Annotated in this window: 49 protein-coding genes and 3 tRNA genes (1 of these 52 only partly in view); 25 read left to right on the top strand and 27 right to left on the bottom strand. The window is 72.8% G+C overall.

Annotation, left to right across the window (positions count from 1 at the left end):
• Nucleotides 1–84: 84 nt before the first annotated feature.
• From B7P34_RS08300 to B7P34_RS08290, 3 genes are all read right to left on the bottom strand, one after another.
• The gene (locus tag B7P34_RS08300) at nt 85–660 is read right to left on the bottom strand and encodes a TerD family protein (protein ID WP_030369882.1); all 576 of its coding nucleotides are present in this window, start codon (nt 658–660) and stop codon (nt 85–87) included.
• A 140-nt stretch (nt 661–800) separates the two neighbouring features.
• Nucleotides 801–1,259: a peroxiredoxin gene (locus B7P34_RS08295; RefSeq protein WP_106675162.1), complete on the bottom strand. Its 459-nt coding sequence runs from the start codon at nt 1,257–1,259 to the stop codon at nt 801–803.
• A gap of 167 nt (nt 1,260–1,426) precedes the next feature.
• Complete coding sequence (locus B7P34_RS08290; RefSeq protein ID WP_106675161.1) at nt 1,427–1,849, bottom strand: DUF3052 domain-containing protein; 423 nt, start codon at nt 1,847–1,849, stop codon at nt 1,427–1,429.
• Between the two features lie 479 nt (nt 1,850–2,328).
• On the opposite strand from B7P34_RS08290, the gene aceE reads away from it, so the two are divergent.
• Nucleotides 2,329–5,061 carry a pyruvate dehydrogenase (acetyl-transferring), homodimeric type gene (gene aceE / locus B7P34_RS08285; protein ID WP_106675160.1) on the top strand — a complete coding sequence of 911 codons (2,733 nt, stop codon included), beginning with the start codon at nt 2,329–2,331 and terminating at the stop codon, nt 5,059–5,061.
• A gap of 121 nt (nt 5,062–5,182) precedes the next feature.
• On the opposite strand, the gene B7P34_RS08280 is transcribed toward aceE, so the two are convergent.
• Both B7P34_RS08280 and B7P34_RS08275 read right to left on the bottom strand, forming a co-directional pair.
• Nucleotides 5,183–5,566, bottom strand: coding sequence for a peptidase inhibitor family I36 protein (locus B7P34_RS08280; protein WP_223267623.1), 384 nt, complete (start codon nt 5,564–5,566; stop codon nt 5,183–5,185).
• Nucleotides 5,567–5,680: 114 nt separating this feature from the next.
• A complete protein-coding gene (locus B7P34_RS08275) occupies nt 5,681–7,273 on the bottom strand; it encodes an MFS transporter (RefSeq protein WP_106675158.1) in 1,593 nt (530 codons plus the stop codon).
• Nucleotides 7,274–7,387: 114 nt separating this feature from the next.
• Here B7P34_RS08275 and B7P34_RS08270 point away from each other — a divergent pair, with 114 nt between their 5' ends.
• The 5 genes from B7P34_RS08270 to B7P34_RS08250 all read left to right on the top strand — a co-directional run bounded on the left by B7P34_RS08270 (nt 7,388) and on the right by B7P34_RS08250 (nt 12,438).
• Nucleotides 7,388–8,050, top strand: coding sequence for a TetR/AcrR family transcriptional regulator (locus tag B7P34_RS08270; protein ID WP_106675157.1), 663 nt, complete (start codon nt 7,388–7,390; stop codon nt 8,048–8,050).
• A gap of 98 nt (nt 8,051–8,148) precedes the next feature.
• Nucleotides 8,149–9,369, top strand: coding sequence for an alpha/beta hydrolase (locus B7P34_RS08265; RefSeq protein WP_106675156.1), 1,221 nt, complete (start codon nt 8,149–8,151; stop codon nt 9,367–9,369).
• A 105-nt stretch (nt 9,370–9,474) separates the two neighbouring features.
• The gene (locus B7P34_RS08260) at nt 9,475–10,335 is read left to right on the top strand and encodes a DUF4429 domain-containing protein (RefSeq protein ID WP_106675155.1); all 861 of its coding nucleotides are present in this window, start codon (nt 9,475–9,477) and stop codon (nt 10,333–10,335) included.
• Between the two features lie 97 nt (nt 10,336–10,432).
• On the top strand, nt 10,433–11,761 hold the full coding sequence (locus B7P34_RS08255; RefSeq protein ID WP_106675154.1) for a sensor histidine kinase: 1,329 nt from the start codon (nt 10,433–10,435) through the stop codon (nt 11,759–11,761).
• Entirely contained in the window at nt 11,758–12,438 is a 681-nt protein-coding gene (locus B7P34_RS08250; protein ID WP_106675153.1) for a response regulator, read from the top strand. The genes B7P34_RS08255 and B7P34_RS08250 overlap by 4 nt, the downstream gene beginning before the upstream one ends.
• Nucleotides 12,439–12,488: 50 nt before the next feature.
• Here the strand turns inward: B7P34_RS08250 and B7P34_RS08245 are convergent, their stop codons facing one another.
• The gene (locus B7P34_RS08245) at nt 12,489–13,511 is read right to left on the bottom strand and encodes an aldo/keto reductase (protein WP_106675152.1); all 1,023 of its coding nucleotides are present in this window, start codon (nt 13,509–13,511) and stop codon (nt 12,489–12,491) included.
• Complete coding sequence (locus B7P34_RS08240; protein WP_223267622.1) at nt 13,511–13,981, bottom strand: MerR family transcriptional regulator; 471 nt, start codon at nt 13,979–13,981, stop codon at nt 13,511–13,513. The genes B7P34_RS08245 and B7P34_RS08240 overlap by 1 nt, the downstream gene beginning before the upstream one ends.
• Before the next feature lie 174 nt (nt 13,982–14,155).
• Between B7P34_RS08240 and B7P34_RS08235 the strand changes: the two genes are divergently transcribed.
• Nucleotides 14,156–14,968, top strand: a complete 813-nt coding sequence (locus tag B7P34_RS08235) for a serine hydrolase domain-containing protein (RefSeq protein ID WP_106675150.1) — start codon at nt 14,156–14,158, stop codon at nt 14,966–14,968.
• 69 nt (nt 14,969–15,037) lie between these two features.
• Here B7P34_RS08235 and B7P34_RS08230 read toward each other — a convergent pair whose 3' ends face one another.
• Nucleotides 15,038–15,724 carry a pirin family protein gene (locus B7P34_RS08230; RefSeq protein ID WP_106675149.1) on the bottom strand — a complete coding sequence of 229 codons (687 nt, stop codon included), beginning with the start codon at nt 15,722–15,724 and terminating at the stop codon, nt 15,038–15,040.
• A gap of 57 nt (nt 15,725–15,781) precedes the next feature.
• Between B7P34_RS08230 and B7P34_RS08225 the strand changes: the two genes are divergently transcribed.
• The 5 genes from B7P34_RS08225 to fabF all read left to right on the top strand — a co-directional run bounded on the left by B7P34_RS08225 (nt 15,782) and on the right by fabF (nt 20,755).
• Complete coding sequence (locus B7P34_RS08225) at nt 15,782–16,966, top strand: PucR family transcriptional regulator (RefSeq protein WP_106675148.1); 1,185 nt, start codon at nt 15,782–15,784, stop codon at nt 16,964–16,966.
• An 89-nt stretch (nt 16,967–17,055) separates the two neighbouring features.
• A complete protein-coding gene (locus tag B7P34_RS08220) occupies nt 17,056–18,009 on the top strand; it encodes an ACP S-malonyltransferase (protein WP_106675147.1) in 954 nt (317 codons plus the stop codon).
• Between the two features lie 13 nt (nt 18,010–18,022).
• Nucleotides 18,023–19,069: a ketoacyl-ACP synthase III gene (locus tag B7P34_RS08215; protein WP_106675146.1), complete on the top strand. Its 1,047-nt coding sequence runs from the start codon at nt 18,023–18,025 to the stop codon at nt 19,067–19,069.
• Between the two features lie 104 nt (nt 19,070–19,173).
• Nucleotides 19,174–19,422, top strand: a complete 249-nt coding sequence (locus B7P34_RS08210; protein ID WP_106675145.1) for an acyl carrier protein — start codon at nt 19,174–19,176, stop codon at nt 19,420–19,422.
• Between the two features lie 67 nt (nt 19,423–19,489).
• A complete protein-coding gene (gene fabF / locus B7P34_RS08205) occupies nt 19,490–20,755 on the top strand; it encodes a beta-ketoacyl-ACP synthase II (protein WP_106675144.1) in 1,266 nt (421 codons plus the stop codon).
• Nucleotides 20,756–20,826: 71 nt separating this feature from the next.
• Here the strand turns inward: fabF and B7P34_RS08200 are convergent, their stop codons facing one another.
• The gene (locus B7P34_RS08200; protein ID WP_106675143.1) at nt 20,827–21,366 is read right to left on the bottom strand and encodes a hypothetical protein; all 540 of its coding nucleotides are present in this window, start codon (nt 21,364–21,366) and stop codon (nt 20,827–20,829) included.
• A 290-nt stretch (nt 21,367–21,656) separates the two neighbouring features.
• On the opposite strand from B7P34_RS08200, the gene B7P34_RS08195 reads away from it, so the two are divergent.
• Complete coding sequence (locus tag B7P34_RS08195) at nt 21,657–22,508, top strand: helix-turn-helix domain-containing protein (protein ID WP_106675142.1); 852 nt, start codon at nt 21,657–21,659, stop codon at nt 22,506–22,508.
• 10 nt (nt 22,509–22,518) lie between these two features.
• Nucleotides 22,519–22,710 carry a hypothetical protein gene (locus tag B7P34_RS08190; RefSeq protein WP_106675141.1) on the top strand — a complete coding sequence of 64 codons (192 nt, stop codon included), beginning with the start codon at nt 22,519–22,521 and terminating at the stop codon, nt 22,708–22,710.
• 806 nt (nt 22,711–23,516) lie between these two features.
• On the opposite strand, the gene B7P34_RS08185 is transcribed toward B7P34_RS08190, so the two are convergent.
• From B7P34_RS08185 to B7P34_RS08175, 3 genes are all read right to left on the bottom strand, one after another.
• Complete coding sequence (locus B7P34_RS08185; RefSeq protein WP_106675140.1) at nt 23,517–24,323, bottom strand: DUF4190 domain-containing protein; 807 nt, start codon at nt 24,321–24,323, stop codon at nt 23,517–23,519.
• A 90-nt stretch (nt 24,324–24,413) separates the two neighbouring features.
• Nucleotides 24,414–25,313 (bottom strand): NAD(P)-dependent oxidoreductase, encoded by a 900-nt coding sequence (locus B7P34_RS08180; protein ID WP_106675139.1) that lies wholly within the window; start codon nt 25,311–25,313, stop codon nt 24,414–24,416.
• A gap of 104 nt (nt 25,314–25,417) precedes the next feature.
• The gene (locus B7P34_RS08175; RefSeq protein WP_058044575.1) at nt 25,418–25,912 is read right to left on the bottom strand and encodes a DUF3145 domain-containing protein; all 495 of its coding nucleotides are present in this window, start codon (nt 25,910–25,912) and stop codon (nt 25,418–25,420) included.
• Nucleotides 25,913–26,233: 321 nt separating this feature from the next.
• Here B7P34_RS08175 and B7P34_RS08170 point away from each other — a divergent pair, with 321 nt between their 5' ends.
• Nucleotides 26,234–27,127 (top strand): SGNH/GDSL hydrolase family protein, encoded by an 894-nt coding sequence (locus B7P34_RS08170; protein ID WP_106675138.1) that lies wholly within the window; start codon nt 26,234–26,236, stop codon nt 27,125–27,127.
• Between the two features lie 356 nt (nt 27,128–27,483).
• Nucleotides 27,484–27,999 carry an isochorismatase family protein gene (locus B7P34_RS08165; RefSeq protein WP_106675168.1) on the top strand — a complete coding sequence of 172 codons (516 nt, stop codon included), beginning with the start codon at nt 27,484–27,486 and terminating at the stop codon, nt 27,997–27,999.
• Nucleotides 28,000–28,251: 252 nt separating this feature from the next.
• On the opposite strand, the gene B7P34_RS08160 is transcribed toward B7P34_RS08165, so the two are convergent.
• The gene (locus B7P34_RS08160; protein WP_106675137.1) at nt 28,252–28,692 is read right to left on the bottom strand and encodes a MarR family winged helix-turn-helix transcriptional regulator; all 441 of its coding nucleotides are present in this window, start codon (nt 28,690–28,692) and stop codon (nt 28,252–28,254) included.
• Nucleotides 28,693–28,780: 88 nt separating this feature from the next.
• Between B7P34_RS08160 and B7P34_RS08155 the strand changes: the two genes are divergently transcribed.
• Nucleotides 28,781–29,794, top strand: a complete 1,014-nt coding sequence (locus B7P34_RS08155; protein ID WP_106675136.1) for an NADP-dependent oxidoreductase — start codon at nt 28,781–28,783, stop codon at nt 29,792–29,794.
• Nucleotides 29,795–29,825: 31 nt separating this feature from the next.
• Nucleotides 29,826–30,614, top strand: coding sequence for an EI24 domain-containing protein (locus B7P34_RS08150; RefSeq protein WP_106675135.1), 789 nt, complete (start codon nt 29,826–29,828; stop codon nt 30,612–30,614).
• A 24-nt stretch (nt 30,615–30,638) separates the two neighbouring features.
• Here B7P34_RS08150 and B7P34_RS08145 read toward each other — a convergent pair whose 3' ends face one another.
• On the bottom strand, nt 30,639–31,370 hold the full coding sequence (locus B7P34_RS08145; protein ID WP_106675134.1) for a carbon-nitrogen hydrolase family protein: 732 nt from the start codon (nt 31,368–31,370) through the stop codon (nt 30,639–30,641).
• 7 nt (nt 31,371–31,377) lie between these two features.
• A complete protein-coding gene (locus B7P34_RS08140; RefSeq protein ID WP_106675133.1) occupies nt 31,378–32,661 on the bottom strand; it encodes a pyroglutamyl peptidase in 1,284 nt (427 codons plus the stop codon).
• 90 nt (nt 32,662–32,751) lie between these two features.
• On the opposite strand from B7P34_RS08140, the gene B7P34_RS08135 reads away from it, so the two are divergent.
• From B7P34_RS08135 to B7P34_RS08125, 3 genes are all read left to right on the top strand, one after another.
• Nucleotides 32,752–33,513: an MgtC/SapB family protein gene (locus tag B7P34_RS08135; protein WP_106675132.1), complete on the top strand. Its 762-nt coding sequence runs from the start codon at nt 32,752–32,754 to the stop codon at nt 33,511–33,513.
• 150 nt (nt 33,514–33,663) lie between these two features.
• Nucleotides 33,664–34,470, top strand: coding sequence for a VOC family protein (locus B7P34_RS08130; protein ID WP_106675131.1), 807 nt, complete (start codon nt 33,664–33,666; stop codon nt 34,468–34,470).
• A 122-nt stretch (nt 34,471–34,592) separates the two neighbouring features.
• Entirely contained in the window at nt 34,593–35,108 is a 516-nt protein-coding gene (locus tag B7P34_RS08125; RefSeq protein ID WP_106675130.1) for a DinB family protein, read from the top strand.
• 56 nt (nt 35,109–35,164) lie between these two features.
• Here the strand turns inward: B7P34_RS08125 and B7P34_RS08120 are convergent, their stop codons facing one another.
• The 3 genes from B7P34_RS08120 to B7P34_RS08110 form a co-directional block, all read right to left on the bottom strand.
• Nucleotides 35,165–35,683, bottom strand: coding sequence for a hypothetical protein (locus B7P34_RS08120; RefSeq protein WP_106675129.1), 519 nt, complete (start codon nt 35,681–35,683; stop codon nt 35,165–35,167).
• A gap of 173 nt (nt 35,684–35,856) precedes the next feature.
• Complete coding sequence (locus B7P34_RS08115) at nt 35,857–37,653, bottom strand: hypothetical protein (RefSeq protein ID WP_146166765.1); 1,797 nt, start codon at nt 37,651–37,653, stop codon at nt 35,857–35,859.
• Nucleotides 37,650–38,366, bottom strand: a complete 717-nt coding sequence (locus B7P34_RS08110) for an ATP-binding cassette domain-containing protein (RefSeq protein ID WP_106675127.1) — start codon at nt 38,364–38,366, stop codon at nt 37,650–37,652. The genes B7P34_RS08115 and B7P34_RS08110 overlap by 4 nt, the downstream gene beginning before the upstream one ends.
• 95 nt (nt 38,367–38,461) lie before the next feature.
• On the opposite strand from B7P34_RS08110, the gene B7P34_RS08100 reads away from it, so the two are divergent.
• Nucleotides 38,462–39,136, top strand: a complete 675-nt coding sequence (locus B7P34_RS08100; RefSeq protein ID WP_223267621.1) for a hypothetical protein — start codon at nt 38,462–38,464, stop codon at nt 39,134–39,136.
• Between the two features lie 155 nt (nt 39,137–39,291).
• Nucleotides 39,292–39,873 (top strand): sortase domain-containing protein, encoded by a 582-nt coding sequence (locus B7P34_RS08095; RefSeq protein ID WP_106675126.1) that lies wholly within the window; start codon nt 39,292–39,294, stop codon nt 39,871–39,873.
• Between the two features lie 33 nt (nt 39,874–39,906).
• On the opposite strand, the gene B7P34_RS08090 is transcribed toward B7P34_RS08095, so the two are convergent.
• From B7P34_RS08090 to B7P34_RS08065, 6 genes are all read right to left on the bottom strand, one after another.
• Nucleotides 39,907–40,332, bottom strand: a complete 426-nt coding sequence (locus B7P34_RS08090; protein WP_106675125.1) for an OsmC family protein — start codon at nt 40,330–40,332, stop codon at nt 39,907–39,909.
• 107 nt (nt 40,333–40,439) lie between these two features.
• Nucleotides 40,440–41,036 (bottom strand): histidine phosphatase family protein, encoded by a 597-nt coding sequence (locus tag B7P34_RS08085; RefSeq protein WP_106675124.1) that lies wholly within the window; start codon nt 41,034–41,036, stop codon nt 40,440–40,442.
• The gene (trxA, locus tag B7P34_RS08080; protein ID WP_106675123.1) at nt 41,029–41,445 is read right to left on the bottom strand and encodes a thioredoxin; all 417 of its coding nucleotides are present in this window, start codon (nt 41,443–41,445) and stop codon (nt 41,029–41,031) included. The genes B7P34_RS08085 and trxA overlap by 8 nt, the downstream gene beginning before the upstream one ends.
• Nucleotides 41,446–41,699: 254 nt before the next feature.
• Nucleotides 41,700–41,773 (bottom strand) — tRNA-Ile (locus B7P34_RS08075).
• A gap of 191 nt (nt 41,774–41,964) precedes the next feature.
• Nucleotides 41,965–42,037: transfer RNA gene (locus B7P34_RS08070), tRNA-Asn, on the bottom strand.
• Between the two features lie 5 nt (nt 42,038–42,042).
• Nucleotides 42,043–42,115 (bottom strand) — tRNA-Asn (locus tag B7P34_RS08065).
• Between the two features lie 160 nt (nt 42,116–42,275).
• On the opposite strand from B7P34_RS08065, the gene B7P34_RS08060 reads away from it, so the two are divergent.
• Nucleotides 42,276–42,596, top strand: coding sequence for a hypothetical protein (locus B7P34_RS08060; protein ID WP_435693953.1), 321 nt, complete (start codon nt 42,276–42,278; stop codon nt 42,594–42,596).
• A gap of 132 nt (nt 42,597–42,728) precedes the next feature.
• Nucleotides 42,729–44,156 (top strand): FGGY family carbohydrate kinase, encoded by a 1,428-nt coding sequence (locus tag B7P34_RS08055; protein WP_106675121.1) that lies wholly within the window; start codon nt 42,729–42,731, stop codon nt 44,154–44,156.
• A gap of 54 nt (nt 44,157–44,210) precedes the next feature.
• On the opposite strand, the gene B7P34_RS08050 is transcribed toward B7P34_RS08055, so the two are convergent.
• The 3 genes from B7P34_RS08050 to B7P34_RS08040 all read right to left on the bottom strand — a co-directional run.
• Nucleotides 44,211–45,410 (bottom strand): RNA polymerase sigma factor, encoded by a 1,200-nt coding sequence (locus tag B7P34_RS08050; RefSeq protein ID WP_223267620.1) that lies wholly within the window; start codon nt 45,408–45,410, stop codon nt 44,211–44,213.
• Nucleotides 45,411–45,909: 499 nt separating this feature from the next.
• Nucleotides 45,910–47,808, bottom strand: coding sequence for a DNA primase (gene dnaG, locus B7P34_RS08045; protein ID WP_106675120.1), 1,899 nt, complete (start codon nt 47,806–47,808; stop codon nt 45,910–45,912).
• A 39-nt stretch (nt 47,809–47,847) separates the two neighbouring features.
• A protein-coding gene (locus B7P34_RS08040; RefSeq protein ID WP_106675119.1) for an NAD(P)/FAD-dependent oxidoreductase crosses the window boundary here: on the bottom strand, nt 47,848–48,393 show its final stretch. It continues 732 nt past the right edge of the window; only the last 546 of its 1,278 coding nucleotides appear in the window; its start codon lies off the right edge, out of view — the gene reads right to left on this strand; it ends in the stop codon at nt 47,848–47,850.

Genomic DNA, 48,393 nt, shown 5'->3' with positions numbered 1-48,393 from the left:
CGCCGCACCCCCGCGAGGTGCGGGGGTGCGGCGCCGGACGCGGACGGCTGTCCTGATCGGACGTCGACGATCAGACGTCGACGATCAGACGTTGACGCCGAAGTCCTGGGCGATGCCGCGCAGGCCCGAGGCGTAGCCCTGGCCGATGGCGCGGAACTTCCACTCGGCGCCGTGGCGGTAGAGCTCGCCGAAGACCATGGCGGTCTCGGTCGAGGCGTCCTCGCTGAGGTCGTAGCGGGCCAGCTCGGTGTTGTCGGCCTGGTTCACGACGCGGATGTAGGCGTTGCGGACCTGGCCGAAGCTCTGCTGACGCGACTCGGCCTCGTAGATCGAGACCGGGAAGACGATCTTGGCGACGTCGGCGGGCACGCCGGCCAGGTTGACCTTGATGACCTCGTCGTCGCCCTCGCCCTCACCGGTGAGGTTGTCACCCTGGTGCTCGACGGAGCCGTCGGGGCTCTTGAGGTTGTTGAAGAAGACGAAGTTCTGGTCGTTGGCGACCTTGCCCTGGTCGTTCGTCAGCAGCGCGCTGGCGTCCAGGTCGAAGTCCGTACCGGTGGTGGTACGGGCGTCCCAGCCGAGACCGACGATGACCGCGGTCAGGTTCGGGGCCGCCTTGGTCAGCGAGACGTTGCCGCCCTTGCTGAGACTGACTCCCACGAGTCCTCCATTGGTTTTCGAGGGGCGAGGAGTCTCGCCTGCGCCCCCGTTGTGCGATGGCAACCGGTCAACGTCTGGATCCTAGTGACCGGTTCCCGGCGATGGCATGCTTCTCGGCGCGGAAGGCTCCGCGCCCCGGCTCAGAGAGCCGCGAGCGCCTCGGCGTACTCGCCCAGGTCGCGCGCGTCGGGCAGGCCGTTGACGACCGTCCAGCGCACGACGCCTTCCTTGTCGATGATGAAGGTGCCGCGCACGGCGCAGCCCTTCTCCTCGTCGAAGACGCCGTAGTCGCGGCTGACGTTGCCGTGCGGCCAGAAGTCGGAGAGCAGCGGGTAGGTGAGGCCCTCCTGCTCGGCGAAGACGCGCAGCGAGAACGGGGCGTCGTTGGAGACGGCCAGCAGCTGCACGTCGTCGTTGACGAACTTCGGCAGCTCGTCGCGCAGGGCGCACAGCTCGCCGGTGCACACGCCGGTGAAGGCGAAGGGGTAGAAGAGCAGGACGACGTTCTTCTCGCCGCGGAAGTCGGAGAGCCGGACGGTCTCGCCGTGCTGGTTCCGCAGCGCGAAGTCCGGAGCCTTGGTGCCGACCTCGATCGCCATGTTCGAAATCCTTCTTCTCGGCAGGGCCGGTCCGCGAGGCCTGCCCGGCCCCGGCCACCGGCGGGTAGGCCGCCAGTGTGTCACTGCGCCCGCCGGGGGATGCACGGAGCCCCCCGGGCAGCGTGCTGCCGGGGGGCTCGGTGCGGGTGTCGGTGCGCCCGCCGCGACTAGCGCTTGGGGGCGGCCAGGCGGGTGCCGGTCCAGTCCTTGGCCACGCTGATGCTCTTGGTCTGCGAGAGACCGGCGGTCTGCGAGGCGTCCTGGATGTCGCTCGGCTCGATGTAGCCGTCGCGGCCGGTCTTGGGCGTCAGCAGCCAGATGTTGCCGCCGTCCTCAAGCAGGCCGATGGCGTCCACCAGCGCGTCCGTGAGGTCTCCGTCCTCATCCCGGAACCACAGCAGGACGACGTCGGCCACGTCGTCATAATCCTCGTCGACGAGGTCCTGGCCGATGAGGGACTCGATACCTTCACGGAGATCATGATCGACGTCGTCGTCGTAACCGATCTCCTGGACCACCTGTCCGGGCTCGAAACCCAGCCTTCCGGCCGGATTGGTCCGCTCCTCCGCGTGGTCCGCGGTCGCGCTCACGGATTTCCTCCTGTCATCCTTCGAGACGTTGCATTCGGCTCGCGCGTACGCGAAACGATGGGCGTAGTCCACACGTGACGGACGGATCGCGCAAGTACCCGGCCATCGAGACCGCCGAAACGTTGACGGACGCGGACGTCCTGTGGCAACTCCAACCCTGTGGCGGGAGGGGCGAGTGATTCACAACACAGAACTTTGCCCCTTTTGCGAAGTTACTCCATGTGATTCCACGGAGCGACCCCGAACAGCCGTACACGGGGAACCTCCATTGGGGGCGTAAGGTTGCGATTTGGCCGCCCCGGGCGACCAACAAACGCTGCTTCGTCTCACCAGTGGTGGTTACCGCCCAGTAGAGATGACGTTTCCGCCGCCGCGGTCCACGATGGGAGCCGGCGCCAGATAAGCAGCCCCATATTTGACCGCGTGCGCAGCAACACCGCGTGCAGAGCACGACCACGACCGAACAGCGAAGGAACAGCGTGGCTTCCGGATCCGATCGCAACCCGATCATCATTGGCGGCCTTCCCAGCCAGGTCCCGGACTTCGACCCCGAAGAGACCCAGGAGTGGCTCGACTCGCTCGACGCAGCCGTCGATGAGCGAGGCCGGGAACGTGCCCGCTACCTCATGCTTCGCCTGATCGAGCGGGCTCGCGAGAAGCGCGTCGCCGTGCCCGAGATGCGCAGCACGGACTACGTCAACACGATCGCGACCAAGGACGAGCCGTTCTTCCCCGGCAACGAGGAGATCGAGCGCAAGGTCCTCAACGCGACCCGCTGGAACGCGGCCGTGATGGTCTCCCGTGCCCAGCGCCCGGGCATCGGCGTCGGCGGCCACATCGCCACCTTCGCCTCGTCCGCCTCGCTGTACGACGTGGGCTTCAACCACTTCTTCCGCGGCAAGGACGGGGGTGACGGCGGCGACCAGATCTTCTTCCAGGGCCACGCCTCCCCCGGCATCTACGCCCGCGCGTTCCTGCTGGACCGGCTCTCCGAGCAGAACCTGGACTCGTTCCGCCAGGAGAAGTCCAAGGCCCCCTACGGCCTGTCCAGCTACCCGCACCCGCGCCTCATGCCGGACTTCTGGGAGTTCCCGACCGTCTCGATGGGCCTCGGCCCCCTCGGTGCGATCTACCAGGCCCGCATGAACCGCTACATGGAGGCGCGCGGCATCGCCGACACCTCCAAGTCGCACGTCTGGGCGTTCCTCGGCGACGGCGAGATGGACGAGCCGGAGTCGCTCGGCCAGCTGTCCATCGCCGCCCGCGAGGGCCTGGACAACCTGACCTTCGTCGTCAACTGCAACCTGCAGCGCCTCGACGGCCCGGTCCGCGGCAACGGCAAGGTCATGCAGGAGCTGGAGTCGCAGTTCCGCGGCGCCGGCTGGAACGTGATCAAGCTGGTGTGGGACCGCTCCTGGGACCCGCTGCTGGCCCAGGACCGCGACGGCATCCTGGTCAACAAGCTCAACAGCACCCCGGACGGCCAGTTCCAGACGTACGCCACCGAGACCGGCGCGTACATCCGCGAGCACTTCTTCGGCGACGACCACCGTCTCCGCAAGATGGTCGAGGGCATGACCGACGACCAGATCCTGCACCTGGGCCGCGGCGGTCACGACCACAAGAAGATCTACGCGGCGTACGCGGCGGCCAAGGCCCACAAGGGCCAGCCGACGGTGATCCTCGCGCAGACCGTCAAGGGCTGGACCCTGGGTCCGAACTTCGAGGGCCGCAACGCGACCCACCAGATGAAGAAGCTCACGGTCGAGGACCTCAAGCGCTTCCGCGACCGCCTCCACATCCCGATCGCGGACAAGGAGCTGGAGTCCGGCCTGCCGCCGTACTACCACCCGGGCCGCGACTCGGAGGAGATCCAGTACATGCACGACCGCCGCAACGCGCTCGGCGGTTACGTGCCGACCCGCGTCGACCGGTCGAAGCCGCTGGCCCTCCCGGACGACAAGGTCTACGCGAGCGCCAAGAAGGGCTCGGGCCAGCAGTCGATCGCCACCACCATGGCGTTCGTCCGCATCCTGAAGGACCTCATGCGGGACAAGGAGATCGGCAAGCGCTTCGTGCTGATCGCCCCCGACGAGTACCGCACCTTCGGCATGGACGCGTTCTTCCCGTCGGCCAAGATCTACAACCCGCTCGGCCAGCAGTACGAGTCCGTGGACCGCGAGCTGCTGCTCGCGTACAAGGAGTCGCCGACCGGCCAGATGCTGCACGACGGCATCTCCGAGGCGGGCTGCACGGCCTCGCTGATCGCGGCGGGTTCCGCCTACGCGACGCACGGCGAGCCGCTGATCCCGGTCTACGTCTTCTACTCGATGTTCGGCTTCCAGCGCACGGGTGACCAGTTCTGGCAGATGGCCGACCAGCTGTCGCGCGGCTTCGTGCTCGGCGCCACCGCGGGTCGCACCACCCTGACGGGTGAGGGCCTCCAGCACGCCGACGGCCACTCGCAGCTGCTGGCGTCCACCAACCCGGGCGTCGTCTCCTACGACCCCGCGTTCGGCTTCGAGATGGCGCACATCGTCAAGGACGGTCTGCGCCGGATGTACGGCGAGAACGCCGAGGACGTCTTCTACTACCTGACCGTCTACAACGAGCCGATCCAGCACCCGGCCGAGCCGGCGGACGTGGACGCCGAGGGCATCCTCAAGGGTCTGTACCGGTTCTCGCAGGGTGAGAAGGGCGCGATCCCGGCCCAGATCCTCGCCTCCGGCGTGGCGGTGCCGTGGGCGATCGAGGCCCAGAAGATCCTCGCCGAGGAGTGGGACGTCAAGGCGGACGTCTGGTCGGCCACCTCCTGGAACGAGCTCCGCAAGGACGCGATCGAGGCCGAGGAGCACAACCTGCTCCACCCGGAGGAGGAGCTCCGCGTCCCGTACGTGACGCAGAAGCTCCAGGGCGCCGAGGGTCCGTTCGTGGCCGTCTCCGACTGGATGCGTGCCGTGCCGGACCAGATCTCGCGCTGGGTGCCGGGTGCGTACCAGTCGCTCGGTGCGGACGGCTTCGGCTTCGCCGACACGCGTGGCGCGGCCCGTCGCTTCTTCCACATCGACGCCCAGTCGATCGTCCTGGCCGTGCTCACCGAGCTCGCCAAGCAGGGCAAGGTCGACCGCTCGCTGCTGAAGCAGGCGGTGGACCGCTACCAGCTGCTGGACGTCACGGCCGCCGACCCGGGCGCGGCCGGCGGCGACGCGTAACCGCCTCCCGCCGGGGTTCGCCCCGCACAGCCCTACTGCCGGTGCCCCCGGCCAGCTCTGCTGGCCGGGGGCACCGGCAGTTTGTGTTGAGGCCGGCACCACCCGGCCGGGCCGGAAGGAGCTAGTGCTCCCAGACCTTGTACGCCCGTACGGTGAACGGCGTCTCCGGCGCCCACGTCCCCGACGGGTACGTGGTGAACTCACCCGTCTCCGCGCACGTAGCGCTCTGATACGCGGTGACAGGGCGCCCCGTGCGGTTGGCGAGGGACGCCGCGCTGCCGCCCGCCGGTAAGGTCACGCAGTCCTCGATGCCGATGTCCGCGAGCTCGCTCGTGCTGCGCGTCCCGTGGAATGCGGCCTTCGTCCACAGGCACAGCTGCCCGGCGTCGCAGGGGCCGAGCCGCTCCCTGCCCGCCGCGGCCGCCGCGCCGGCCGTGGGCGCGCAGAGCAGGGCCAGCGCGGCGGATGCGGTGAGGGCGGCGGCGACGGTGCGGATCCTACGCATGAACATCACTCCCTGTGTCGGTGTTGTCGCACACCGCATCCTGACGGGAGTGACCGCCGGTGCCAAGAGGGCCCCGCGGTGCGGGGCCCTGATAGGGGAAGGCGTGCGTCCGGGTCAGATGTGGGCCGCGCCCGCCGCCGCCTCGGGGTTCGATCCGCGCTTGGTGAACAGCGCGACCACGGCGGCACAGGCCGCGACGACGCCCGCGACGGTGAAAGACAGGTTCATCCCTGACACGAAAGTGTCATGCGCGATGTCCGTGATCTTCCCCGCGAGCTCCGGCGGCGCCCCGGGCGGCACCGGTGCCACGCCGACCGCGACGGCGTCCGCCGCCCCGGCCGCCTGCTGCGGAGTGCCGGCGGGCAGCCCCGACTCCGCCCATTTGGCGGGCAGCGTGTCGTCGACGCGGGCGGCCATGACGGCGCCGAGGACGGCCGTCCCGAGCGAGCCGCCCACCTGCATGGCGGCCTGCTGCAGGCCGCCCGCGACGCCGGCGTGCTCCAGCGGGGCGTTGCCGACGATGACCTCGGTGGCGCCGACCATGACCGGGGCGAGGCCGAGCCCGAAGAGGGCGAACCACACCGACATCACGCCCGTGCCGGAGCCGGCTTCGAGGCGGGCCATGCCGAAGCAGGCGACGGTGGTCAGCAGCATGCCCGCGACCAGCGGGATCCGCGGCCCCACGCGGGTGATGAGCGCGCCGGCGGCGGGCGAGCCGACGATCATCATGCCGGTGAGCGGCAGCAGGTGCAGGCCCGAGTCGACGGGGCTCATGCCGTGCACGTTCTGCAGGTAGAAGGTGACGAAGAACAGGCCGCCGATGAAGGCGAACGCCATCAGCAGCATGAGCACGGTGCCGGCGGTCAGCGGCACGGAGCGGAAGAGCCGCAGCGGCAGCAGCGGTTCGCGGGCCCTGGTCTCCCAGAAGGCGAAGAGGAGGAGGGCGAGGGCCGCGCCCGCAAGGAACAGCAGGGTCTTCGCGTCGCCCCAGCCCCAGTCGCGGGCCTTGATCAGCGCCCAGACGAGGCAGAACATGCCGGCCGAGAGCAGGCCTATGCCGGGGAGGTCGAAGGAACGCGGGGCCCGGGCGGCCCGGTGGTCCCTGAGGATGGTGAGGCCGAGGACGAGCGCGACGACACCGACCGGCACGTTGATGAAGAACACCGACTGCCAGTTGACGTGTTCGACGAGGACGCCGCCGAGGATGGGGCCGCCGGCGGTGGAGGCGCCGATCACCATGCCCCAGATGCCGACGGCCATGTTGAGCTTGCTCGCCGGGAAGGTGGCGCGCAGCAGGCCGAGCGCGGCCGGCATCAGCAGCGCGCCGCAGAGGCCCTGGAGGACCCGGAAGACGACGACGGCCGACACGCTGCCGGAGAGCGCGATGGCTCCGGAGGCGGCGGCGAAGCCGGTGGTACCTATGAGGAAGGTCAGCCGGTGACCGAACCGGTCACCCAGCTTGCCCGCGGTGATGAGCGCGACCGCGAGGGCGAGGAGGTAGCTGTTGGTTATCCACTGGACATCGGCGAGCGAGGCGTGGAGGTCATCCCGGATGACGGGATTCGCGACGGCGACGATCGTGCCGTCGAGCGCGACCATCATCACGCCTATCGCCACGGTAACGAGGGTCAGCCAGGGGTGGCCGCGGTACCCCTTGCGGGAACCGAGGTCCGGCTGCGCCTCGGCGACAGCGGTCTGAGACGTCATGCCGAGAATTATGTCAGTGCCTGCCAATTGGCCGTCGACCGCATGCGCCGGTGTCTGCCATATCCGCGGATGGCTATCCTGAGCAGCACAAACGTGGCGGAGGAGAGACGATCCATGCACGCGATCGAGGGTGCGGCGGCCCGCTCGGGGGCGCCGTCCGGGCTGCGCGAGCGGAAGAAGCGGCGCACGCGGGACACCCTGATCCGGTCCGCCCTGGAGCTGTTCGCCCGCAAGGGCTACGAGCGCACCACCGTCGACGAGATCGCCGAGGCCGCGGAGGTCTCCCAGCGCACCTTCTTCCGCTACTTCGCGAACAAGGAGGAGGTCGCGCTGGCGATGCAGACCGCCGTCGACGACCTCTTCCTCGCCACGCTGCGCTCCCGGCCCGCGGCCGAGGCCCCGCTGCCCGCCCTGCGCGGGGCCGTCCTCGGCACGTGGGACGGCGCGCGCGCCGTCATCGAGGCGGTCGTGCCGCTGGAGCTGTTCCTGTGCACGTACCGGCTGATCGAGTCGACGCCCCAGCTGCTGGCGGCGCGGCTGCGCTCGCTCTCGGAGGTGGAGGAGCTCCTCGCCCTGGAGATCGCCCGGCGCGAAGGGCTGGATCCGCGGACCGACCCCCGGCCGCACGTCCTGGTGGCCGCGTTCGCCGGGGTGATGCGCGTCACCACGCGGGCCTGGGGCGAGCGCGGGGAGGGCGGCCTGGACGATCTCCGGGAGCTCACCGTGGCCTATCTGGACCAGCTGGGTCCGGCATTGGCGGAAAACTGGCGCGCTTGATCGAGAAAACCACGCTTGTGCCCAATTCCCCCCACTCAAACGTGAGATAGCTCACGGACTCCGCAGTCGCCGCCGGGTTTCTCCTAGGGTGTTTCGCGGTGACTTCCTTCCCGGAGCTCGGCTCCCCCTCCTCCGTACCGTGGACGACCACGGCCACCGTGTGGCGCGCGCTGCTCGCCCTGGCCGTGGTCTTCGTGATGCTCGGCACGACCGGCTGGACGGCCGTCAGAAGCCACAAGGCGGCCGGGGACGCCCGTACGGTCTCGCTCAGCGCCTGGCTGCACGCTTCCATAGCGGGCCGCCCGCTGCCGGCCCCCGGGACGGCCTCCGACACCGTGGCCCGCTTCTTCGCCTCCCTCACCGGGGCCCAGCGGACGCGGCTCGCCGACGAGTACCCCCTCGTCGTCGGCAACCTCAACGGCGCCCCGCCCGCCCTGCGCTACCGCGCCAACCGCGCCGCCCTCGACCAGGCCCGCGCCGTCGAGAAGCGCCGCAGCCACGCGAGCGGCCTCAGCCCCGTAGGCCGCCGGGAAGCGCTGCGCCGCATGCACCGCTTCGAGTCCCTGCAGCAGGACGGGCGGCAGATCCTCGCCTTCGATCCCACCGGCGACGGCCGGGTCGCGGAGGTCATCGGCGACCTCGACCGGGCCCAGCGGGTCTCCGTCGTCGTCCCCGGCGTCGACACCAACCTGCTCACCTTCGAGAAGTCCCAGCGCTCCTACAGCGCCCCCGTCGGCATGGCCCGCTCCCTCTACGCCGCCGAGCGCAAGGCCGCCCCCGGCACCCGTACGGCCGTCATCGCCTGGGCCGACTACACCTCGCCCGCCGGCGTCGGCATGGACGCCGCCACCGGCAAGCTCGCCGCCGAGGGCGCGCTGCGGCTGCGCGCCGCGGTCCGCGCGCTGCCCGGCGACTCCCGGGTCGCCCTCGTCTGCCACAGCTACGGCTCGGTGGTGTGCGGCGTCGCCGCGCGCGACCTGTCCCCGCGCGTCACCGACGTCGCCGTCGCCGGCAGCCCCGGGATGCGCGCCGACCACGTCTCCGAGCTGCGGACCAGCGCCCGGATATGGGCCATGCGCGACCCGGACGACTGGATCCAAGGCGTGCCCCACCTGGAGGTCGGCGGCCTCGGCCACGGCGCCGACCCCGTCTCGCAGGGCTTCGGCGCGCGCGTGATGTCCGCCCGCGGCGCGGAGGGCCACGCCGGCTACTTCGAGCCCGGCACGACGAGCCTCGCCAACTTCGCGGGCATCGGCGTCGGCGCGCCGTCGACGGTCAGCTGCGCCGACGGCGGCGGAAGCTGCACGGCGGGCGTGTAGCCCGGCGCGGCGCGGTCTCCGCCAAGCCGTACGTACGGGCAACGCGCGTAGCCCATCGTTCCCCGCGGGGGGACGCGCGGGCGGGCGCCGCATACGATGACGGGCATGGGTGATGTGCTGACGGGTTTCCACACCGTCTGGGAGTTCGACACCGACTCCGTGCTCATCCGCTTCGAACGGGGGATCCGCACGCCGAAGCTGCTCCAGGCGCTCGGTGAGCGACGCATCCCCTACGAGGCGCTCGCGGCCGTCGAACTGGCCCCGGGAAGGCGCGGGACGGTGGTGCTGCGCGCGGTGCCGAGACCGGGCGCCGATCCGCTGATGGATGTCGCGGACGGCCAGCTCAAGGAGAGCACCGACCCGTACCGGCTGGTGCTGCCCGAGCAGCGCGACGCCCTCGCCGAGTACTACGCGGACGAGATACGGGCCGCCCTCGGCCCGGACGCGGCCGATCCCGCCCTGCGCCCGCTCGTCGCGGCGCCCGTTCCCCCGCCGTCCTTCAAGGCCTACGACGGCAAGGCCTCCTTCGACGGCCGGTCGGTGGCCTTCCGCTGGTTCTGGACGGGCGCGTCGTCCGCCAAGTGGAAGGCCGGCGACCAGCGGTTCGCCGTCGAGGAGCTCTCGGGCGTCGAGTGGCGCTCCCCGGAGCTCGCCGGCGGCCATCTGCGGCTCGTGCCGCGCGGCGGCGAGGACCAGCCGTCCGGCCCTGCCGACCAGGATCCGGCGGCCGTCGTCTTCGGCATGGGCTACGGCCTGCTGCACGAGTCGTTGCCCTTCGGCGCGGCCGTCCTCGAAGCGGTCCGCGCCGCGGCCCCCAGCGCGCCGGCCGCGCGCGTGCCCGCCGCCCGCCCGGACCCGGGCGGCATCGCCGACCGCATCCGCCACCTGGGCGCGCTGCACGACGCGGGGCTCCTGACCGACGACGAGTTCAGCGCGAAGAAGGCCCAGCTCCTGGCCGAGCTGTGACCGGGAGCCCCGCTACCGGTGCTACCCCGGTATGACCCGCAAGCCCCCACCACGGTGTGACGCCCGCGCGCGGGCCGCGGCCTAGGGTGAAGGGGTCATGCCCCAGTCACTCCCCGCCCCCCTCGCCCGCGCGCGCGCCTACGCGATCGACGTCTGCACGCCCGCCGGGCCGCCCGTACCGCTGGGCGGCCGGTCGCGCCGCCGCTGGGTGCGGAAGCTGCCCTTCGTGGTCGCCGCGCTGTTCACCGCCCTGCTGCTGCCGCTGTCCGCCAACGTGCTGACGAACGAGTTCGGCCTGGGCTTCGGCCTCGCGCTGTCCCTCGCCGTCGCCCAGGCCGTGCCGCTGCTCGTCGCCGTCCGCAGGCCCCTGCTCGCCTGGGCGATCGCCTTCGCGGCGAGCGTCGCCGCGGCGGTGGCCGTCCTGTCCGAGCCCGTGAACCGCGACTGGCCCTGGCCGTGGCCGCCCCCGACCGTCATCGGCCTGCTGCTGCTGATGCTCGCGGTCGGCATGCGGGAGCGCCGCCCGACGCTCGTCGCCGTCTGGCTGGCCACCGGCGTCGCGGGCGCGGTCCTGCGGGGCGTGTCGCCCGACCGCAGCTCCTCCGGCGTCTGGGTGACGCTGTTCGTGGTCGGCGGCATGCTGATGCTGCTGGCCGGGGCGCTGCGCGAGCGCGGGGACGCGCGGCGGGCGCTCGCCGAGCAGGAGACGATCAGCGAGGCCGAGCGGGCCCGGCGCACCCTGCTGGAGGAGCGCACGCGCATCGCCCGCGAGCTGCACGACGTCGTCGCCCACCACATGTCGGTGATCACCGTGCAGGCGGACAGCGCCCCGTACCGGCTCGCGGGCCTGCCCGAGGAGGCGCGCGAGGAGTTCGGCACGATCGCCGCGACGGCGCGGGAGTCGCTGACCGAGATGCGGCGGCTGCTGGGGGTGCTGCGCAGCGAGGACGCCTCCGGCGCGGGCGGCGGCGCCGAGCGGGCGCCGCAGCCGGGGGTGGCCCGGATCCCGCAGCTGGTCGAGGGGACCGTGCGATCCGGGCTGCCGGTGGAGCTGGCCATGCCGGATCCGCTGCCGGAGGCGGTGCCGCAGACCGTGGACCTCTCCGCGTACCGGATCGTGCAGGAGGCCCTGGCCAATGTCGTCCGGCACGCGCCGGGCGCGGCCACGCGGGTGTCGGTCTCGGTGGACGACGCCGGCACGGGCCTTATGGTGCTGGTCGTGAACGCCGCCGCAGCCGACCGGGACGCCCGGCCGGTGGAGACCGGCGGCACGGGTCACGGCCTGGTCGGCATGCGGGAGCGGGTCCGGCTGGTCGGCGGCACGCTCGACACCGGCCCGCTGCCGGACGGCGGCTTCCGCGTCGCGGCCCGGCTCCCGTTCACGACAGCACCGGACGCAGACGCAGAGGACTCCGTTTCGCCATGACCATCAAGGTGATCATCGTCGACGACCAGGCCATGGTGCGGGCGGGTTTCGCCGCGCTGCTGGCCGCCCAGCCCGACATCGACGTCGTCGGCGACGCGGCGGACGGGAAGCAGGGCGTGGACGTCAGCCGCCGCACCCACCCGGACGTCGTGCTGATGGACGTCCGCATGCCGGAGATGGACGGGCTGGAGGCGGCGCGGCAGCTCCTCTCCCCGCCGCCCGGCGTGACGCACCGTCCGAAGGTGCTGATGCTGACGACCTTCGACGTCGACGACTACGTGTACGAGGCGCTGCGCGCGGGCGCGTCGGGCTTCCTGCTGAAGGACGCGCCTCCCGCGGACCTGATCTCGGCCGTGCGGGTCGTGGCCGCCGGGGAGGCCCTGCTGGCCCCGTCCGTGACGCGCCGTCTGATCGCGGACTTCGCCAAGCAGCGCCCGGCGCCGCGCAAGGGCGGCCCGGCGCTGCGGCTGAACGGGCTCACCCCGCGCGAGACCGAGGTCCTGGAGCTCATCGCCCGCGGGCTGTCCAACCAGGAGATCGCGGCCGAACTGGTGCTGGCCGAGCAGACCGTCAAGACGCACATCGGCAGGGTCCTGGCCAAGCTGGACCTGCGCGACCGCGCCCAGGCGGTGATCTTCGCCTACGAGTCGGGACTGGTGGCCCCCGGCGGGCGGTGACGGTGCGTCACCGCCCGCCCGGGCGCCGGGCCCGCGGTGCGTGGTGGGTGCTACTCGCGGCCGGCCGAGGTGAACGACATGTCGGCGTAGCGGCCGCCCGCGACCTTGCCCGCGATCGGTTCCAGGGCCGCGAGCTCGTCCGCCGTGAGGGCGATGCGGGTCGCGCCCGCGTTCTCCTCCAAGCGGGAGCGGCGGCGCGTGCCCGGGATCGGAACGACCGTCAGGCCGTGCACCTGCGCCTGCTGCTGGAGCCAGGCCAGGGCCACCTGGCCGAGGGGGGCGCCGCGCTCCTGCGCGATCCGGCGGACCGGCTCCAGCAGCGCCGCGTTCGCCGCCGCGTTGTCACCGGTGAAGCGCGGCATGGTGCGGCGGAAGTCGTCGCCCGACAGCTCCTCGGCCTGCACGAAGGAGCCGGTCAGGAAGCCGCGGCCGAGCGGGGAGTAGGGCACGAGGGCGACGCCCAGCTCCCGCGCCGCCGGCACCACGTGGGCCTCGATGTCGCGGCTGAACAGCGACCACTCCGACTGCACGGCGGCGATCGGGTGCACGGCCTGCGCGGCGCGCAGCTCGCCGCCGGTGACCTCGCTGAGGCCCAGGTGCTTGACCTTGCCCTCGGCCACCAGCTCCGCCATGGCGCCGACCGTCTCCTCGATGGGGACGTTCACGTCGCGCCGGTGCATGTAGTAGAGGTCGATCTCGTCGACGCCGAGGCGCTGCAGGCTGGCCTCGACGGCCCGGCGGATGTACGGGCGGTCGTTGCGGATCGTCCGGACCTGCGGGTTCTCCGGGTCGATCGAAAGGGCGAACTTGGTGGCCAGGACGACCTGGTCGCGGTGGGCCCGGATGAAGGGCGCGATGAACTTCTCGTTCTCGCCGGCGCCGTAGACGTCGGCCGTGTCGTAGAGGGTGACGCCCAGTTCGAGGGCCCGCTCCAGCGTCGCCCTGGCCTCCCCCTCATCGGTCGTCGGCCCGTACGCGAAGCTCATGCCCATACAGCCGAGCCCCTGCACGCCCACCTCGGGGCCGCCGGTGCCGAGCATGGCGGTGGCTATCTTCTCGTTGCTGTTGCTCATCAGTGCTTCAGGGCCCCTTCGGCGGCGGCCTCGGCCCGGCGGCGGGCGTCGGCATAGATGTCGATCTTGTAGTCGAGCACTTCGAGGGTGCTCCGCAGCTCCGCGATGCGCTTTTGGACGTCCTCGCGGTGCGCGGTCAGCAGCTCTTCCCGCTCCGCCATGGTGTGCTCGCCCTCGCGGACGAGCCGTGCGTAACGGACCATGTCCGCCACCGGCATGCCGGTCAGCCGGAGCCGCCCCACCAGGTCCAGCCAGTCCAGGTCACGGTCGGTGTAGCGGCGCTGGCCGGTGTGCGAGCGGTCCACGTGCGGCATCAGCCCGATCCGCTCGTACCAGCGCAGCGTGTGGACCGACAGCCCCGTGCAGCCCGCGACTTCGCTGATCGTGTACCGGTCACGCCCCACCGGGCGGCCGTGGCGCTGCTGTTCGAGCACGGTGCACACGATGTCCGGCGGTGTCGTCGTCCTCACGGGCGCACTGTCCAAGACGGTCATGGAGCCTTCCCCCTGTTCGCAAGCGTTCGCAGTCGTTGCCCTTGCGATGACCACAACGCTAGAGAGCTGGAGCGCACTCCAGGCAAGCGAAGACTTGGGGGAATCTTGGCCGGGGCGGGCGGGCGCCGGCCCCGGGATAGGCTCGGATCCATGGAGAGCCTGCGGATGATCGAGAACTGGCCGGTGGACACCGCTGCGGCGGCGGTCGTACGGGCCGACGGCACGACGGTGGGCACGCACGGGCCGGCCGGGCATCGCTTCCCGCTGGCCTCCGTCACCAAACCGCTCGCCGCCTACGCCGCGCTCGTCGCCGTCGAGGAGGGTGCCGTCGAGCTGGACGAGCCGGCCGGGCCCGCGGGGTCGACGGTCCGCCACCTCCTCGCCCACACCTCCGGGCTGGCCTTCGACGAGCACCGGGCCATGGCCGAACCGGGCACGCGGCGGCTCTACTCCAACGCCGGCTTCGAGGTCCTCGGCGACCACATCGCCAAGGCCACGGACATCCCCTTCGCGGACTACCTGCGGGAGGCGGTGCTGGAGCCCCTCGGAATGACGGCCACGGACCTTCCCGGCTCGCCCGCCAAGGACGGCGTCTCGACCGTCTCCGACCTGGTGCGGTTCGCCGCGGAGCTGCAGGCGCCGCGGCTGCTCTCACCGGAGACCGTGGCGGAGGCCACGTCGGTGGCCTTCCCCGGCCTGACCGGCATCCTCCCCGGCTACGGGCACCAGCGGCCCAACGACTGGGGCCTCGGCTTCGAGATCCGCGACGGCAAGTCCCCGCACTGGACGGGCGCGTCGTCCTCGCCCCGCACGTACGGGCACTTCGGGCAGTCCGGCACGTTCCTGTGGGTCGACCCGGAGGCGGGCGCGGCGTGCGTCGCACTGACGGACCGGGCGTTCGGGCCGTGGGCGATCGAGGTGTGGCCGGCCCTGACGGACGCGGTCCTGGCGGAGCTGGCGTAGTTGGCGTAGCCAAATTTTTTCAGCCGTCCGGCGTTTGAGGACCGGGGTCCGGGGCGGAGCCCCGGGGGCTCAGCCGAAGTGCGGCTCGGCGTGCATCTCCCAGGCCAGGAGCTCCACGTCGGAGCCGACCGCCTCGGCCTCGACGACTGAGGCGTCCAGCAGACGGGCGGCGTCTCCCGCGTCCAGGACGACGTCGTCCAGCCGGACGGACCCCCGGACCACATGCACGTACACCCACGGCGCCCCCGGCAGGGAACCCCGCTCGCCGGCGCGCAAGCGCCGCACGTGCAGCACCGCCTCGCCGCCCGCCAGGGCATACGGCGTGCCGTCGGCGATGCCCCGCACCACCTCGTACGAGGGCTCGCCCCCGTACTCCGCCGGCGTCAGCCACATCTGTACGAAGCGCAGCGGCACCGCGCCCTCGTTGCGTTCCGAGTGCCGGACCCCGGCCCCCGCGCTGAGCCGCTGGACGTCGCCGGGCCGGACGATCTCGACGTGTCCGGCGGAGTCCTCGTGGGTGAGCTCGCCCTCGATGACCCACGTGACGAGCTCGACGTCACGGTGGGTGTGCTCGGCGAACCCGGCGCCCGGTGCGAGCCGCTCCTCGTTGCAGGCCGCGAGCGGCCCGAAGCGCACGTTGTCGGGGTCGTAGAAGCCGGAGAAGGAGAAGGCGTGCCAGGTCTCGATGCCGGCGTCCGGGTCCCCGCCGCGGAAGCGTTCACCGGCTCGCTGGACGGACCGCTGTACGTGCGTCATCGGGCTACGGTAGCCCGGCGACCCCGCACCGGACCCGAATAAGGCAGGCTTGTCCCCGTGCCTGAACCCGCCGCTAACACCCCGCATCCGCACAGCGCCACCCTCCGCCGCCTGGAGAAGTCCTCCGGCACCCTGGCCGCCGCCGCCATCGCCCGGATGGACGCCCAGCTGCCGTGGTACCGGGCGATGCCCCCGGAGAACCGCTCGTGGATCGGCCTGGTCGCCCAGGCCGGCATCGCGGCCTTCACGGAGTGGTTCCGGCATCCGGAGACTCCGCAGGCCATCAGCACGGACGTGTTCGGCACGGCCCCGCGCGAGCTGACGCGGGCGATCACCCTGCGTCAGACGGTGGAGATGGTCCGCACGACCATCGAGGTCATGGAGTCGGCGATCGACGAGGTGGCGGCGCCGGGCGACGAGGGCGTGCTGCGGGAGGCCCTGCTGGTCTACGCCCGCGAGATCGCGTTCGCGACCGCGCAGGTCTACGCGCAGGCCGCCGAGGCGCGCGGCGCGTGGGACGCCCGGCTGGAGTCGCTGGTGGTCAACGCGGTGCTGTCGGGCGAGGCGGACGAGGGCGCCCTGTCCCGGGCCGCGGCCCTGGGCTGGAGCGCCCCGGCGAACGTCAGCGTGGTGCTGGGCACCGCCCCGAACGGGGACAGCGAGCTGACGGTGGAGGCGATCCGGCGGGCGGCTCGGCACGCGAAGGTGCAGGTGCTGACGGGGGTGCTCGGCGACCGGCTGGTGGTCATCGCGGGCGGCTCCGACCAGCCGCTGCAGACGGCCAAGGCGCTGATCGGGCCGTTCGCGGCGGGCCCGGTGGTGGCCGGCCCGGTGGTGCCGGACCTGCTGTCGGCGACGCGCTCGGCTGCGGCGGCCGCAGCCGGTCTGAAGGCCTGCGCGGCCTGGCCGGACGCGCCCCGTCCGGTCCTTGCGGACGATCTCCTGCCGGAGCGGGCGATGGCGGGAGACACCACAGCCCGTGATCAGTTGGTGGAGGAGATCTACAGACCGCTACAGGAGGCGGGCTCGGCGCTGCTGGAAACGCTGAGTGTCTACCTGGAGCAGGCGAGTAGTTTGGAAGGGGCGGCACGGATGCTGTTCGTCCACCCCAACACCGTGAGATACCGCCTCCGACGTGTGACGGACGTCACCGGCTGGTCACCCTCCGATGTCCGCTCGGCGTTCACGCTGCGAATCGCGCTCATCCTGGGGCGTCTGGCCGACACGGAGACGGCGCTTTAGCCTTTTGTCGAACGTCAACAATTCCCCTGACGGTTCTTGGTCCCCATCCCCACGGGTGGCCGGTGCCGTCCACGAGAGAGAGTGTGAGGGTGCTCGTACTCGTCGCTCCCGGCCAGGGCGCTCAGACGCCCGGCTTCCTGACCCCCTGGCTCGACCTCCCCGGTGTCGAAGACCGCCTCCGTGAGTGGTCGGCCGCCATCGGCCTGGACCTCGTCCACTACGGCACGAACGCCGACGCGGACGAGATCCGCGACACCGCCGTCGCCCAGCCGCTGCTCGTGGCATCGGCGCTGGTCTCGGCCCGGCAGCTGTTCCCCGCGGCGGACGACTTCGCCCGTCTGGTGGGTGCGGCCGCGGGCCACAGCGTGGGCGAGCTGGCGGCGTCGGCGCTGACCGGCGTCCTGTCCGAGCAGGAGGCCATGGAGCTCGTCCGCAAGCGCGGCGTGGCCATGGCCGAGGCCGCGGCGGTCACCGAGACCGGCATGGCCGCCCTCCTCGGCGGCGCCCCCGAGGTCGTCGTCCCGCACCTGGAGAAGCTCGGCCTCACCCCCGCGAACGTCAACGGCGCGGGCCAGATCGTGGCCGCCGGCACCGCCGAGCAGCTCGCCGCGCTGGCGGAGGACAAGCCCGAGGGCACCCGCAAGGTCGTGGCGCTGAAGGTCGCGGGCGCGTTCCACACGCACCACATGGCGCCCGCCGTGTCGGCCCTGGAGGCCGCCGTGCAGGAGCTGTCCCCGGCCGACCCGCACACCCGGTACGTCTCGAACAAGGACGGTGCCGTCGTGGCCTCCGGCGCGGAGGTCGTGCAGCGCCTGGTCGGCCAGGTGGCCAACCCGGTGCGCTGGGACCTGTGCATGGAGACGTTCAAGGAGCTCGGCGTGACGGCCCTGCTCGAAGTGGCCCCCGGCGGTACGCTCACCGGCCTGGCCAAGCGCGCCCTGCCCGGCGTGAAGACCCTGGCCCTGAAGTCGCCGGCCGACCTCGACGCGGCCCGTGAGCTGATCGCCGAGCACGCCGCACCCGCCGGTTCCCCGGCCGAATAAGGAGCCTCAGAGCATGACCGCGAAGATCAAGCCGAGCAAGGGTGCCCCGTACGCGCGCATCCTCGGCGTGGGCGGCTACCGCCCCACCCGGGTGGTGCCGAACGAGGAGATCCTTAAGCACATCGACTCCTCGGACGAGTGGATCCGCTCCCGCTCCGGCATCGCGACCCGGCACTGGGCCGGCCCGGAGGAGACGGTCTCCGCGATGTCGGTCGAGGCGTCCGGCAAGGCCATCGCCGCCGCGGGCATCACCCCCGAGCAGATCGGCGCCGTGATCGTCTCGACGGTCTCGCACTTCCACCAGACCCCGGCGATCGCCACCGAGATCGCGCACAAGATCGGCGCGGGCAAGCCCGCCGCGTTCGACATCTCGGCCGGCTGCGCGGGCTTCGGCTACGGCCTGACGCTCGCGAAGAGCATGGTCGTCGAGGGCTCGGCGGAGCACGTACTGGTGATCGGCGTCGAGCGGCTGTCGGACCTCACCGACCTGGAGGACCGCGCGACGGCCTTCCTGTTCGGCGACGGTGCGGGCGCCGTGGTCGTCGGCCCCTCCGCCGAGCCGGCCATCGGCCCGACCGTGTGGGGCTCCGAGGGCGACAAGTCGCACACCATCAAGCAGACCCGGGGCTGGGACTCCTACCGCACCACCCCGGTCCCCGGCGGAAACGGTCCGGAGGCCCGCACGCCCCTGGACGAGATCCGCTACCCGGCCATCACGCAGGAGGGCCAGGCGGTGTTCCGCTGGGCCGTCTTCGAGATGGCGAAGGTCGCCCAGCAGGCGCTGGACGACGCCGGGATCAGCGCGGAGGACCTGGACGTCTTCATCCCGCACCAGGCCAACATGCGGATCATCGACTCGATGGTCAAGACCCTCAAGCTGCCGGAGAGCGTCACGGTCGCCCGTGACGTGGAGACCACGGGCAACACGTCCGCGGCCTCCATTCCCCTGGCCATGGAGCGGCTCCTGGCCACCGGCGCCGCGAAGAGCGGGGACACCGCGCTCGTCATCGGTTTCGGGGCGGGTCTCGTCTACGCCGCCACGGTCGTTACCCTCCCCTAGGCGAGATCGTCGCAGCCCGGCCTCACCGCCGTACTGCGCAGAGCTCACCGCACCGCAGTTCATTACCACGCAGTTCCACCGCACAGACAGAAGGAGCGCCGCACATGGCCGCCACCCAGGAAGAGATCCTCACGGGCCTCGCCGAGATCGTCAACGAGATCGCCGGTATCCCGGTCGAGGACGTCAAGCTGGACAAGTCCTTCACCGACGACCTGGACGTCGACTCGCTGTCCATGGTCGAGGTCGTCGTCGCCGCCGAGGAGCGCTTCGACGTCAAGATCCCGGACGAGGACGTCAAGAACCTCAAGACCGTCGGCGATGCCGCGGGCTACATCCTGAAGCACCAGGACTGACCTGAGCGTTCGTCGCCACCCCGGCGGTGGCGGTTCACCAGCACCTCTACACGTGGAGACAATTCCTGTGAGCTCGACCAATCGCACCGTGGTCGTCACCGGTATCGGCGCAACCACACCGCTGGGTGGCGACAGCGCGACGACCTGGGAGGCTCTGCTCGCCGGCCGGTCCGGCGTGGGGCCCCTCGAGGGCGAGCGCTACGCCGGCCTTCCGGTCCGGATCGCCGCCGCCGCCGCGGTCGACCCCGAAGACGTCCTGCCCCGCCCGCTCGCCCGCAAGCTGGACCGCTCGGCGCAGTTCGCGCTGATCGCGGCCCGTGAGGCGTGGGCCGACGCGGGCTACACCGCCAAGGCCGGCGAGGACTCCTCCATCGCCCCCGAGCGCCTCGGCACCGTCATCGCCTCCGGCATCGGCGGCGTGACCACCCTGCTCGACCAGTACGACGTGCTCAAGGAGAAGGGCGTCCGCCGCGTCTCCCCGCACACCGTGCCCATGCTCATGCCGAACAGCCCGTCGGCCAACGTCGGCCTGGAGGTGAACGCCCAGGCGGGCGTGCACACCCCGGTCAGCGCCTGCGCCTCCGGCGCCGAGGCCATCGGCTACGCCGTCGAGATGATCCGCACCGGCCGTGCCGACGTGGTCGTCGCCGGCGGCACCGAGGCGGCGATCCACCCGCTGCCCATCACCGCCTTCGCCAACATGATGGCGATGTCCAAGAACAACGAGGAGCCCGAGAAGGCCTCCCGCCCGTACGACAAGGCCCGTGACGGCTTCGTCCTCGGCGAGGGCGCCGGCGTGGTCATCCTGGAGTCGGCCGAGCACGCCGCCCGGCGCGGCGCGCGGGTCTACTGCGAGGTCCTGGGCCAGGGCCTGTCCGCGGACAGCCACCACATCGCCCAGCCCGAGCCGACCGGCCGCGGCATCGCCGCCGCGCTGCAGAGCCTGCTCGACAACACCGACCTCAAGCCGTCCGAGGTCGTGCACCTCAACGCGCACGCCACGTCCACCCCGCAGGGTGACGCGGCCGAGATCAAGGCGCTGCGCAAGGTCCTCGGCGACGACCTCGACCACGTCGCGGTCTCCGCGACCAAGTCGATGACCGGCCACCTCCTGGGTGGTGCGGGCGGCATCGAGACGGTCATGACCGTCCTCGCCCTCCACACCCGTACGGCCCCGCCGACCATCAACGTCGACGACCTGGACGAGGACATCGACGCGGACATCGTCCGCGACGTGCCGCGCGCCCTGCCCGCCGAGGGCACGATCGCCGCGATCAACAACTCGTTCGGCTTCGGCGGCCACAACGTGGTGCTGGCCCTGCGCTCGGTCTGACGCCGACCGCGGCCTCCGGCTCGTACGGCCCGTCCTGGGAGATCCCGGGGCGGGCCGTTCGCGTGGTGTATTCAGGCGCCGGGGAGCGGGAGGCGGGCCCAGACACGGGTTCCGTCGGTGGCGGGGCCGCTCTTGCTGATGCCCCAGGTGCCGTCGCATTCGTGGACGACAGCGGCGAGGAGGAGCAGCGCGCGCTTGCGCTGCGCTGAGCAGTGGGCGGCTTGGTGGTGGTCGGAGTGGGCGTGGTGGGCGTCCCAGTTGACGATGCGGAGTGCGCCGTCGCACCAGCGGAGGGAGTGGTAGATGTCCTGCCCGGGTGCGAAGCGTGTGGCGCAGGCGACGAGCTCTCCTGAGATGGAGAGGACGGGTTCTTCGATCGCGGTGAGGCCGTGAGCGCGCAGGACGGTGCGGGTCGTGGTCCGTACGACGGTGGCGGAGAGCGGGTCGCCGGGAACGGTGAAGCTGTAGGAGAGAGCGGAGGGGTCGGAAGAGCGGGGCTTGTAGGCGGGGCGCTGGGTGGTGGCGAGGGTGGAGGGGTTGGCGGGGGTCGGGGTGATGAGGGGGCAGAGGGCGTCCGAGGTGGCGTCACGGTCGATGTCGGTGGAGGGCATGCGGCGGCTCCCAGGGGTGGGTGAGAGGTGTGGATCCGCAGTGCGGCACGCCTGACCGGTGGCCTGTCTCCCTGACGCGGGCACGCCCCTCCCAGGGCAGGAGGACGCGGGCATGCTCGCGCGATGCGCTTCCGGCTGGCGCCGTTGCGTGTGCGATGCGGTACCGACTGTAGGGCACTCCGGAGTACACGTACTACGCTTCGGGGAAGTCATCACCCTTCGGTGGACCGGGCGATCACAACGCGGGCAGACTGCTTCCGACGTCGGCCAGCCCGGAGCAGGGAGAACGCATGCCCCCTAGGAGTACGCCAACGGCACGTCAGAAGCGGCTCGGCACCGAGCTGCGGAAGATGCGCATCGCCGCGGGCATGACCACCGAGTTCGCCGCCGGGCTACTGGGAGTGCCCCGTACGAACGTGCCGAACATGGAGTCGGGCCGATCCGGGATCAGCGCTGAACGGGTACGTATTCTCGCCAGCAACTACGGCTGCACCGACACCGAGTTGGTCGAAGCGCTGGCCGCAATGGCCGCCGAACGCGGAAAGGGCTGGTGGGAGTCCTACCGGGGGTCGTTGCCGACCAGCTTTCTGGATATCGCGGAGATGGAATGGCACGCCACGCGACTGCGTATCGCCTTGACCGTGCACCTTCCCGGGCTGCTCCAGATCGAGGACCACGCTCGTGCGCTCTTCGAGCACGTCGTGCCGCGCCTGCCCAAGGCTGAAGTCGAAGCCCGGGTGGCCCACCGCATGGACAGGGCGCAGGTCCTCGGCAAGGTAGACCCGCCTCACATCGATGTGATTGTCCACGAAGCGGCGCTGCGCATGGAGTTCGGCGGCCGAGAGGTACTGCGCCGACAGCTCACACACCTCCTCGACGCGAGCTGCCACGACAACGTGACAGTACGGGCCATCCCGTTCCGAAACGGCGGCTTCCCGGGGGCAGGTCACTCGGTGGTCTACGCGGAGGCCGTGGTCCCTCAACTTGACGTCGCCGAACTCGACTGCTCACACGGTCCGGATTTCCTCGACTCGGAGATGCAGCTCAAGAAGTACCGTACGCAGCTGGAGCAGTTGGAGGCCGTGACACTTGCGCCGAAAGCGTCACGTGACTTCATCCGCGATATTGTCCACCAGCTCTGAGGAACGCCACATGTCAATGATCACTTGGGAAGAAGCCTTCTGTGGCGAGGGAGCGAACTGCTTCCGCGTGGGCACCGACGCCGCCGGCAACGCCTACATAGCCGTATCCGGCGCCGAGGACCACTACGTCACCGACTCCCGCGAAGCGTTGCGCGCGCTGATCCGCGACATCAAGGCCGGCAAGGCCGACCACTTGCTCTGAGCGTGGTGCGGATCCGTGAGTCGGGTGCGGGTCAGAACAGGCCGGCAGCAGGGGGAGGGGTGGGGGGCGCGGGTCCGGTTATCGAGGTGCGCGGCCGGTGGGCGGCCGGGCGCCGTACTCCTGCCGTCACGGATGCGGGCGCGTGAGGAGACCTCCCCATCAGCTTGGGCTGATGGGGAGCGGGCAGCTGCCGCGATGTGGCTGGGCCCGTCGTGGGCGCTTCGCTCGGCTCGCCACCGTCGTGGCTGAGCGGGCGAGTGCGGGTCGTGGGGGCGGATGCCCTCTCGGCGCGGAAATCCACCGGCCGGGCCGGGGCCGGGCGGCGTAGAAGTGCGCGCAAGGTGTCGGCCGCATGCCTCGGCCGTCCCAAGTGGCAGCCCTCGCCTCACGGGCCCCACCACACGGCTGCGGGCGCCGGAAGTCACCCGGGCCAGCGGCCTCACGGCGTACAAGTGCGCCAAGAACGCCAACTGCATGCCTCAACCGCCCCACCGGGCAGCCCCCATCTCAGAAACCACACTCCCGAGTCAGCCGGACGCGCAACCACGACGGTGGCGCGCCTAGCGAAGCGCCCACGACGGGCGAAACCACACCGCGGCAGCAGCCAGCTCCCCCTCAGCCCAGGCTAATGGGGAGGTCTCCTCACGCAGCCGCATCCGTGACGGCAGGAGTACGGCGGCCAACCGCCCACGGTCCGCCGGACACCCGACGGAGCCGAGCCCCCCACCCCTCCCCCCGCTGCTGGCCTGTTCTGACCCGCACCCAACCCACGGAACCGCACCACTACCCACCCACACCCCACGGCGCTACTGCCCCGGGCCGACCCACATCACGTCCGGGCGGTCGTTGTTGGCGCCGGTCTCCACCTGGAGTTCCTTCGCGCCGTCCGGGCGGACCGAGTACGTGAACGTGGTCTCCGCCTGCTTGCCGGGCAGCAGCTTGCCCGTGAACGGCTTCGTCGCTCCGCGTCCGTCGAAGATCTCCGAGGCCCTCTTGCCGGTGGCGTCGCGCACGTACGGGACGTGGGCGAGGAGGTCCATCGGCTCCTTGCCGCCGTTGGCGATGGTGACCTTGAACCGGAGCGCCAGGTCTCCGTCCTCGTGGCCGAAGGCGATGCGGTCGAGCTCGTACGGCTCGGGCTTGTCGACGGTGATGGTGACGCCGTCCTTGTACGTGTACGTCTCGCCGAACTTCAGCGGCTTCGGTGCCGCGGAGACGGAAGGGGAGGGCTCCGCCGGGCCCGCGGCCGCCGGCGGGCGGTCCTCGTACAGGTCGTCGTTCTCCTCGTCGGCCTTGTCGACGATGAAGAGGGTGAAGAGGAGGCCGCCGACGGCCATGAGCAGGGCCACGCCGCCCAGGATCGTGCCGGTGAGGGCCATGCCCTTGTTCGTGGCCCGTCCCCTGCGGACGAGGACCAGGCCGGTGATGCCCAGGCCCAGGGCGACCAGGGCGAGCGGGCCGGAGAGGAAGAAGAGGAACGGGACGAGGCCGATGACCGCGGCGCAGATGCCGACGATCATCGCCGCGGTGCCCAGGCCGTTGCGGGGCTGCGCGGGCGGGTAGGGCGGGTAGTACGCCCCGGGGTGGCCGTGGGGATACCCGGGCATGGTCATGCGTGTGTCGTCCTTCGGGAGCCGGATGGGTGACGAATCACCCTATCCATCGCTTGACCGTCCCTTTACCCCGCATCCCCCCTCGCCCCCTCAAGGGGTGTCGAAGGACGCGTAGTACGAAGCGGCCATGTCCTCGTCCCCGTGCCCCTGCTCGGCGGCCCGGCGGAACCGTTCGGCGCCCGCGGCCGCCACGTCCATCCGCACGCCCGCCCGCTCCCCCGCCGCGACGATCAGCCGGGCGTCCTTCTCGGCCGTGGCGGTGGTGAAGCTGGGGGTGAGGTCGCCGCCGAGGATCAGGCCGGCCTTGGCGCGCAGGTAGCCCATGTCCAGGGGGCCGCCGGCGACGGCGTCCAGGAAACCGGCCGGGTCGACGCCGAGGCCCTCGGCGAGGGCGAGCGCTTCGGCCGTGCCGTGGGTGACGGCCAGCACCCAGCTGTTGATGACGAGCTTGAGCCGGGTGGCCGTACCGGCCGAGGCGTCGTCGCCGAGCCACACCGTACGGCTGCCGACGGCCTCGAAGACCGGCTCCAGAGCCTTCCGCGCCCCCTCCGGCCCCGCGGCCAGCACCGTCAGCTTCCCCTCCTCCGCGGGCTGCTTGGTGCCGAGGACGGGCGCGTCGACGAGGACGAGGCCGTGCTCGCGGGCGAAGGCCACGAGACCGTCGAAGCCCTCCAGGCCCACCGTGCTCGACTGCGCCCAGACCGTGCCGGGCCGCAGGCCGGGCGCGGCGGCGCGCATGGCGTCGAGGGCGGCCGGGCCGTCGTAGAGCATGGTCAGGACGACGTCGGCGGTGCGGACGGCGTCGGCGGGGGTGTCCGCGACGCGCACGCCGTCGGCGGCGAGGGGTGCGGCCTTCTCCCGGCTGCGGTTCCAGGCGGTGACGGCGAGGCCGGCGCGGGCGAGGTTGCGGGCCATGGCGGCGCCCATGATGCCGGTGCCGAGGACGGTGACGGTGACGGCCGGTGCCGGGCTTGCGCTGGTGTCGGTCATGGCCCCGACGCTAGGTGCTGGAGTCCGCTCCAGGGCAAGCGCGCACGTCCGTTCGGAGGACCTGGTGCGGCCGGCTGTTCAGACGATCTGGTGCAGCCGGCTGCTCAGACGACCTGGTGCAGCCAGCGGACCGGCGCGCCCTCCCCCGCGTACCGGAAGGGCTCCAGCTCGTCGTCCCACGGCTTGCCCAGGAGCTTGGCGACCTCCGCCTCCAGCTCCGTCTCGCCGCGGGCGGCGCGGGCGAGGGCGGCGCGCAGCCGGTCCTCGGGGACGAGGATGTCGCCGTGGATGCCGGTGACGGCGTGGAAGATGCCGAGGTCGGGGGTGGAGCTGTAGCGCTCGCCCTCCGCCGTGGCGCACGGCTCGGCGGTCACTTCGAAGCGCAGGAGGTGCCAGCCGCGCAGTGCGGAGGCGAGCTTGGAGGCGGTGCCGACCTGCCCCTGCCAGGAGAATTCGGCGCGCCAGGTGCCGGGCGAGGCGGGTTGCCGGATCCAGTCGAGGGTGACCCGCACGCCGAGCACGCCCGCGACCGCCCATTCGACGTGCGGGCACAGCGCGCGCGGGGCGGAGTGCACGTACAGAACTCCACGTGTCGTCACCGGGACCTCCAGTGCGGTTCGAGGGTCGCCTTCCCCAGCGGCCTCGCACCCGTACCGGTCCCGCCCGGGACAGCATGCAAGATTCTGCCCCAATGGCCACTCCCGCACCAGCTCGCGAGGTTACCAACAGTAAACACCATCGGGAGCATTTCTCCTGAAAGGGACAGGATGTGACGTGTCGTATTTCAGTTGTGCCGGAAGTGCGAAGCCGCCCCGGGGCACGGCACGACCGCCCCGGGGAAAAGCTACCGTGCGAACGTACCCCCGCGGTGACGTACCGTCGGACCCGAACAGATATCACCCGGCCGGAGGGGAAGAGCGATGCACCGCAGCACCGGACGGAAGGCGCGCGGGGCCGCCAGGGCCGCCGTCGCGGCGCTCACCGCCTTCTCGGCGGCCCTCCTCGTCACGGGGTGCGACTCCGGCAAGGAGGACGCCTCCGCCGGGAAGCCGAGCGCCGGCGCCGCCGCCGCGCCCGCCTGGAACACCCGCCCCGCGTCGATCGCCTCCCTGGGCGACTCCATCACGCGCGGTTTCGACGCCTGCGCGGTCCTCGCGGACTGCCCGGAGGTCTCCTGGGCCACCGGCACCCAGGTCGACAGCCTCGCCCGCCGGCTGCTGGCCTCACCGCAGACCAGCAGCTGGAACTACGCGCGGACCGGCGCCCGCATGGCCGACCTCCCGGGCCAGATGCAGTCCGCGGTCGCGCAGAAGCCGCAGCTGGTCACCGTGCTCCTGGGCGCGAACGACGCCTGCCGCGACAAGGTGGACGACATGACGCCGGTGAGCGCGTTCCGCGCGGACTTCGAGGCCTCGGTGAAAGAGCTGCGCACGGCGCTCCCGAAGTCCCAGCTCTACGTGGCCGGCGTGCCCGACCTGCAGCGCCTGTGGTCGCAGGGGCGTACGAACGGCTACGCCAAGACCGTCTGGAAGCTGGGCATCTGCCCCTCGATGCTCAAGGACTCCGAGTCGGCCGAACCGGCGGCGGAGCAGCGGCGCGCCCAGGTCGTGAAGCGGGTCGGCGAGTACAACGCGGTCCTGAAGGACGTCTGCCGCAAGGACGCGCTGTGCCGCTTCGACGGGTCGGTCAGCGCGTACGCGTTCACGGGCGAGGCGCTGAGCCAGTGGGACTGGTTCCACCCGAGCAAGCGGGGCCAGGGCGAGCTCGCCGCGCTGGCCTACCGGACCGTCACGGCCGAGAAGCACCTCTCGTAGGGACGGACCCCGTCCCGGGGAGGGGGCTGGTGGGGCGGGGCCTGTCAGGTGGCCCCGCCCCGGTCAGACACGGGCCGTGCGGGCTGCGCGCGGCGCGAACGTACGTACCCTCGCTCCGGACATCCGGCACCGCACACACGCGCCCGAAGGCGTCCGTGCCTGCTCTCCAGCACGGTATCCGATGAACAGACCTTACTCATAAGCAAGTTCACCCCTGCGCGGGTCAACTTCCGTACGGCAGGGGTGACGGCGGGCCGCGGGCTGCCACGCGGACGTCGGGCAAGCTTTACCTATCGTCATCCCGGAGGGAGCTCGGAGGCCGCCCGCGGCCCGTGCCCGACCGGTACGGTCTGGCCATGACGGAAATCGACCCGCGGACCACCGCCCTCGTCCTCATCGACCTGATGGAGCGCGTCGTCGCGCTCCCCCTCGCCCCGCGCAGCGGGGACGAAGTGGTCCGTACGGCGGAGGAGTTGGCGCGGTCGTTCCGGAAGTCGGGCGGCACGGTGGCCGTCGTGCGCACGGAGCGGCCCGGGCCGGCGGAGCAGCCGCCCGGGAGCGGGCTGCTCGCGGGGTTCGCCGAGGAGGGCGACGTCGTGGTGGTGAAGCGGTCGCTGGGGGCGTTCCACGGCACGGAGCTGGACGCGCGGCTGCGGGAACGGGGGGTGCGGACGCTCGTCCTCGGCGGGATCGTCACCAACCTGGGCGTGGAGTCCACGGCCCGGGCGGCGGCCGACCACGGCTACGGGCTGGTCTTCGTGGAGGACGCGATGAGCGCGCTGACGGCGGAGGAGCATCGGGGGTCTGTGACGCTGGACATGCCGCGGCTCGGCACGGTCGTGCGGGCGGGGGACTTGCGGTTCCCCGCGTGAGGGGCCTGCCGGCCCCGGGGTCCGGCGCTTCTCCTCCGCCGCGACGGCGGGCCACCAGGGCGCGCCACGTTCCGGGGCTGCCCGGCGCTTTTCCTCCGCCGCGGCGGCGGGCCACCACAGCGTGGCTGACCGGCGGTGCCGGACCGACCCTCACCCCTCGTCGGATGCCCGCCCGAGGCCGTGCGCGGTCGGCCGACTGCAGGTCGCGCGTGGCTGGTCGCGCAGTTCCCCGCGCCCCTTACGGGGCGCGGCCTAACGGGGCGCGTCCGTGCCCGGTTCCAGGACACGCCGCAGCAGGTCCCGCAGGGACGTCCGCTCCTCGGCCGAGAGGCCGGCCAGCGGCTCGCGGGCGAAGTCCAGCGACTCGCTGAGACGGTCGGCGGTTTCCAGGCCCGCCGGGGTGGCCGCGGCGAGTTTGACGCGGCGGTCGTCCGGGTCGGGGCCGCGCTCGACGAGGCCGCGGGCCTCCAGGCGGTCGACGATGCCGGTGACGTTGGACGGCTCGCACTTCAGGCGCTGGGCGATCCGCCGCATCGGCATGGGCTCGCGCGCGAGCAGGGCGAGGACCTTGGCCTGGGCGCCGGTGAGCGCGTGCTTGGCCGCCGCCTCCTCGTACTCCTCGTGGTAGCGGGCCACGACGGCCGCGATGAGGTCGACGACCTCACGGGTCAGGGCATCGGTTCGGGGGACCATGACATCCAGGTTACCGCGTTGCTTGACAACATGAAATATCGAGGAGCATGGTTGTTTAAGTTACTGAACCATTAGGAGGCCGGGTCCCATGTCCGCAACGCCCACCACCAGCCGTGAATGGCACCTCGTCGCCCGCCCGCACGGCTGGCCGAAGCCCGAGGACTTCGCGCTGCGCGAGGCCGCCGTGGCCGAGCCCGGCGAGGGACAGATCCTGGTGCGCAACATCCACATGTCCGTGGACCCGTACATGCGCGGCCGGATGAACGACGTCCGCTCCTACGTCCCGCCCTTCGAGCTGGACGAGCCGATGCAGGGCGGTGCGGTCGGCGAGGTCGTCGCCTCGCGCAGCGACGCCTTCCGGCCCGGCGACCACGTCCTGCACTCCCTCGGCTGGCGCGAGTACGCCCTGGTCGGCGCGGAGCACGCGGTGAAGGTCGACCCGGAGCTCGCGCCCCTGTCCACCTACCTCGGCGTGCTCGGCATGCCGGGCCTGACCGCCTACGCGGGCCTGCTGGAGGTCGCCTCCTTCAAGGAGGGCGACGCCGTGTTCGTCTCCGGCGCCGCGGGCGCGGTCGGCCTGCAGGTCGGCCAGATCGCCCGGCTCAAGGGCGCCTCGCGCGTCATCGGCAGCGCGGGCACGGACGAGAAGGTCAAGGCGCTGACCGAGGAGTACGGCTTCGACGCCGCCTTCAACTACAAGAAGGGGCCGGTCGCCCAGCAGCTGAAGGAGGCCGCGCCCGAGGGCATCGACGTCTACTTCGACAACGTCGGCGGCGAGCACCTGGAGGCCGCGATCGGCGCGCTGAAGCTGCACGGCCGCGCCACGCTCTGCGGCGCGATCGCCGGTTACAACGAGACCGAGCCGCAGCCGGGCCCGCGCAACATGATCTCGATCATCGGCAAGCGCCTGCGCCTGCAGGGCATGATCGTCCGGGACCACCAGGCGCTGCAGCCGCAGTTCGTGGAGGAGGTCGGCGGCTGGGTGCGCTCCGGCGAGCTCAAGTACCGCGAGACGGTCGTGAACGGCGTGGAGAACGCGGTGGACGCCTTCCTGGGCATGCTGCGGGGCGAGAACACCGGAAAGATGATCGTCACGTTCTGAGACCGGCGGCCCGCCGGATAGCCTTCCCGCCATGCGAGATCTCATGGCGGGAATGGCGTACCTCGGCAAGGGCCAGCGCTGGGTGGCCCGAAACCGGCGGCAGTGGGGGTTCGGGCTGCTGCCCGGGCTGATCACCCTCGTCGGCTACGCGGCCGCGGTCGTCTGCCTGGCCCTGTACGCGGGCGACGGCGTCGCCTGGGCGACGCCCTTCGCCGACGACTGGGCCTCGCCGTGGGCGGGCCTGTTCCGGGGCGCGCTGACCGTGCTCCTCTTCGGCGGCGGCCTGCTGCTCGCCGTCATCTCCTTCACCGCCGTGACCCTGCTGGTCGGGCAGCCCTTCTACGAGGAGCTGTCCGCGCGGGTCGACCGCTCGGTGGGCGGCGAGGCGCCCGAGTCCGGGCTGCCGCTCTGGCGGGAGCTGTGGATCTCCGCCCGCGAGAGCCTCGCGGTGCTCGTGCGTGCCGCCGCCTGGGGCGTGCTGTTCTTCGCCCTCGGCTTCGTGCCGTTCGTCGGGCAGACCGTGGTCCCCGCGATCGGCTTCTGCTTCTCGGGCTTCTTCCTCGCCGAGGAGCTCACGGCGGTGGCCCTGCAGCGCCGCGGGGTGCCGCTGCGCGAGCGGCTGCGGCTGCTGCGCTCCCGCAAGCTGCTCACGCTGGGCTTCGGCGTGCCGCTGGCGCTCCTCTTCCTCGTGCCGGTCGTCGCGGTGTTCGTGATGCCGGGCGCGGTGGCGAGCGCGACGCTGCTCGTGCGGGACCTCATGGGCGAGGAGGGCCCGGCCGAAGCCGAGCCCGAGGCGGCGGGCGAAGGCGCCCTCAGCTGAGGGGCACCTCAGCGGAGGGACGCCTCAGCTGAGCGACACCTCCGCCGTCACCAGCCCCTCCCCCGCGTCCGGGCCCTCCGCGAGGACGCTGCCGTCCGGCGCCCACACCGCGCTGAGGCCGCAGGCGTCGTAGGGGCCGGAGGGGCCGTAGTGGTTGGCCAGCAGCACGTACAGGCCGTTGTCCTTCGCGAGCGCCGGGAAGATCTGCATGCGCTCCTGGGCGCCGCCGCCCCGCCCGTACAGCGAGCTGGCGAGGAGCACCCCGCACCCGTCGGCGGCGGCACGGGCCGCGCACTCCGGGAAGTGGGCGTCGTAGCAGATGACATGTGCGAAGCCGACGCCGTCGAGCGTGAACCGGCCCTCCGCCGTGCCCGGCACGAAGCCCGCGGCGCGCTCCGTGCCGGTCACGTGCACCTTGTCGTAGCGGGTGAGCAGCGCCCCGTCCGGACCGTAGACGAAGCTGCTGATGGCGGGCCCGCCGCCGGCGGCCCGCCCGGGGGCGTTGACGACGGCGGCGACGCCCGCGGCCCGGCACGCGTCCCGTACGGGGGCGAGCCGCGGGTCGTCGGGGTCCAGGAGCAGCCCGTCCCCGGCGGCGGCGATCGCGTCGAGTTCGTAGCCGGTGACGGCGAGCTCGGCGAAGACCACGAGCGCGGCGCCGCGCTCCCCCGCCTCGGTGACGAAGGCGGCCATCCGGGCGGTGTTCGCCGCGATGTCGCACGGCCGGGCGGTGAACTGTGCTGCTGCGATGATCATCCGCCCATCATGGCGTCCGGGCGTGCGCGACGGCCACCGCTGTGAGCGACCGCACCTGGTCGGTGATCGCGAGCCGGTTCCGTACGAACTCGGGGTCGGTGACCGTGCCGGTCGCGGGATCGGTGTTGCCCGGGCCGAACTGCAGCACCGGGGTGTGCAGGTGCCCGCCGGGGACGGGCAGGCGCACGGCGTCGCGCAGCAGGGTCGCGCGGTAGGCGATCTCGTTGGAGAGGTAGTCGCCCCCGCCGCCGGCGCGGGCGGTCGAGCCCGGGGTCGGGCCGTCCGGCCGGTCGACCGGCTCGGTGGCGCCCGCGGGTATCTCGGTGACCTCGGTGTTGTCGTGCACGGGGAACGGCCCCGTCGTGGCGGCGGTCATGGCGGCGTACGGGAGGCTCGTCGTCGTCCACTGCGGCTGCGGGTGGACGGTCGGAATGCCGGGCGGTACGGGCACGGTCTCCGTGCGGGAGGCGTTCGCGTTGTCGGGGTAGCCGCCGCGCCAGGCCCCGTTGGTGCGTTCGAGGTCGAAGCGGCCGGGGCGGCCCTGGCTGATGGTGGTGAAGAGGTCGACGCGGCGGGGACCCGGCCGGAAGTGCGGCAGCAGCGTGCGCTCGACCGTGCCGTCGGCGAAGTCCGCCCAGCGGACGGGGAAGACGGCGGCCTCGATGCGGGCCGGGCCGGCCGGGGTGTCGACCGTCGTGCCGTCCAGGGCGAGGGCGGCGGCGCCGGAGGGGTTCGAGCGGCGGGGGTCCGCGTCGAGCTGGAAGGGGTCGAAGCCGGTGACGATGACGCGCTTGACCCGCGTTCCTTCCGGGAGGTCGAGGGAGTCCTGGCCGCGCGAGGAGCGCTCGACGCGGCCGGTGAGCTCGGCGCGCTGCGCCCCGGACAGCCGGAAGGCGGGCTTCCATTCCTGGAGGGCGCGGGTCATGCCGAGCCGCGCCCAGTACAGCGGGCGGTCGTCGTCGCGGCTCAGGTCCCCGGCGCGCTCCGGGCCCGGCCCGCGGCCCTGCGCCCGGTCCACGGCCCGCTGCCACAGCCGCCGCCCCTCGGCGGTCGCGAGGCGCTGCGCCTGCGGGAGCGTGCGGGTGCCGCTCAGGGCGGCGGCGAAGCCCGGAGCCGTGTCGGCGAAGCCGCCGCGGCGCAGGATCTCCTGCGGCACGGGGCCGTCGAGCCGCTGCTCCTCGACGGTGAGGGACGGGCGGGGCGCCGGGGCTGCGGCGGTCGCGGGTACGGTCGCGCCGGCGGCGAGGAGGGCGGCAGCGAGGACTGTTCCGCCAAGTCGGGAGGGATGCATGGGGCGGAAGGTATCCAGTGCGTCCCGCCGTGCGATAGAGGGGCCGTCAACTCCCTTTTGAGACAGTCGAGTTCCAGCCACAATGGCGCAATGGACATAGCTCAGCACTTAGCGGCCCCGCTCTTCGACCCCGGCAGCGGTCAAGGCGTGCGGCAGTTCACCGAATTGGGCCTCGCCCTGCTGCTCTCCTCGCTCATCGGCCTGGAGCGCGAGCTGCAGCAGAAGAGCGCCGGACTGCGCACCCACACCCTCGTCGGGGTGGGCAGCGCGCTGTTCATGGAGGTCTCGATCCACGGCTTCGGCGCGGTGTCCGCGCTCGTCGACGCCCGGCAGGACCCCTCGCGGGTGGCCGCCCAGATCGTCTCCGGCATCGGCTTCATCGGCGGCGGCCTGATCTTCGTGCGCCGCGACGCGGTGCGCGGCCTGACGACGGCGGCCACGATCTGGCTGACCTGCGCCCTGGGCATGGCCTGCGGCGGCGGCCTGCCGCTGCTCGGCGCCGCCGCGACCCTGGTGCACTTCCTGGTGGTGCGCGGCTATCCCGTGATCGCCCGGCGCATGGCGCTCGTGCCCGGCGACCGGGTCGAGCTGCACCTGTCGTACCGCACGCGCAGGGGGCTCCTGGGGCGCGTGCTGGAGCTGTGCACGAAGCGCGGATTCCGGGTCACGGACGTCCACATCGAGCCGGAGCAGGTGTCGGCGGACGGGCGGGAGAAGGGCAAGGCCAAGGAGGCGGGGGTGGTGCTGAGCCTGGAAGGGAAGGGCACGGCCTATCCCCTCGTGGAGGAGCTGACGGACTGGGAGGGGATCCTGGGCGTCGGGCTGCGGGCGCACCAGGACGGCGGGGACTGAGCGGCGGGGACCGGAGGGAATGCGGGCCGGAGCGCCGGCCGGGCGCGCGGGCCGGGCGACCGGTGTGCCCCCGACCTGCGCCGACGGGCGCTTGTCAGTGGGGGGTGTCAGGCTGTCTTCGCAGAGGAACCGCGAAGGGAGATCGCTTCCATGATCACCACTGACTTTGTCCCCGGCTCCCCCTCCTGGCTCGACCTCGGCTCGCCCGACACCGCGGCCGCCGCGCGCTTCTACGGCGCGGTGTTCGGCTGGGACTTCCAGCCCCACGGCCCCGAGACCGGCGGCTACGGCATCTTCCGGCTGGACGGGAAGACCGTGGCCGGGATGGGCCCGCTCACCGAGGAGGGCGCCCGGTCCGCCTGGATGATCTACTTCCGGACCGCGGACGCGGACGCGACGGCCGCGTCCGTGCAGCGCGCGGGCGGCGCGGTGCGGGTCCCGCCGATGGGCCCCGGCGAGGGCGAGGGCCGGATGGCCCAGTTCACCGACCCCCAGGGCGGTCAGTTCGCCGTCTTCCAGCCCGGGACGTACACGGGCCTGGAGACGGCCGACCGGGCGGGCGCCCTGTCCTGGACCGAGCTCTACACCACCGACGCGGCGGCGGCGAAGCAGTTCTACGGCACGGTCTTCGGCTGGGCCACCGAGGACGTTCCGCTGCCGGGCGGCGGGGGCACGTACTCCCTGATCACGCCGGCGGGCCAGGGCAAGGAGCGGATGCAGGGCGGCCTCATGGAGCTCCCTGCCGAACACCTCGCCCTGAACGACGGCCGCCCCTACTGGCACCCGGTCTTCGGCACCGAGGACTGCGACGCGACGGTCGCGAAGGTCACCGAAGGGGGCGGCACGATCCAGATGGGCCCGGAAACCGCACAGGGCGTCGGCCGCCTGGCGGTCTGCCTGGACCCCGCGGGGGCGGACTTCGTCGTCCTCCAGCCGGAAGAGGGTTCACTCGGCTGACGGCCGGGCAGCGCCGGCGCTTCTGACGGCCGGGCAGCGCCGGCGCCTCCGGGGCGGCGCCGCGGACCGGGCGGCCGGGGAAAGGACTCGCGCAGCCGTACGGGCAGCGGCATGATCGCGGGATGACATGGACAGCGCCCGGGGTCACCCGGCCCGGCGGATCCCTCGCGGCCGACGAACGCACCCTGCTCACCGGCCTCCTCGCCTGGCACCGCAGCACCCTGCTGCGCAAGTGCGCGGGGCTGACCGGTGAGCAGCTGGCCGAGCGGTCCGTGCCGCCGTCGGGCCTGTCGCTGCTGGGGCTGATCCGGCACATGGCGAAGGTCGAGCGCATCTGGTTCCGCGAGCGGTTCGCCGGCCAGGACGTGCCCCGGCTGCACGGCACGGCGGAGAACGGCGACGCCGACTTCGAGGAGGCGGACCCGGCCCGCGCCGCCGAGGACTACGCGTGCCTGCTGGAGGAGCAGCGCCTGGCCGACGCGGTGGTGGCGAAGGCGTCCCTGGACGACACGTTCACCGCCGGGGGCGAGGCGTGCTCGCTGCGCTTCGTCCTCCTCCACCTCATCGGCGAGTACGCCCGCCACAACGGGCACGCGGATCTGGTGCGGGAACGGGTGGACGGCGTCACGGGGGCGTGACGGCGCCCCGTCCCGGCCGCGCGGGCCGGGGCGGGGCGCCCTTCAGGTCGCCCGGTCTACAGGGCGCCGTCGAAGAGGGCCACCGTGAGCCCATTGTTGATGTTGTAGTGGTGAGCGTGGTTGACCGACTGGGTCCCGCGTCCGAACTCCTCCTCGTTGGAGGGGTGGAAGAGTCCGCTGATGCTGTCGCCCGTCCCGGCTTCACGCACCCTGTTCCCCACGGTCGGCACGAACTCCCGGACCTCCGTCAGGTTGGTCACTTCGCCCGTGTTCCAGGTGATCTTGTCGGTGGTCGTGGTCGTCACCAGAGTGTCGCTGATGGTGCCCAGGCCCGACATGGTGATGACGCCCGAGGTCAGCCCCGGGCGCCCGGGGGCGCTGCAGTCGGTGAGCGTGCCGAGGCCGGTCGCCGCGGCGTTGACGTCCATGGTGAAGCTGCCGCCGGTGCAGCGGACGAGTGCCGGAAGCTGCTGGGCCGACGCGGCCGTGCTGCCGAACGTGCCGAGCCCGAGCGCGAGCGCTCCGGCGAGTGCGGCCGCGCCGGCCGTCAGCCGGCGGGGAGTGGATGGGAACATGCCGTCCTCCTTGCTCTGTGCAGGCCTCCCGGCAGAAGGGCAGCCGGGGGCCCGGGTGGAGGGCGCGCGCCGTCCTGTGCCGAGAGTGTGCGCGTATCAACCCCCTGGACGGAATCACTCGTTCAGGTGAATGCGCCCGGCTCGCGAGCCGGGCGTGACCAGCGCGAACGGCGTCAACTCCCGGGCCGTACGAGGCGGTCGGCGGACCGTGCGGCGAAGAACAGCAGCCCGACCGTCAACACCGCCGCCACACCGGCCACAACGGCCACGGCACCCGCGTCCAGCGCCCGCCTCAGCACCCCGTGGAGGGCGATCCCGAGCCCGCCCGCCGACACCAGCGGCCCCGCCGCGTACCAGAAGAAGAAGCGGAACACCCCGGGGTCGCCGATCGGCGAGCTCACACCGGAGAACAGCATGTCCGTACGAGCCGGCCCGCGGCTCGCCGAGAAGACCGCCGCCGCACCGAACGGCACCGCGCACAGCGGCATCAGCACCAGCGCCCACGGCGCCCCCGCCACCGCGAACGGCACCGCCGCGAGCAACGCCAGCAGGGCGCCCAGCACGGCCGGCACCACCGCGTGCTGGAGCATGAGCGTACGGAAGCGGAAGGGGGCCCAGGCCGCGCGCCGCACGTCGTCCGTCTCCAGCCGGGCCGGCTCGGCGAGGACGCCCACGGCGAAGTAGCCGAGCAGCAGGGCGGCGCCGAGGCCGACCGCGCGGGCACCGCCGGAGAACTGCAGCCCCAGGGCGGCCACCGCCGAGGCGCAGGCCAGCCACATCAGGGCCTTCCCCAGGCGGGCGGGCGTCCGCAGCAGGGACAGCAGGTCCCGCCAGACCACCACGAGGTACTTGCTGCGCGGGCGCGGCAGCCGGACGCCGCGCATGCGGCCGGCGCCGGGCCCGGCGGCGGCCGCGTCCATCAGCGCGAGCTTGGCGGCCCGCAGCTCCGCCGAGTACATCACCGACGACACGGTCTGGGCGGTGGCCGCCCGCCGCCGCAGTTGCGCCGTGGGCACGAGCGCGGCGTCCCGGTGCCCCCGCACCAGGCCGGCGGCGGTCAGGAGCACCAGCAGGACCACCGCGGCGGGCCAGCCCGGGGCGTGGCCGCCGGTGGCGGAGACGACCGGCTGGGCCGCCCAGCCCCACGGCCCGGACCACAGCTCCACCTGCTCCAGCACGGCGCTCCGGTGCCCGGCCGCGGCGGCCGCGGTCTGCCCCGCGAGCAGCATCAGCACGACCACCGCCAGGGGCGAGAAGCGGCGGACGAAGCCCGCGAGCCCGGCCCGGTGCTCCACCGCCATGCCCGCCGCGACGGCCAGCAGCGGCAGGCACACCGCCGCCGGGAGCAGCGCGAGCAGGGCGCCGCCCGGCGAGGCCAGGCCCAGGACGCGCAGGACGACGGCCGCGGCGCCCGCGGCCACCAGGGCGGTGCCGGCCGACACCCCCGCCGACAGCCAGAACCACGGGCGCAGGACGACGGCCCTGCGCACGGGCTGCGCGAGCAGCCAGCCGACCGAGGGGGCGGGGACGACCACGGGGCCGCGCCACAGGGCGTCCCGCGCGGCGAGCAGGGCCAGGGCGGCGGTCAGGAGCGTGAAGAACGCCGGCAGGGCGGCCTGGACGTGCGCGCCGACGGCGCTGTAGTCCGCGCCGAGCCGGAGCCGGCGCAGGAAGTAGACGGCGTACCCGCCGCCGTAGCCGGCGCCGAGGAGCACGACCGAGTAGACGAGGACGGCGACGTCGCGGCCCTTCTGGCGCCGGTGGGACTTGCGCTTCTCCCGCAGCCAGCGCAGCGTCTCGGCGGTGCGGTCGTCCTCTTCCTCGCTCCACGCGGGCTCGTCCTCCGCGGACTCGTTCCGCACGAGGTCGCCGGCTGCGGACCCGTCCCGTACGGACTCCTCTCGTACAGATTCCTCCCGTACGGTCTCGTCCCGTACAGACTCCCCCCGTACGGACTCGTCGCGGCTCATCCGCGCAGCCCCAGCTCGGCCAGGACCTCCGCCGGCGGGCCCTCGGCGATCACCCGGCCGTCCTCCAGGGCGATCATCCGGTCGGCGACGGTCTCCGCGAGCTCGGGCTGGTGCGTCGCCAGCAGGACGGCGACGCCGTCGCGCTTCTCGCCGTTCAGCAGCTCCGCGAGGCGGACCCGGGCGTCCGGGTCGAGCCGCTGCTCGGGCTCGTCGAGGACGAGCAGGTCGCGGGGGCGGACGAGGGCGGCGGCCAGCAGCAGGGACTGGAGCTGGCCGGAGGAGAGGGAGCCGGGCAGCGCCTGCGCGTGGCCGGACAGCCGGCGGTCGGCGAGCACCTCGTCGATCCAGGCGTCGGCGTCCTCCACGGCGTGGGCGACGGTGACGAGTTCGAGGTGCTCGCGCACGGTCAGGTCCGGGTAGGTCGCGACGGTGTCGCCGACGACCGCGACCCGGGCCCGCACCTCCGGATCGTCCTCCGAGATCTTGCGGCCCGCGAACCGCGCGGTGCCGCTCGTCGGCTCGTCCCGGCCGCACGCGATGCGCAGCAGCGTGGACTTGCCGGAGCCGTTGTGCCCGAAGAGGGCGGTGCAGGTGCCGGGTTCCAGGTCCAGGTCGAGCGGGAGCAGCGCCTTCCGCTCCCCGTAGGTGCGGCTGACCCCGCGCAGCCGCAGCAGCGGGGCGGGGGCGCCTTGCTGCGCCGTCGAGCCGGTCATGATGAGAGCCTCCGTACGCGGGTGATCGCTAGCCAGACCCTAGTGAACGGGCGAGGCCCGGCGGCGCCCGCCTCCCGTGCGCGACGATGGCCCCCATGAACCCAGCGCGCGACTCCGCACCCGAGCCCGCCCCTTCGTCCGGCGCCTCAGGCTCGTACGGCGCCTCAAGCTCATCCGGCGCCACCGGCTCGTCCGGCGCCTCAGGCCCCGGTGGCGCCTTCGGCCCGCTCGGCTTCCAGCTCGTCCTGCTGCGGCGGATGGCCGACCACCAGCCCGGTCTCGTCGAGGACGCCCTGCGCGAGCTCGGCGTCGGCAAGGCGGAGATGCGGGAGGCCAACCGGCGCTGGCAGGCCATGCTGCGGGCGCCGGGGCGGCGCGGGGCGGGGCCGCGCTACCGCTCGGTGCTCGGCCCGCCCGACGCCACCGGCGAGCGCCGCATCGGCGACCTGGCCTTCGAGGCGTCGATATGGCGGCTGCCGCTCTGGCCGGACCTGCGGTTCGAGGTGCTGGCGGCGCCCGGCGGGGCCGTGTGGAACGAGTGGCTGGTCCGCGCGCCCGGCGCGCCCGGCCCCGAGCTGCGCACGGTGGAGGATCTGCGGCCCTGGTCGTGCACGGTGGACGAGGTGGCGCGCGCCTTCGCCCCCGCCCGGCCCCTGGAGGGCACGGCCCCCACCCGCTGGCGGCTCGCGTTCACCGCGCCGGACGCCGCCGGGAAGCGGGGAGAGCACGTGGTCGAGTTCACGTGGGGGCTTCTGCAGCGGTTCGTGTAGGCGGACGGTCTGTGCGCGGCAGTGGTTCAAACCCGAACGGTCCTCATCCTTTGGGGGGAGGCAGAACTGGCCGTTCACCCGAGGCGGCGGGCGGCGGCCGTTCCCTAGCGTGAACGGGTACCACGACCGGATCCCCCACACCGGACGGACAGCCCATGCCCCGCAGGCACCCTTCCGCACCCGCCCTCATGGCGGCCCTGATCCTGCCCGCCGCGCTCACCGCCGCCCTGCTCACCGCCTGCTCGTCCGGCACGGCCGGCAGCACGGCGGCCAGCGGCACCCCGGCCTCGCCCGAGGAGCCGGCCCGCCTCTCGATCCCCTCCATCGGCGTGGACAGCGCGCTGCTGCGCCTCGGCAGGAACGGCGACGGCACCGTGCAGGTCCCGCCGCCGGAGAAGGGCATGACGGCCGGCTGGTACACGGGCGGGGCCGTGCCCGGCGAGCCCGGCGCCGCCGTCGTCATCGGCCACGACGACACCCGCGGGGGCAGGGCCGTCTTCCGCGACCTGGAGAAGGTGGACGAGGGGGCGGCCGTCGACGTCCGGCGCGGGGACGGCACGCTGCTGCGCTTCTCCGTCACCGGCAAGGAGACGGCCGACGAGTCCGCCTTCCCCACGCGGAAGGTCTACGGGCCGACGAAGGAGCGGGTGCTGCGGCTGGTCACCTGTGCGGGCGGCCCGGACGCGAACGGGCACCCGGCGAAGAACCTCATCGTCTACGCGGCCCTGACGCCGTGACGCCGGGGCCGCGCAGCGCGAAGGGGACGGGGGTCAGGCCAGCTCGGCCGACAGCGTGATCGTCGTCCCGGTGAGGGCCTGGCTGACGGGGCAGTTCTTCTTGGCGTCCTCGGCGGCGGCCTGGAAGCCGTCCGCGTCCAGGCCCGGCACCTCGCCGCGGACAGTGAGGTGGATGCCGGTGATGCCCTCGCCCGGCTGGAACGTGACGTCGGCCTTGGTCTCCAGGCGGGTGGGCGGGTTGCCGGCGCCCGTCAGGCCGTGCGAGAGGGCCATGGAGAAGCAGCTGGAGTGCGCGGCCGCGATCAGCTCCTCCGGGCTCGTCCTGCCATTGGCCTGCTCGGCGCGCGACGGCCACGACACCGGCTGCGAGCCGATGCCGGACGAGTCGAAGGTGACGGTGCCGCTGCCCTTGAGCAGCTCGCCTTCCCAGACGGTGTGCGCGGTGCGGGTGGTGGCCACGGGATCGTCCTCCAGGTCACTGCTCGGTTTCGGAGATCACAGCTTAGGGGCTCGCCGCGCGCACGGGGCCGTGCTGCGCCCGGCACGGTGAAGAGAGCCGGCCCGGATCACGCCGGCCGCACGTTCCAGGCCACGAGCGCGGGGCGCCCGTGCTCGGTGCCGATCCTGCTGACCGTCGCGGTGTCGAGCCGGAAGAGCGCGCCCGCGGCGGGCGGCAGGCCGAGCCTGCGGGCCGTCAGGACGCGCAGGAAGTGCCCGTGCGCCACGAGCGCCACGTCCCCGCCGCCGGCCTCCAGCAGGGGGACGACGCGGGCCAGCACCCGGTCGGCGCGCGCCCCGACCTGCTCGGGCGTCTCGCCCGGGTGCTCCGGCGGCCCGGGGACGACGCCGTCGTCCCACAGGTACCAGCCGGGGCGGGTGCGGTGGATCTCCTCGGTGGTGACGCCCTCGTAGCCGCCGTAGTCCCACTCGTGGAGGTCCGGGTCGGTCTCGGCGCCCTCCAGCCCGGCGAGCTCGGCCGTCCGCAGGGCCCGCTTCATGGGGCTCACCAGGACCTTCGCGGGCGGGTCGGCGGCGAGCAGCGGGCGCAGGGCCTCCGCCTGCCGCTCGCCGCGGTCGGTCAGGGCCACGTCCGTGAAGCCGGTGTGGCGGCCGTCGCGGCTCCACTCCGTCTCGCCGTGCCGGATCAGCAGCAGCTCACTCACCGGAGGGCTGCCCCTCGCCCTGCGCCGCCGGCTGCCCGGCCTTCGCCTGCTCCTCGGCGACGGAGGCGCGCACCTCGTCCATGTCGAGCGCGCGGGCCTGGCGGATGACGTCCTCCAGGGCGGCCTCCGGGAGGGCGCCCGGCTGTGCGAACACCGCGATGTTGTCCCGCACGATCATCAGCGTCGGGATCGACCGGATGTCGAAGGCCGCCGCCAGCTCGGGCTGGGCCTCGGTGTCGACCTTGGCGAAGACCAGGTCGCCGTGGCGCTCGGCGGCCCCCTCGTACACCGGGGCGAACTGCCGGCAGGGGCCGCACCACGACGCCCAGAAGTCGATGAGCACGAATCCGCTGCCGGAGACGATCTCGTCGAAGTTGTCCTTGGTGAGCTCCACCGTGCTGCTGCTCATGCGTCGCTACCTGCTTCCGCTGTGGCGTCGGGTGACCGTCGACCGGCCCAGCAGCGCCAACAGGATGACGCCGGGCCGTATTCCGCCGCATACCCGCGCGGGGACGGGGCAGACGGTCCGCGTGGCAGGAGGTGGCCGAAGACGTGCGGTGCCGGGCCCGTACGGCGCGAAGCCCCGCGGGGCCGGGCGGGAGCCGGGCCGGGCGGGGCTTCGAAGACGCAGGTCGCATCGTTTCTGCAGCGACATCGCGTAGGTGGGGCGGGTGGGACTCGAACCCACGGCCGACGGATTATGAGTCCGCTGCTCTAACCGGCTGAGCTACCGCCCCGTTCACGGCGCGTCGCGCACATCTGTGCGCGCCGTCTGCCGCAGCATAGCCGCTCATACGATCTGCTGCCCCTGAGGGGGCGTATTGCGTGACCTACCTGACCATGAGGACTTCGATCACGGCGGGACGGTTCCCTCCGGAAGCACTTCCGGACACGAAAAAGGACCCCCGAAGGGGTCCTCGATCGTTTGCTCCTCCGACTGGACTCGAACCAGTAACCTGCCGGTTAACAGCCGGCTGCTCTGCCAATTGAGCTACAGAGGATCGCGCTCCCCCGACTGGACTCGAACCAGTAACCTGCCGGTTAACAGCCGGCTGCTCTGCCAATTGAGCTACAGGGGATTGCTGCGTTTGCTTCGAATGCTCTTCCGACCGGTCTTCCGGGCGGCGGGCGCTCGCTGCGAGACATACATTAGCGCAAGCAGGGGGGTGCTCCGCCAATCGGTACCCCGGGAGTGACCTTCGCACCCGGCGGGTAGGCGGCGACCACGGTGCGACGACGGTGTCCGAGGGATCCGAGGAAGGGTGGAGCGGGATGCGCTACCGGCTGACGTTCATGTTGGGAGCAGCCGTCGGATACGTCCTGGGGGCGCGGGCCGGCCGGGACCGTTACGAGCAGCTGCGCAAGGGGGCCCGGCAGATCGCGCAGAACCCCGCCGTCCGGAACACGGTCGAGTCCGCCGCGCAGAACGGCCGGGCGCTGGCCTCCCGGGCCGTGGCGAAGGCGAGCGACCGGATGCCGGAGTCCGTGGCCGATCGTGTGCGGTCCCTGCGCGAGCGGGGCCGGGACGCCGAGGACGACTGGGGCACCAGCAACACCTGACCGGGCTGTTCCGCCCGCCCCTGCCGCGGTCACACCCGTCCCGGCGGTTCACTCCTGACCCGGTGCGCCGGCCGACGGGCTAACACCCCTCCGGGGCACGGAGCATGCCCCGGGGTTTGGCATCATCTCGGCATGGGCATAGTCGCGGGCTTGGACAGTTCCACCGAGAGCACACGGATCGTCGTCTGCGATGCGGACACGGGTGCCGTTCTCCGGCAGGGGTACGCCCCCCATCCGCACACCGAAGGCGACCCCCAGGCCTGGCTGATCTCCCTGGGCGAGGCCGCCGCCGGCGGGCTCCTGGAGGGCGTCCAGGCCATCGGGGTGTCCGCGCAGCAGAACGGCCTGCTCGCGCTGGACGCCGGCGGGGTGCTCGTACGGCCCGCGATGCTCGGCAACGACAAGCGGATGCAGCCCTCCGCCGCCGACCTGACCGACGCGCTCGGCGGCCGGGCCGCGTGGGCGCAGGCCGTCGGCTCCGTGCCGCAGCCCGGCCACATGGTCGCCAAGCTGCGCTGGCTCGCCCGCAACGAGCCCGAGTCCGCCCAGCGCATCGCCGCCCTGCTGCAGCCCCACGACTGGCTCGTGTGGCAGCTCCTGGGCCGTCCGCTGCGGCGCACGACCGACCGCGGCGACGCCTCCGGCACCGGCCTGTGGTCGGCCGCGACCGGCTCCTGGCGGCCGGACCTGGTGGAACTCGCCCTGGGCCGCCAGGCGGTGCTCCCCGACGTGCTCGCGCCCGCCGAGCCCGCCGGGCACACCCCCGAAGGGCTGCTGATCTCCGCGGGCACGGGCGAGACCATGGCCGCCGCCTTCGGGCTGGGCGTGGGGCCGGGCGACGCGGTGATCTCGCTCGGGGCCTCGGGCTCGGTGTTCGCCGTGCACCACGAGGCGCTCGTCGACGACACCGGGACGATCACGTCCCTCGCCGACGCGACCGGCATGCACCTGCCCGTGGTGCACACCCTCAACGCCGTACGGGTGCTGCGCGGCACGGCCGAGCTGCTGGGCACGGACCTGCCCGGCCTGTCCGAGCTGGCCCTGCAGTCCTCCCCCGGCTCGTACGGGCTCGTGATGCTGCCGTACCTGGAGGGCGAGCGGACCCCCCACCTGCCGCACACGGCGGGCACCCTCGCGGGGCTGCGGCGCGAGAGCATGAAGCGCGAGCACCTGGCGCGGGCCGCGTTCGAGGGCATGCTGTGCGGGCTCACGGACGCCCTTGACGTGCTGCGCACGCGCGGGGTGCAGGTGCGGCGGGTGTTCCTGCTGGGGCCCGCGGCGGAGCTGCCCGCCGTGCAGGTGATCGCGCCGGCGCTGTTCGGCACGCAGGTCGTCGTGCCGCAGCCCGCGGACTACGCGGCCCTGGGCGCGGCCCGGCAGGCCGCCTGGGCGCTGGGCGTCCAGCAAGGGGGGCTGGCGCCCCACGAGCCGCCCATGTGGCCCGCGGCCGCCGGTCAGGCGTTCGACCCCGGGGAGGACCTCGCCGTGGGGCAGGCGGTGCGGCAGCAGTACGCCGCCGTGCGCGAGCAGACGCACCCGGGGGCGTTCCAGGCCGGCTAGCCCGGCCCCGGCCCGCCATCAGTCGGGCCCGCCGGATCAGCCGGGCCCGCCGGGTCAGTCGAGGTAGCCGCGCAGCTGGTCGGCGAACGCGTGGTCGCGGAGCTTGTTGAGGGTCTTGGACTCGATCTGGCGGATCCGCTCGCGGGTCACGCCGAAGATGCGGCCGATCTCCTCCAGCGTGCGGGGGCGGCCGTCGACCAGCCCGTAGCGCAGCTGCACGACCTTGCGCTCGCGCTCCCCGAGCGTCGACAGGACGGCCTCCAGGTGCTCCCGCAGCAGCAGGAACGCGGCCGACTCCACGGGGGAGGCCGCGTCGCCGTCCTCGATCAGGTCGCCGAGGGCGACGTCGTCCTCCTCGCCGACGGGCGCGTGCAGCGAGACGGGCTCCTGGGCCAGCCGCAGCACCTCGCTGACCCGCTCCTGGGTGAGGTCGAGGTGGGCGGCGACCTCGTCGGCCGTGGGCTCGTAGCCGCGCTCCTGGAGCATGCGGCGCTGGACGCGCACCACACGGTTGATCAGCTCGACGACGTGCACCGGCACGCGGATCGTGCGGGCCTGGTCCGCGAGGGCCCGCGACATGGCCTGGCGGATCCACCACGTCGCGTACGTGGAGAACTTGTAGCCGCGGGCGTAGTCGAACTTCTCCACGGCCCGGATCAGGCCCAGGTTGCCCTCCTGGACGAGGTCCAGCATGGTCAGGCCGCGGCCGATGTAGCGCTTGGCGACGGAGACGACGAGGCGCAGGTTGGCCTCGATCAGGCGCCGTTTGGCCATCCGGCCGAGGACGACCAGGCGGTCCAGGTCGAGGGCGAGCTGGGAGTCCAGGTCCGGGGCGCCGGCGAGCTTCTCCTCGGCGAACAGGCCGGCCTCCACGCAGCGGGCCAGCTCGACCTCCTCTGCGGCGGAGAGCAGCGGGATGCGGCCGATCTCGCGCAGGTACTGCCGGAAGAGGTCGGAGGAGGGGCCGCCGCCGGTGTCGGGGCGTACGGAGTCGGCCCGGGGGGCCTCCGATTCGGCCTCGGGTTCGGCCTCGGCGGCGGCTTCGGCGGCCTCGGACGCGGCTTCGGTCTCGGCCTCGTTCTCGTTCTCGTTCTCGGCTTCGGATTCCGCTGCCCGGCTCGCGGCCGGATCCGGCAGGAGCGGCTCGTCGGGGAGGCTCTCGGCCTGCGGAGCGGCGGGCTGCCGGGGCACGCCCGGGGCCGGGGCTGCTGCCGGGGGCCGTGGCTGGGGCCTGGTCGGGGTCCGGGTCTGCACGGGGGCGACCTCCAAGGTGATCGCTGCCGGTTCGGGGCGGCATGCGCCGGAGGGGCGGCAGCGGCCTGGCCGCCGGCCGTCCCGGGGATCAGGAGCGGCTTCGCGAAGGGTTCCGAGTTCCGGGTCCGAGCGGCCGGGCCTGCCGCGTCCGAGGACTCAGGCACCGCCCACCAGTGTGGGGTACGACGCGGGCCCGCCACGAGGGGCTTGCGGGCACTTTCTGAGTCCGTTCCGTGACCGGGGGTTACGACCTCCGCTTCCGCGGCGGTGGGCCGGCAGGACCGGGCCCGACGCTCCCGGAGCACCGCTCCCTCGGATCCGCCGCCGCGGCGATCAGCCGATACGGCGCGGACCGGCGGTGCCGGACGAAGCTGCTGGGCGGCTTGGCACCGCCGGACCACTCTGTGGGGGTCCCTCGCCGTCGCGGCGGAGTTGAAGGGCGCGCGCCCTTCACCCGCCGGTTCCCGGCGCCGGGCCCGGGCCCCCCTCAGGGCGGGCCCTACAGCGCCGCCGCCCCGCGGTCCTTCAGGGAGCGGGCGTACTGCTCCAGGACCCACAGTTCGTTCTGCACGGCGGCCAGGTGCTCGGGGTCCGGCCGGCTGCCCAGGCGGATCAGGCTGCCCTGGACCTCCTGGATGCGGCGTTCGACGGCGCGCAGCCGGACCTGGACGAGCTGTATTCCCGCGTAGACCTCGTCCACGTTCTTGTGCCGGATCGCCTCGACGGCCAGCTCCGTGATCATCGCCCGGACGGTGTCGTCGGGGGCGGCGTCGCGGACGCGGGTGAGGTAGTCGGCGGGGGCGCCGGTGACGCCGCCGGCCTCCTCGATGGCGCGGCGCACGGCCACGTAGGGCGCGGCCGTGAACTCGTCCTCGCCGTAGGCGTCGAAGGCGGGGGCGACGAGCTCGGGCCGCTGCAGGGCGAGCTTGAGCAGCTCGCGCTCGGTGAGCGCGACGGGGCTGCGCAGGTTGAGCGCGGGGCCGCGCCGCACGGGCTCCTGCGGCGCCGCGGGGGCGGGGGGCGCCGCGGCCCGGCCGCGGCCCGGAGCCGGCTGCTGGCCGCGGTCGCGGGCCCACTTGGCGAGCTGGCCGACGCGGCGGACGACGAACTGGGTGTCGAGGATGCCGAGCATGCCGGCGAGCTGGACCGCGTACTCGTGCTGGATGGAGCTGTTCTTGATGTTGGAGACGATGGGCGCGGCCGCTTCGAGCGCGGCGGCGCGCCCCTCGGCGGTGTCCAGGTTGTGCCGGCCGACGACGTGGCGGATGGCGAAGGCGAACAGCGGGGTGCGGGAGTCCACGAGCGCCTGGACCGCGGCGTCGCCCTCGGCGAGGCGCAGCTCGCAGGGGTCCATGCCGCCGGGGGTGATGGCGATGGAGGTCTCGGCGGCGAACTTCTGGTCGTCCTCGAAGGCGCGCAGGGCGGCCTTCTGGCCGGCGGCGTCGCCGTCGAAGGTGAAGACGACCTCGGCGCCGGAGTTGTCCATCAGCAGCCGGCGGAGGATCTTGATGTGGTCGCCGGCGAAGGCGGTGCCGCAGGTGGCGATGGCGGTGGTGACGCCGGCCAGGTGGCAGGCCATGACGTCGGTGTAGCCCTCGACGACGACGGCGCGGCTGGTCTTGGCGATGTCCTTCTTCGCGAGGTCGATGCCGTAGAGGACCTGCGACTTGCGGTAGAGGGGCGTCTCGGGGGTGTTGAGGTACTTGGGGCCGTTGTCGTCGTCGCGGAGCTTGCGCGCGCCGAAGCCGACGACCTCGCCGGTGATGTCGCGGATGGGCCACATCAGGCGGCCGCGGAAGCGGTCGATGGGGCGGCCGCCGCGGCTCTCCTGGGCGAGGCCGGAGAGGATCAGCTCCTTGTCGCTGAAGCCCTTGCCGCGCAGGAAGCGGGTGAGATGGTCCCAGCCGGCGGGGCTGTAGCCGACGCCGAAGTGCTCGGCGGCGTCCTGGCCGAAGCCGCGGCTCGCGAGGAACTGCCGGCCGATCTCCGCCTCGGGGCTGCCGAGCTGCTCGGCGTAGAACTTCGCGGCGTGCTTGTGGGCCTCGACGAGGCGGATGCGCTCGCCCTGCTGGCGGCCGGGGGTGTAGCCGCCCTCCTCGTAGCGCAGGGTGATGCCGGCCTGGGCGGCCAGCCGCTCGATCGTTTCGGCGAAGGAGAGGTGGTCGATCTTCATGACGAAGTCGACGGTGTCCCCGCCCTCCTGGCAGCCGAAGCAGTAGAAGAGCCCCTTGGCCGGGCTGACCTGGAAGGACGGGGACTTCTCGTCGTGGAAGGGGCACAGGCCCTTGAGGTTGCCGCCGCCCGCGTTGCGCAGCTGGAGGTACTCGGACACGACGGCGTCGATCGGGACCGCGTCCCGCACCGCCTTCACGTCGTCATCGTTGATCCGTCCTGCCACGCGTGAATTCTACGGGCGGGGGGCGGCGGCACGGACCGGTCAGGACTGTGCCGGGCTGGGCAGCAGGGCGTCGAGGGGGACGGCGGGGTCGGCGAGGGCCTCGGGGTCCAGGGGGGCGCCGGAGCGGATGAGCTTCTGGATGTTCTCCGTGACATCCCACACATTGACGTTCATCCCGGCGAGGAGGCGCCCTTCGGCGAGCCAGAAGGCGATGAACTCGCGCTTGCCGACGTCGCCGCGGCAGACGACCTGGTCGTAGGAGCCGGGCGGGGCGTAGCCGGAGTACTCCAGGCCGATGTCGTACTGGTCGGAGAAGAAGTAGGGCACGCGGTCGTAGGCGACCTCCTGGCCGAGCATGGCGCGGGCGGCGGCGGGGCCGGTGTGGAGGGCGTTGGCCCAGTGCTCGACGCGGAGCCTCGTGCCCAGGCCCGGGTGCTCGGCCGCGGCGACGTCGCCCGCGGCGTAGATCTCGGGGTCGGAGGTGCGCAGGGAGGCGTCGACGGCGATGCCGCCGCCGTCGGCGCGGTCGACGAGGGCGAGGCCGGCGGCCTCGGCGAGGGCGGTGCGGGGGGCGGCGCCGATGGC

Source organism: Streptosporangium nondiastaticum, assembly GCF_003011965.1.
Lineage (GTDB): Bacteria > Actinomycetota > Actinomycetes > Streptomycetales > Streptomycetaceae > Streptomyces > Streptomyces nondiastaticus.
This window is presented reverse-complemented; position numbering and strand designations above follow the sequence as displayed.

Excerpts from the sequence above, each read along its gene's own strand:
- B7P34_RS08295 (WP_106675162.1), bottom strand. The coding sequence starts at position 1,259 with ATGGCGATCGAGGTCGGCACCAAGGCTCCGGACTTCGCGCTGCGGAAC.
- B7P34_RS08280 (WP_223267623.1), bottom strand. The coding sequence starts at position 5,566 with ATGCGTAGGATCCGCACCGTCGCCGCCGCCCTCACCGCATCCGCCGCG.
- B7P34_RS08275 (WP_106675158.1), bottom strand. The coding sequence starts at position 7,273 with ATGACGTCTCAGACCGCTGTCGCCGAGGCGCAGCCGGACCTCGGTTCC.
- B7P34_RS08270 (WP_106675157.1), top strand. The coding sequence starts at position 7,388 with ATGCACGCGATCGAGGGTGCGGCGGCCCGCTCGGGGGCGCCGTCCGGG.
- B7P34_RS08260 (WP_106675155.1), top strand. The coding sequence starts at position 9,475 with ATGGGTGATGTGCTGACGGGTTTCCACACCGTCTGGGAGTTCGACACC.
- B7P34_RS08255 (WP_106675154.1), top strand. The coding sequence starts at position 10,433 with ATGCCCCAGTCACTCCCCGCCCCCCTCGCCCGCGCGCGCGCCTACGCG.
- B7P34_RS08250 (WP_106675153.1), top strand. The coding sequence starts at position 11,758 with ATGACCATCAAGGTGATCATCGTCGACGACCAGGCCATGGTGCGGGCG.
- B7P34_RS08245 (WP_106675152.1), bottom strand. The coding sequence starts at position 13,511 with ATGAGCAACAGCAACGAGAAGATAGCCACCGCCATGCTCGGCACCGGC.
- B7P34_RS08235 (WP_106675150.1), top strand. The coding sequence starts at position 14,156 with ATGGAGAGCCTGCGGATGATCGAGAACTGGCCGGTGGACACCGCTGCG.
- B7P34_RS08230 (WP_106675149.1), bottom strand. The coding sequence starts at position 15,724 with ATGACGCACGTACAGCGGTCCGTCCAGCGAGCCGGTGAACGCTTCCGC.
- B7P34_RS08215 (WP_106675146.1), top strand. The coding sequence starts at position 18,023 with ATGACCGCGAAGATCAAGCCGAGCAAGGGTGCCCCGTACGCGCGCATC.
- B7P34_RS08210 (WP_106675145.1), top strand. The coding sequence starts at position 19,174 with ATGGCCGCCACCCAGGAAGAGATCCTCACGGGCCTCGCCGAGATCGTC.
- B7P34_RS08200 (WP_106675143.1), bottom strand. The coding sequence starts at position 21,366 with ATGCCCTCCACCGACATCGACCGTGACGCCACCTCGGACGCCCTCTGC.
- B7P34_RS08195 (WP_106675142.1), top strand. The coding sequence starts at position 21,657 with ATGCCCCCTAGGAGTACGCCAACGGCACGTCAGAAGCGGCTCGGCACC.
- B7P34_RS08190 (WP_106675141.1), top strand. The coding sequence starts at position 22,519 with ATGTCAATGATCACTTGGGAAGAAGCCTTCTGTGGCGAGGGAGCGAAC.
- B7P34_RS08185 (WP_106675140.1), bottom strand. The coding sequence starts at position 24,323 with ATGACCATGCCCGGGTATCCCCACGGCCACCCCGGGGCGTACTACCCG.
- B7P34_RS08180 (WP_106675139.1), bottom strand. The coding sequence starts at position 25,313 with ATGACCGACACCAGCGCAAGCCCGGCACCGGCCGTCACCGTCACCGTC.
- B7P34_RS08170 (WP_106675138.1), top strand. The coding sequence starts at position 26,234 with ATGCACCGCAGCACCGGACGGAAGGCGCGCGGGGCCGCCAGGGCCGCC.
- B7P34_RS08165 (WP_106675168.1), top strand. The coding sequence starts at position 27,484 with ATGACGGAAATCGACCCGCGGACCACCGCCCTCGTCCTCATCGACCTG.
- B7P34_RS08160 (WP_106675137.1), bottom strand. The coding sequence starts at position 28,692 with ATGGTCCCCCGAACCGATGCCCTGACCCGTGAGGTCGTCGACCTCATC.
- B7P34_RS08155 (WP_106675136.1), top strand. The coding sequence starts at position 28,781 with ATGTCCGCAACGCCCACCACCAGCCGTGAATGGCACCTCGTCGCCCGC.
- B7P34_RS08150 (WP_106675135.1), top strand. The coding sequence starts at position 29,826 with ATGCGAGATCTCATGGCGGGAATGGCGTACCTCGGCAAGGGCCAGCGC.
- B7P34_RS08145 (WP_106675134.1), bottom strand. The coding sequence starts at position 31,370 with ATGATCATCGCAGCAGCACAGTTCACCGCCCGGCCGTGCGACATCGCG.
- B7P34_RS08140 (WP_106675133.1), bottom strand. The coding sequence starts at position 32,661 with ATGCATCCCTCCCGACTTGGCGGAACAGTCCTCGCTGCCGCCCTCCTC.
- B7P34_RS08135 (WP_106675132.1), top strand. The coding sequence starts at position 32,752 with ATGGACATAGCTCAGCACTTAGCGGCCCCGCTCTTCGACCCCGGCAGC.
- B7P34_RS08130 (WP_106675131.1), top strand. The coding sequence starts at position 33,664 with ATGATCACCACTGACTTTGTCCCCGGCTCCCCCTCCTGGCTCGACCTC.
- B7P34_RS08125 (WP_106675130.1), top strand. The coding sequence starts at position 34,593 with ATGACATGGACAGCGCCCGGGGTCACCCGGCCCGGCGGATCCCTCGCG.
- B7P34_RS08120 (WP_106675129.1), bottom strand. The coding sequence starts at position 35,683 with ATGTTCCCATCCACTCCCCGCCGGCTGACGGCCGGCGCGGCCGCACTC.
- B7P34_RS08115 (WP_146166765.1), bottom strand. The coding sequence starts at position 37,653 with ATGAGCCGCGACGAGTCCGTACGGGGGGAGTCTGTACGGGACGAGACC.
- B7P34_RS08110 (WP_106675127.1), bottom strand. The coding sequence starts at position 38,366 with ATGACCGGCTCGACGGCGCAGCAAGGCGCCCCCGCCCCGCTGCTGCGG.
- B7P34_RS08100 (WP_223267621.1), top strand. The coding sequence starts at position 38,462 with ATGAACCCAGCGCGCGACTCCGCACCCGAGCCCGCCCCTTCGTCCGGC.
- B7P34_RS08095 (WP_106675126.1), top strand. The coding sequence starts at position 39,292 with ATGCCCCGCAGGCACCCTTCCGCACCCGCCCTCATGGCGGCCCTGATC.
- trxA (WP_106675123.1), bottom strand. The coding sequence starts at position 41,445 with ATGAGCAGCAGCACGGTGGAGCTCACCAAGGACAACTTCGACGAGATC.
- B7P34_RS08055 (WP_106675121.1), top strand. The coding sequence starts at position 42,729 with ATGGGCATAGTCGCGGGCTTGGACAGTTCCACCGAGAGCACACGGATC.